Here is a 57,016-nt window from a genome sequence, read left to right as displayed (position 1 = left end):
GTGCAGACTTTAAAATTGAAGAATTAGTAGAGTTTGTTCGTGCAGCAAGTTCTTCAGAGGAAGAATTCCAGCAGTCGCTTGCAAGTATGCACGAGGCGATTGATAAGGCTGCAGAGAAAGTGGTGAAAAAGACACCGGCCCAAAAAGATTTGATTGGGCAAGTTGATGCCTTGATTGATACTCTCTACTTTACCTATGGTAGCTTTGTCTTGATGGGAGTAGATCCGGAACGTATCTTTGATATTGTTCACGAGGCGAATATGGGGAAAATGTTCCCTGATGGAAAAGCTCATTTTGATCCAGTTACACATAAAATTTTAAAACCAGATGATTGGGATGAGCATTATGCCCCAGAAGCTGCGATTCGAAAAGAGATCCAACGCCAGATGAAGGCCTATGAGCGACATAAAGAAAAACAGAAATAAGTCATGAAGCCTTTCTTGGGATAAAAACCAGGAAAGGTTTTTCTTGAATCTATAGTAACAGAAAACGAACATTTGTAAATATATCACTAATTATTATAAGCGTTTTTATACTAGAAAATGAAATGAAAATGTTTGTATTGTTTTTAGAAAAATAATGAGAGGACACGAAAATTACACAAAATAGCTAAAATCAATATATTTTAGTATAATATATCGCTTTTTGTAGATTTTTATCAAAAATATGTAAGTCAAATTATTTGATATTTAAAACTTAGTGTGTTAGAATGAATTCAGAAAGCGAATAAATATAAAAATCCTCACGTTGCTATAATATGCTCTTTTTAAAAGACAGAAGTCAACTTGTTTATTTCAGGCCTGTTAACAAGTTGATGTGAAGAATTCACTCTAGTTTTGAGGTTTAGTTATAAAATTGTGCACAATTGCTTTCCAAATTTTTATTATTTTAATTTTCAAGTTTAGAAATTAAAAAATTAAGAGGTTGAAATGAAGAAAAAATATACCTATTTGACAGCTTCTGTTTTAACAGCTGTAACAATGCTTCCAACTTTTGCACCAAGTGAAGCTCACGCTGCTTACAATTGGAATGGGAATAATAGCTACTATACAAGAACTAGCCGTCGTTCAAGCAATCGTACTTCTAACCGTACTACTGCAAATCGTGGCCGCACATCAAACTATACTGTAAGAAGTTATGGCTACAACAGTTATTACCCAAGCTATAACTATGGCTACAATAGCTACTACCCAAGCTATAACTATGGATATGGTAGCTATTACCCAAGTTACAACTACGGTTACAATAATTGGAATAATTACTATGGCTATGACAACAGTAGCAACTACTATGGTTATAACTATTGGAATAATTACAACAACCTTGCTAGCGATGAAAACTATATTTACTGGAATGGCAATCACTACTACCGTATGAACGACGGTAGCTACCGTATTTATCGTGACGGTCAGTGGAAACCTTTGACAAACAATAGTAACAACAACTCATCTACTAACAACTTGGAAAACGATCCGCACTATCGTTACGAAAATGGGTACCATTACTATGTATTGGACAATGGTGATTATTACTACTACCAAAATGGTAAGTGGGTATTGGTGAAAGATTCTGCTGATACAACAACACCAGCACAACCAACAACTCCGGTTGAGTCAGCACAACCAAGTCAACCTGAAGTTCCTGCTCCAACACCAGCAGAACCAGAGACTCCAATACCAGCTCCTAGTGATAAACCTGAAGAGCCAACAACACCAGCTGAGCCAAAACCAGCACAACCAGCAACTCCAAGTGTTGACCTACCAGAAAATCCACCAATTAATGGTGCTGATAGTGAATTTGATCCATTCAAACCATCTACAGAAACGCCAGCTGAGCCAAAACCAGAACAACCAGTAACTCCAGCTATCCCAACAACACCAGGTTTGGTAACGACTGATGAACCAAGTGAAAACCAAATTCCTGATTATGTTGAAAAGCCAGCTGAAGGATTGGAACACTTGGCTTGGGCACCAAATGGACAAACTCCAAAATTGGTTTACCCACCAGGTAAACCAGGTGATGCAGTCCTCAAGAATGATAAAAACTACTACTTCGATGGTAGTGCACATTACTACTATGTATCATCTAACTCAGAGCGTACAGGTTACTCAGCATACTGGAAGTGGCTTGGAGGAAAATGGAAACTTCAAGGGATGACTGATCCAAACGATCCAGCTCGTGATCCAAGACTTCACGAAAACACTGCTGATGACGAGTACATGTACAGTGACAAGAACTCAAGCGTGAAACTTTACTCAACTAACTTGGTAACGACTGCTAAAGCAGGTCAAGCATTGCCATTCAAGAACGTTGAAGAGTTCAAGAACTACGTTATCGAAAAGATGAATCCTAAGTTCCTTGATAACGCAGGATGGGATGCTAAAGTTGAGTGGGAAATCGAAGATCCAGAAATCTTTGAGAAGACGAAAGAAAACCCATACGCTAAGGACTATGTCTTGATTGCAAATCTCAAGAGTGGTGTCGAAGACAAGAAATACAGTGATGTAGAATTTGGTTATGTGAAGTTTGTTTACCGTGTTGAAGCAACAAACGATACAAACTATGACTATGTTTCAAAAGCGAAAGAAGCTTTTGCTAAAATCAATGAAGAGCGTAAAGCTCAAGGATTGAAAGAATTGACTTGGTCTGAAGACATTTATCAAAATCAAGCACTTCCAAAAGTAAATGAAATTTCACGTCAATACGATAGCACAGGCTTTGTGGGACGTCGTGATGAAGATGCTGCTGTTGTCGTTAAAAAATGGGCAAACAGTGGTTTGAGAGACTTGCTTCTCGATCCGAATGTCACGGAAGGAGCTGTAGCAGCAGTAGTTGATGGAAACGGTGTATACTACTGGGCATACAGTTACAAATAATTCAATCTTTGAAATTGACTACTTTCTAAATAAGATTTAGGCTTTAAAAATTGTTTAAAGCCTTTTTGTGACCCAATCAGGACAAATGAAAAGGAGCACGGAGCTCCTTTTTTATGATTACAATGTTTTTTCACTTTCTCTCACGACCAGCAAGTCGACTTTCGCATGGCGGAGAATGTACTCAGATGAAGAGCCGACCAAGAGGCGTTCAAAGGCATTGAGCCCTGTTGCACCAACGAGAATCAGGTCGACATTTTCTGCGTCTGGAATAGTACGGGCAAGGAGGGTTTTTGGATTTCCCATTTCGATGACGACGTGAATATCAGTCACACCAGCATCTCTTGCACGTTTTTCGTACTCCTTCATCAGACTTTCAGCGTCGACTTGGAGTTCTTCGTAAACTTCAGCATCAAAGGTAGACACGCTTTGAAGAGCGCGTGTGTCAATAACATGGGCAATGGTGAGCTTGGATTCGTTACGTAGAGCAGTGTAAACACCTTTGACGAAAGCCAAGTCCGCTTCTTTAGAACCATCAATTGCGACCATAACATTTTGGTAACGTTGTGCCATAATGAAACCTCCTGAAATTTTCTTACTGTTATTGTAACCCTTTTCACCAAAGAAGTAAAGTGAAAATCATATTTAAATAAATATTATTGGAGATTCAATTTGGCGGAGATATGTTAAAATAAAAGAAAACGGGATAGTAGAAAACACAGCGAGGGGATGAGAAAGTATGAAAGATTTTGTTCAAGCTTCTAAAAAAATAAGTTTTCTTTATCATGGAGTTATCCTTGCGTCACTTGTAGGAGAAGTAGTGATGGTTTGGCAGCTGGAAAGAGTCGTACCCGTTCTCTATCCAGGTTTTGTTGCTTTTCTTCTCTTTCACTTAGTCTACCACATCATTTTATTTGTGATTGCAAAGAGAAGTGGTCGCTTGGATTATTTGGTCACGTGGGGGCTCTTTCTCATGTTTAATCTTTTGTATGATTCCTTTTTAGCATTAGTCTTTCTTGGTCTGTCTTTTGGCATGTGATATGACTTAGCTAAAGGATTAATCTTCTATGTCCGAAGGGTTTCGCATTTAGTGAGACTTTTCTTTTGCTGGCTTGTTTCTGAAAACTTGTCGCATGGCTTGTCTAGTGGTATAATGTTACTATCCTGATGAATTGAGGAAAAAAGATGAAAGAATTTAACAAGTCTAGTAAGTTAGAGCATGTGGCTTATGATATTCGTGGTCCGGTTTTGGAAGAAGCCATGCGGATGCGCGCAAATGGTGAAAAGATTTTGCGTCTAAATACAGGGAATCCTGCTGAGTTTGGTTTTACAGCACCTGATGAAGTCATTCATGATTTGATTATGAATGCGCGTGATAGTGAAGGTTACTCTGATTCCAAGGGTATTTTTTCGGCGCGTAAGGCTATTATGCAGTATTGCCAACTGAAAAAATTTCCAAACGTAGGCATCGACGACATCTACCTAGGTAACGGTGTCAGTGAGCTGATTGTTATGTCTATGCAAGGGCTTTTGGATAACGGTGATGAAGTCTTGGTACCTATGCCAGACTATCCTCTCTGGACGGCTGCTGTCAGCTTGGCTGGAGGAAATGCTGTTCACTATATCTGTGATGAATCTGCAGAATGGTATCCAGATATAGATGACATCAAGTCAAAAATTACTTCCAATACTAAGGCAATCGTCCTTATCAATCCAAATAACCCAACTGGAGCCCTTTATCCTAAGGAACTCTTGTTGGAAATTATTGAGATTGCTCGTCAAAACGATTTGATCATCTTTGCGGATGAAATCTATGACCGCATGGTGATGGATGGACATGTGCATACGCCTGTAGCAAGTTTGGCTCCAGATGTCTTCTGCGTCAGCATGAATGGTCTGTCAAAATCTCACCGTATCGCAGGTTTTCGTGTAGGCTGGATGGTTTTATCTGGACCTAAGACTCATGTTAAGGGCTATATCGAAGGGCTCAATATGCTGTCAAATATGCGCCTTTGCTCCAACGTTTTGGCCCAGCAAGTTGTACAAACCTCGCTAGGAGGTCACCAGTCAGTGGACGAATTGCTCCTTCCTGGTGGACGGATTTACGAGCAAAGAAACTTCATTTACAATGCTATCCAAGATATCCCAGGTTTGTCTGCGGTCAAGCCTAAGGCGGGTCTTTATATCTTCCCTAAAATTGACCGTAATATGTACCGCATCGATGATGATGAGCAGTTTGTCCTCAATTTCTTGAAACAAGAAAAGGTTCTTTTGGTTCATGGTCGTGGTTTTAACTGGAAGGAACCAGACCATTTCCGTATCGTTTACCTTCCTCGTGTGGATGAATTAGCACAAATCCAAGAAAAGATGACACGTTTCTTGAAACAGTATCGTAGATAAGGGCTTTCATAGGAAAAGCTAGAAAACATTTGCTTGGAGCTATTGACAAAAGTGGCAGAATCAGATAGAATAGTAAAGTATGTTTAGTAACTGATCACTTTATAGCCGGCTAAACGAATACAAAATCTATGAGGAGGTATTCATCGTGAAACGTACTTATCAACCAAGTAAACTTCGTCGTGCGCGCAAACACGGATTCCGTAACCGTATGTCAACTAAAAACGGTCGTCGCGTATTAGCAGCTCGTCGTCGTAAAGGACGCAAAGTTTTGGCTGCTTAATCCAAACGAATTCAACAAAGAAGTCAGTAGGAACTCGAGTCTACTGGCTTTTCTTTTTCCTATAATATTAGCCTGTAAATGCTTTATATTTTTGCTGAAGCCCTTCTACTAGGGGCTGGAATTTTGAGTGCAAGCTTTTTGATGGCAGCTTGTGGCTCAACGCAGTCAAATGCTGCAGATAAAACCTATTCATATGTATTTGCAAGTAACCCAGATACATTAGACTATATCACTTCAACACGTGGCTCGACCTCTAGTATTACGACAAACTTGATCGATGGTTTGTTGGAAAATGATAAGTACGGAAACCTCGTCCCTTCTATGGCAGAGTCATGGACAGTATCAAAAGATGGTTTGACTTATACCTACAAAATCCGCCAAGGAGCTAAGTGGTATACCTCTGAGGGAGAAGAATATGCTGAAGTGACAGCTCATGACTTTGTGACTGGTCTGAAGTATGCAGCTGATAAAAAGGCTGAAAACTTGTACTTGGTTCAAGACTCAATCAAAGGTTTGGCAGACTATGTTGAGGGGAAAACATCTGACTTTGAGACTGTTGGAGTCAAGGCTGTGGATGATTATACTCTTCAATACACTTTGAATAAGCCGGAGTCTTATTGGAATTCGAAGACAACTGGGGGGATTTTGAGCCCTGTGAATGAAGCCTTTTTGAAATCCAAGGGAGATGACTTTGGAAGTGTAACGCCTTCTAGCATCCTGTCCAATGGGCCATACTTGTTCAAGTCTTTCACATCAAAATCTTTAATTGAGTTTGAAAAGAACCCTAATTACTGGGATAAGGACAATGTGAAGATTGAGAAGGTAAAACTTTCCTTCTATGATGGTTCAGACCAAGATAGTTTGGCTCGAGGATTCTTAGAAGGTAACTACACAGACGGACGTATCTTCCCGACAAGTTCTGTCTTTGACCAGCTGAAAAAAGGGAATGAGGATAAGATTACTTATACCCCTCAAAATGCTGTGACCTTCTATTATCTTTTCAATGTCAACCGTCAAAGTTACAATCAAACTATGAAACAGACGGATAAAGAAAAGACGGATTCACGTCTAGCTATGCAAAATAAAGATTTCCGTCAGGCGATTAACTTTGCCTTTGACCGTCATGCCTACGCTGCGCAGACAAATGGAGAAGATGGAGCTGACCGTATTCTTCGAAACACAGTCACACCGAGCAACTTTGTTCAAATCGGAGGCAAAAACTTCGGGGATGCTGTCAATGAAAAGATAGTCAACTATGGTACAGAGTGGTCAAATATCAATCTGAACGACGCGCAACCTGCCTTCTTGAATGCTGATAAAGCCAAGGCAGAATTCGCTAAAGCCAAAGAAAGTTTGCAGGCAGAAGGTGTTACCTTCCCAATCCATTTAGATATGTTGGTTGACCAGACTGCTAAGTTAGACGTACAGCAAGCAAGTTCTTTCAAGCAGACAGTTGAAGAAACACTTGGATCAGACAATATTGTTATCGATGTGATTCAATTGTCTCCAGACGAGAAAGACAATGCAACCTTCTTTGCTGACACAGCTGAACAAAAGGACTATGACATCGACATCTCAGGTTGGAGCGGAGATTACTCTGATCCTAAGACCTATCTTGACCTCTTGGATCCAGAATCTGGTTCTCAGTTAAAAAATCTTGGTTTGACCCCAGGAAAAGACAATGATGTCAAGGAAAAAATTGATCTATCTACCTATAAGAAGTTGTTGGATGCGGCAGAGAATGAGGTTGAAAATACTCAGGCTCGCTATGAAAAATTTGCTGAAGTTCAAGCTTGGCTAACAGATAGTGCTCTTTTCCTACCCGTTCAAAGCGGTGGAGCCAATCCAATCTTCCGTAAGACTGTGCCATTCACAGGAGCCTTCTCATTTGTCGGACACAAAGGGGATGCGGACAACTACAAATATGTTGAGTTGCAAAAGGAGCCCGTAACTGCGAAACAGTATCAAGAGCTTTATGAAAAATGGCAAAAAGAAAAAGCTGAGTCCAACAAAAAAGCTCAAGAAGATTTAGCGAAGCATATTCAATGATATTCCTAGTCATGCTTTTCAGTTAATACTCTTCGAAAATCTCTTCAAACCACGTCAGCTTCACCTTGCCGTAGGTATGTTACTGACTTCGTCAGTTTCATCTACGACCTCAAAGCAGTGCTTTGAGTAGCCTGCGGCTAGTTTCCTAGTTTGCTCTTTGATTTTCATTGAGTATAAGCATAGTGACTGGATTCAGAAAAAGGCCTTACCAGATACTTATTGGTTCTGGTAGGGCCTTTTCTTTATTCTTTTAAGTGATAAGAGTAGCTAGCGACAACGACGTCTTGGTGCCAACGAAGGGCGTATTTGAGTTTGAGACTCATCTGATTGTGTAGAATATTTTGCCAAGGTTTATTAGGGATAAACTGGGGTACCAGAACAGTGACTGTATAGTTCTTTTTCTGGGCTTCCTCGGAAATCCGTTTGACATACTTGACAGTAGGGGTGATGATGTCGCGGTAGCTGGTCTTGATGTTTTTTAGAGTAATGGTTGGGAAGTAATCGGCAAATTCTTGGAGAATTACTTGGTCTTTTTCTGCTGTTTCCTTGGTAGAAATATGCATGGCTAGGACTTCGTCACCGATACTTTGAGCGTAGTTAATGGCTCCGACGCTGACGCGGGTGACATTTCCTACTAGGACGAGAACCAGATTGCCATCGTAGGTGCGTTTTTCGATTCCTTCATAGAGTCGCAGTTGTTGGGCTACTTTTTGGTAATGACTGTGAATTGCCAAGAAGAGTAGGGTGAGTACGAGAATAATCGGGAAGAAAGGCCAGATATCACTGAGACGGAAAAAGAGCAGGATTAGTACAATCGCGTAGCAAATGATAGCTCCAAGGATATTGGCAAGGGCAGGTTTTAAGAAATTTGCCCCTTTTTCCTTTTTCCAATGGCGAATCATCCCTGTCTGAGAAAGGGCAAAGGGAACGAAGACCCCGATAGTATAAAGTGGAATCAAGCGTTCCGTATTCCCGTTAAAAATGAGAAGAAGGATCATAGCTCCAAAGGCCAGAGTTAAGATACCATTGGAGTAGCCAAGACGATCTCCTTTTTCCATAAAGAGATGGGGCATGTACTTGTTTTTTGCCATATTGTAGGCCAGCATAGGGAAGGCTGAAAATCCAGTATTTGCAGCTACAGCTAGAATCAAGGCTGTTGAGAACTGGAAAAGATAGTAGCTAGCATGACCAATAAATGAATCTCCCAGAATGCCCTTGGCCATTTGCGAGAGAATGGTTTCTCCGTTTTGAGGTGTGATGCCCATCCAGTAGTTTAAGAAGGTAATACCTGCAAAAAGAAAACCTAGAATGAGTGACATGATGGTCAAGGTCTGAGCAGCATTCTTTTCTTTTGGAGTTTTGAAAAATGGAACGGCATTTGAAATAGCTTCAACCCCAGTTAGAGAGGCAGAACCGCTAGTAAAGGCTCTCAATAGGAGAACGATGGAAAGGCTTGGAACAGTTTGCCCAATGGTTGAAGTCGCCTGATAGTTTAGGGAACCTGTGAACAGTTGAGAGAACCCATAAAGCAAGAGAAAGACGGTACTGAAGATAAAAAGGTAGACGGGAATCATCAGAGAGCTGGCAGATTCTTTTAAGCCCCGTAAGTTTAAGAGCATAAGCAAGCAAACCAGAAAAATAGAGATGTGGAGGTTGTATGGGTGGAGAGCAGGAAGAGCTGCTGTGATAGCGTCCGCTCCAGATGAAACAGATACCGCTACGGTCAGCATATAGTCAACCAGAAGACTACCTCCAGCAATCAAGCCAAGTTCTGGAGATAGATTTTCTCGAGTAACCATATAGGCCCCTCCCCCTTGAGGGTAGGCATGGATGATTTGACGGTAGGAGACGGTCAGGCTAGCTAGGAGCAGGAGGACAAAGAGGCCGATAGGAAGGCTCCACCATATCGCAAGAGGAGAGAGACTAGCCAAGACGAGGACTACTTGCTCAGGTCCATAGGCAATGGAAGATAGAGCGTCGCTTGACAACATGGCCAAGGCCTGCATTTTTCCCAGCAGACCTCCCTCGCCTTCTGTTAAGGACTTAAGAGGACGACCGATAAAAGTCTGTTTTAATTTTGTAAACATGGTATTTTCCTTTTCTGAAAATTTCAATAAGTGCTATTATACTGCTTTGGGAAAATAGCGTCAAGAGAGGACGATGGATTTTAGAATATTTTGTACAGATGAGGAGAGAGGTCAGTTTTTTTGCTATAATAGTAGATAGAAAACGAGGTTAGAAGAGATGATATTTGATACGCATACACATTTAAATATAGAAGAATTTGCAGGAAGGGAAGATGAAGAATTAGCCCTAGCTGCTGAGATGGGTGTGACTCGGATGAATATTGTTGGCTTTGACAAGCCGACCATTGAACGTGCCCTAGAGTTGGCAGATGAGTATGAGCAACTCTACGCAACTATTGGCTGGCATCCGACTGAAGCAGGGACATACACAGACGAGGTCGAAGCTTACTTGCTGGAAAAGTTAAAACATCCCAAAGTTGTTGCCTTGGGTGAGATTGGTTTGGACTATCACTGGATGACAGCATCTAAGGAGGTGCAGGAGCAGGTTTTTCGCCGTCAGATTCAGTTATCCAAGGATTTGGATTTACCTTTTGTGGTCCACACTCGTGATGCGCTAGAAGATACTTATGAGATTATCAAGAGCGAGGGCGTTGGTCCTCGTGGTGGCATCATGCACTCATTCTCAGGTTCTTTGGAGTGGGCTGAGAAGTTTGTCGAGCTTGGAATGACTATTTCTTTCTCAGGTGTGGTGACCTTTAAAAAAGCGACGGATATCCAAGAGGTTGCTAGGGAACTTCCTTTGGACAAGATTTTGGTAGAAACGGATGCCCCTTACCTAGCTCCTGTTCCTAAACGTGGCCGTGAAAACAAAACAGCCTACACACGCTATGTGGTAGATTTTATCGCGGATTTGCGTGGCATGACGACTGAGGAGTTAGCCGCAGTAACAACTGCAAATGCAGAGCGGATTTTTGGATTGGACGGCAAGTGATGAAAGAAAAAATTTCCCAAGTCATCGTGGTCGAAGGTCGCGATGATACGGCCAATCTCAAACGTTATTTTGACGTAGAAACCTATGAGACACGAGGATCCGCAATCAATAATCAAGATATAGAGCGAATTCAACGTCTGCATGAACTGCATGGAGTCATTGTCTTTACAGATCCTGACTTTAACGGTGAGCGCATTCGTCGCATGATTATGACAGCCATTCCGACAGTGCAACATGCCTTTCTCAAACGGTATGAAGCGGTTCCCAAGTCCAAGACCAAGGGGCGTTCACTGGGAATCGAACACGCCAGCTATGAGGACCTAAAAATAGCTCTGGCTCAGGTGACAGAACAATTTGAAAATGAGAACGAGTTTGACATTAGTCGGAGTGATTTGATTCGCCTTGGTTTTCTAGCGGGAGCAGACAGCCGTAAGCGCAGAGAATATCTAGGAGAGGCTCTCCGAATCGGCTATTCCAACGGCAAGCAACTTCTCAAGCGCTTAGAACTATTTGGAGTAACCTTGGCAGAAGTGGAAGAAGCTATGAAATCTTATAAGAATAGTTGAGCAGACCTCAAAATGCATGGAGAATGTGTTACAATAGAGGTACTTAGATTTATTTTGATAGCGTCCAAATAGAAACTTATAAGGAGAGAGCAAAATGAAAATCCGAGTTGATAGAGATTCTGTCTGTATGGGTGATGATGTATTACCTCATGAGGTAGAATTTGAAGTTCCTGAGGATATGACAGTGAAAGATTTTTTTGATTTTCTAGAAATGGAACGTTACCTACCCTCTGTCCAAGGGAATAATGTTGCCTGGGAACTTCGTAATAGAAACGGGGAACATGGAGTTTATTTCACCAAAACACGAGAAATCATTCATCCAGATGCACTTCTAAAAGAGATGGTGGAAGGATTTGATGGAACACCCTTATTTGTTTTGCTCTATCATTATACTCCAGAAGCTTACTATAATAGAAAAGAGAATAGATGAGAATTGCAGATTATAGCGTGACCAAGGCAGTGCTGGAGCGTCACGGTTTTACCTTTAAAAAGTCCTTCGGGCAAAATTTCTTGACGGATACCAATATCCTTCAAAAAATCGTGGATACAGCTGAAATTGATGATCAGGTTAATGTTATCGAAATCGGGCCAGGAATTGGTGCCTTAACTGAGTTTCTGGCTGAGCGTGCGGCAGAAGTTATGGCCTTTGAGATTGACCACCGTTTGGTACCGATTTTGGCAGATACCTTGCGTGATTTTGACAATGTGACCGTAGTCAACGAGGACATTCTCAAAGTCGATTTGGCGCAACATATCCAGAATTTTAAAAATCCTGACCTGCCAATCAAGGTAGTAGCCAACTTGCCTTACTACATTACGACGCCTATTCTCATGCATTTGATCGAGAGTGGCATTCCTTTTAGTGAGTTTGTGGTCATGATGCAGAAAGAAGTGGCGGATCGCATCTCCGCTCAACCCAATACCAAGGCTTACGGTAGTTTGTCGATTGCTGTCCAGTATTACATGACAGCCAAGGTTGCCTTTATCGTGCCTCGTACGGTCTTTGTGCCAGCGCCAAACGTGGACTCAGCTATCTTGAAAATGGTGCGTCGTCCAGAACCAGCCGTAGCAGTGAAAGATGAGAATTTCTTTTTTAAGGTTTCCAAGGCTAGTTTCACTCATCGTCGCAAGACCTTATGGAACAATTTAACAGGCTACTTTGGCAAGACCGAAGAAGTCAAAGATAAGCTGATCAAGGCTTTGGACCAAGCGGGCTTGTCACCAAGTGTACGTGGAGAAGCTCTCAGCTTGGCAGAATTTGCTAGCCTAGCAGATGCGCTCAAAGGACAAGGACTCTAAGATGCAGGGACAAATCATTAAAGCCTTGGCGGGCTTCTACTATGTGGAGAGCGATGGTCAGGTCTATCAGACACGGGCGCGTGGGAATTTCCGTAAAAAAGGCCACACACCCTACGTTGGGGATTGGGTAGACTTTTCTGCCGAGGAAAACTCAGAAGGCTATATTCTTAAGATTCATGAACGGAAAAACAGTCTGGTCCGTCCGCCTATTGTCAATATTGACCAAGCTGTGGTGATCATGTCCGTCAAGGAACCGGACTTCAACAGCAACTTGTTGGATCGTTTCTTGGTTCTTTTGGAACACAAGGGCATTCATCCCATCGTCTATATTTCCAAAATGGATTTGCTGGAAGATAGCGAAGAATTAAGTTTTTACCAACAAACCTATCGTGCCATTGGTTACGACTTTGTGACTAGTAAAGAAGAACTTTTGCCTTTGTTGACAGGAAAAGTGACGGTCTTTATGGGGCAGACTGGTGTTGGAAAATCAACCCTCCTCAATAAAATCGCACCGGACCTCAATCTTGAAACAGGAGAAATCTCAGACAGTCTGGGTCGTGGTCGTCACACCACTCGAGCGGTTAGTTTTTACAACCTCAATGGTGGTAAAATCGCGGACACACCAGGCTTTTCATCACTGGATTATGAAGTATCAACGGCTGAAGACCTCAATCAGGCTTTCCCAGAGATTGCCACTGTCAGTCGAGACTGCAAATTCCGCACTTGTACCCATACCCATGAGCCAGCTTGCGCGGTTAAGCCTGCTGTAGAAGAAGGTACTATTGTCAGCTTCCGTTTTGATAATTATTTGCAATTCCTCAGTGAGATTGAAAATCGCAGAGAAACCTATAAAAAAGTCAGCAAAAAAATTCCAAAATAAGGAGAAACCTATGTCTCAATACAAGATTGCTCCGTCAATTCTGGCAGCAGATTATGCCAACTTTGAACGTGAAATTAAACGCCTAGAAGCAACTGGGGCAGAGTATGCCCATATCGATATCATGGATGGTCATTTTGTGCCACAAATCAGTTTTGGTGCAGGTGTGGTCGAAGCTCTTCGTCCCCATAGCAAGATGGTCTTTGACTGCCACTTGATGGTGGCTAATCCTGAGCACCATTTAGAAGACTTTGCGCGTGCAGGAGCGGATATCATCAGTATTCATGTGGAAGCAACGCCTCATATCCATGGAGCTCTCCAAAAAATTCGTTCGCTCGGTGTCAAACCTTCTGTTGTCATTAACCCTGGTACGCCGGTTGAAGCTATCAAACACGTACTTCACCTAGTTGACCAAGTTTTGGTGATGACGGTTAACCCTGGCTTCGGCGGGCAAGCCTTTCTACCTGAAACCATGGATAAGATTCGTGAGTTGGTTGCCCTTAGTCAGGAAAAAGGTTTGAGCTTTGAGATTGAAGTGGATGGCGGTATTGATGACCAGACCATTGCTCAAGCCAAAGAAGCTGGGGCTACCGTTTTTGTAGCAGGATCCTATGTCTTTAAGGGAGATGTCAATGAACGAGTGCAAACGCTCAGAAAACAATTGGACTAGGGTTGCCGTTTTTGCAGGCGGAGACCGAGGTCATTATCGGACGGATTTTGATTGCTTTGTCGGTGTGGATCGCGGTTCGCTCTGGGTCTTGGAAGAAGACTTGCCTCTTACTCTAGCAGTTGGAGATTTTGATTCTGTCACTGTAGAAGAGCGTCAGTTGATTCAAGAACGTGCCCAGCACTTTGTCCAAGCTCAGCCAGAGAAGGATGATACAGATCTGGAACTAGCACTTTTAACGATTTTTGAAAAAAATCCTCAGGCTCAGGTGACCATTTTTGGTGCCCTAGGTGGTCGCATCGATCATATGCTGGCCAATGTCTTTCTACCCAGCAATCCCAAATTGGCACCCTATATGCGCCAAATAGAGATTGAGGATGGGCAAAACTTGATTAGCTATTGCCCAGAAGGGATCAGTCAGCTTCAACCACGTTCGGACTATAATTATCTAGCTTTTATGCCTGTGAGGGATAGTCAGTTGACTATTATCGGAGCCAAGTATGAATTGACTGAGGCGAATTTTTTCTTTAAGAAAGTTTACGCTTCTAACGAATATATAGATAGGGAAGTTTCGGTGACTTGCCCAGATGGCTATGTCGTCGTGCTGCATAGCAAGGACAGGAGATAGGATGGAGATTTTACTTGTTATTTTATTAGTTGCTAATCTTCTTGGGCTCTTTCTCATTTGGCAGAGGCAGGATAAGCAAGACAAATATCTAGTCAAGAGTTTGGAAGACCAGGCAGACAATCTTTCAGATCAGTTGGATTACCGCTTTGAACAAGCCAGGCAAGCCAGCCAACTAGACCAAAAAGATTTGGAAGTGGCTGTCAGCGACCGCTTGCAGGAAGTACGAATGGAATTGCATCAAGGCTTGACTCAAGTCCGTCAAGAAATGACAGATAATCTCCTTCAAACCAGAGATAAGACCGACCAACGTCTCCAAGCACTGCAAGAATCAAATGAGCAACGCTTGGAACAAATGCGCCAAACAGTCGAGGAAAAACTAGAAAAGACCTTGCAGACGCGCTTGCAAGCATCCTTCGAAACAGTCTCCAAACAACTGGAATCTGTCAATCGTGGCCTTGGAGAAATGCAAACTGTTGCCCGCGATGTTGGTGCCCTCAACAAGGTTCTCTCTGGTACCAAGACGCGAGGGATTCTGGGAGAATTGCAACTGGGGCAAATCATTGAGGACATCATGACTCCTGCCCAGTACGAACGAGAATACGCAACGGTTGAAAACTCCAGTGAACGAGTGGAGTATGCCATCAAGTTACCTGGGCAGGGTGACCAGGAATATGTCTACTTACCAATTGACTCCAAGTTTCCACTGGCCGATTATTACCGCCTAGAAGAAGCCTATGAGGCGGGTGACAAGGACGAAATTGAACGCTGTCGCAAATCTCTCTTGGCAAGCGTTAAGCGTTTCGCCAAGGATATCAAGAGCAAGTATCTATCTCCTCCTAGGACGACCAATTTTGGAGTCTTGTTTGTTCCGACAGAAGGACTCTACTCAGAAATCGTTCGAAATCCGATTTTCTTTGATGATTTGAGACGGGAAGAGCAGATTATCGTCGCAGGTCCAAGTACTCTGTCGGCTCTGCTCAACTCCCTATCGGTTGGCTTCAAAACTCTCAATATCCAAAAGAGTGCCGACCATATCAGTAAGACCCTTGCTAGCGTCAAGACAGAGTTTGGCAAGTTCGGGGGAATTTTGGTCAAGGCGCAAAAACATCTTCAACATGCCTCTGGCAATATTGATGAATTATTAAACCGTCGCACCACAGCTATTGAGCGGACGCTCCGTCACATTGAGTTATCAGAAGGTGAGCCTGCGCTTGATCTACTCCATTTCCAAGAAGATGAGGAAGAATATGAAGATTAGTCACATGAAAAAAGATGAGCTGTTTGAAGGTTTTTACCTGATCAAGTCAGCTGACCTGAGACAGACACGAGCTGGGAAAAACTACCTAGCCTTTACCTTCCAAGACGATAGTGGCGAGATTGAAGGAAAACTCTGGGATGCTCAGCCTCATAACGTTGAGGCCTTTACCGCAGGGAAAGTGGTCCACATGAAAGGGCGCAGAGAAGTTTATAATAATACTCCTCAAGTCAATCAAATTACTCTCCGCCTGCCTCAGCCTGGCGAACCCAATGATCCAGCTGACTTCAAGGTCAAGTCACCAGTTGATATCAAGGAAATTCGTGACTACATGTCGCAAATGATTTTCAAAATTGAAAATCCTGTCTGGCAACGTATCGTTCGCAGTCTCTACACCAAGTATGATAAGGAATTCTACTCCTATCCAGCTGCCAAGACCAACCACCACGCCTTTGAAACAGGTTTAGCCTATCATACAGCAACCATGGTGCGCTTGGCAGATGCCGTTAGCGATATCTACCCTCAGCTCAACAAGAGCCTCCTCTATGCTGGGATTATGTTACACGACTTGGCCAAGGTTTTAGAACTCAGTGGTCCCGATCAGACGGAGTACACAGTGCGAGGCAATCTCATCGGGCATATCGCCCTCATCGATAGCGAAATTACCAAGACTGTCATGGAACTAGGTATCGATGATACTAGAGAAGAAGTGGTGCTACTGCGCCATGTCATCCTTAGTCACCATGGCTTACTGGAGTATGGAAGTCCAGTCCGTCCACGCATTATGGAGGCAGAAATTATCCATATGATTGATAATCTAGATGCTAGCATGATGATGATGTCAACAGCTCTAGCTTTGGTGGATAAAGGAGAAATGACCAACAAAATCTTCGCCATGGACAATCGTTCCTTCTATAAACCAGATTTAGATTAATAATTTAAGAAAAACGAGCATTTTTTACGCAATAATGTTCGTTTTTTTATGTGAATGTGGTATAATGGATAAAATATCAAAATTAAATGGAATGGTAAATAAAAATGAAATTAAGAAGAAGTGATCGAATGGTTGTCATTTCCAACTATTTGATTAATAATCCATACAAACTAACCAGTCTCAATACCTTTGCGGAAAAGTACGAATCAGCTAAATCATCTATCTCAGAGGACATCGTGATTATCAAGCGTGCTTTTGAAGAAATCGAAATCGGCCATATCCAGACAGTGACTGGAGCAGGTGGTGGCGTTATCTTTACACCATCAATTTCGAGCCATGAAGCCAAAGAAATGATCGCAGACTTGCGTGATAAGCTTTCAGAAAGTGACCGTATCTTGCCAGGTGGCTATATCTACCTGTCTGATTTGCTCAGTACACCTGCCATTTTGAAAAATATTGGTCGTATCATTGCCAAGAGTTTTATGGACCAAAAAATCGATGCGGTTATGACAGTAGCGACTAAGGGTGTTCCGCTTGCAAATGCAGTTGCCAATGTCCTCAATGTTCCATTTGTCATTGTGCGTCGTGATTTGAAAATTACTGAAGGTTCAACTGTCAGCGTAAACTATGTATCAGGATCAAGTGGTGACCGCATTGAAAAAATGTTCCTTTCAAAACGCAGTCTCAAGGCAGGCAGTCGTGTCTTGATTGTGGATGACTTCTTGAAAGGCGGAGGAACTGTCAACGGGATGATTAGTCTCTTGCGTGAGTTTGATTCAGAGTTGGCTGGTGTTGCAGTCTTTGCAGACAATGCCCAAGAAGAACGTGAAAAGCAGTTTGATTACAAGTCACTCTTGAAAGTAACCAATATTGATGTCAAGAACCAATCCATCGATGTCGAGATTGGAAATATCTTTGACGAAGACAAATAAGAGATAGCACTAAAGGTTGGAACGATTGTCCCAGCCTTTCTTTGCAAACAGAATAGAAGGAAGCTTATGAAAACACCATTTATCAGCCGAGAAGATTTGGAAACGATTGTTGCAGAGTTCCCGACTCCCTTTCACTTATATGACGAGAAGGGAATTCGCGAAAAAGCAAGAGCGGTCAACCAAGCTTTTTCCTGGAACGAGGGCTTTAAGGAATATTTTGCAGTCAAGGCTACCCCAACACCAGCCATCTTGAAAATCCTCAAAGAGGAAGGTTGTGGTGTGGACTGTTCCAGTTATGTGGAGCTCCTGATGAGCCATAAACTTGGATTTGTAGGTCCTGAGATTATGTTCTCATCAAACAATACACCAGACCAAGAGTACGCTTATGCGCGTGAATTAGGTGCAACCATTAACTTGGATGCCTTTGAAGATATTGAACATCTAGAGCGAGCGGCAGGCATTCCAGAAATTATCTCTTGTCGTTACAATCCTGGAGGCGTTTTTGAGCTAGGAACAGACATCATGGACAATCCAGGAGAAGCCAAGTTTGGGATGACCAGGGATCAACTCTTTGAAGCCTTTGCGATTTTGAAGGAAAAAGGAGCCAAGACTTTTGGGATTCACTCTTTCCTAGCATCCAATACCGTGACCCATCTCTACTACCCAGAGTTATCCCGCCAGCTCTTTGAATTGGCCGTTGAAATCAAGGAAAAGTTGGGCATTTCACTAGACTTTATTAATCTATCTGGCGGAATCGGTGTCAACTATCGCCCAGACCAGGAACCAAATGATATTGCGATGATTGGTGAAGGGGTGCGTAAGGTGTATGAAGAAGTCCTTACGCCAGTAGGTCTTGGTCAGGTCAAGATTTTTACCGAATTGGGACGTTTTATGCTGGCACCCCACGGAGTTCTCGTCACAAAAGTCACTCATAAGAAAAAAACCTACCGTACCTATCTAGGTGTGGATGCATCAGCAGTCAACCTCATTCGCCCAGCCATGTATGGAGCTTACCACCATGTCACCAATCTGACCCATCCAGACGGACCAGTTGAGGTGGTAGATGTGGTCGGTTCACTCTGCGAAAACAATGATAAATTTGCAGTGAATCGCGAATTACCTCATACAGAAATCGGTGATTTGCTGGTGATTCATGATACAGGTGCACATGGATTCTCCATGGGTTATCAGTACAATGCCAAACTACGCTCGGCAGAAATCCTCTATACTGAAGAAGGCAAAGCCCGCCAAATCCGCCGTGCAGAGCGCCCTGAGGACTATTTCGCAACCTTATATGGTTTTGATTTTGAACCAGATTACTAAAAGGGAATGAAAATGAAAGTGAAAAACAGATTGCTTTCTAAAAAATAGACAAAAAACCTTGTTTTTCATCTCACTCGTGATATAATAAAACTATAAAACGGTTTCAAGGAAGGTGACGATATGTCTGAAGAAACAATTGACTATGGACAAGTGACAGGAATGGTGCATTCGACAGAGAGTTTTGGGGCGGTAGATGGCCCTGGGATTCGTTTTATTGTCTTTTTGCAGGGCTGTCACATGCGTTGCCAGTACTGTCATAACCCCGATACATGGGCTATGGAGACCAATAAATCACGCGAGCGGACAGTAGACGATGTCTTGACAGAAGCTCTTCGCTACCGTGGTTTCTGGGGAGACAAGGGAGGAATCACTGTTAGTGGTGGAGAAGCCCTCTTACAGATTGATTTCCTAATTGCCCTCTTTACCAAGGCCAAGGAAAAAGGAATCCACTGTACCTTGGATACCTGTGCCCTTCCATTCCGTAACAAACCACGTTATCTCGAAAAGTTTAATAAACTCATGGCAGTGACAGACTTGGTTCTCCTGGATATCAAGGAAATCAACGAAGAACAGCATAAGATTGTCACAAGCCAAACCAATAAAAATATCTTGGCTTGTGCTCAGTACCTATCAGATATCGGGAAGCCTGTTTGGATTCGCCACGTGCTGGTTCCAGGATTGACAGATAGAGATGAGGATTTGATCGAACTTGGTAAGTTTGTCAAGACCCTCAAAAACGTTGACAAGTTTGAAATCCTACCTTATCATACGATGGGAGAATTCAAGTGGCGTGAACTTGGGATTCCTTATTCGCTTGAAGGGGTCAAACCTCCAACAGCAGACCGTGTCAAGAATGCCAAGGAATTGATGGATACAGAAAGTTACCAAGACTACATGAAACGTGTTCATGGATAAAAAAGAAGCCTGATGGAGACATCGGGCTTTTGTGATGCATAAAAAGCCTAGCCTTTCAGCTAAGCTTTTTTCTTACTTTCTAGAATGTTGTTTTCCAGCATTGCGTTTTTTATGTTTCTTATTGGTCATGATCGCAGTTGCTTGGTTTGGAGTGACATCTTTGCGTCCGCCTCCAGTTGAAAATGAACTTGCTTTTGGTGGATTTTTGGCAAATTCTTCACGAACTTTTTTGCGAAGTTTTGGACGAACAACATAGTTAACGATGAACTGTTGGAGAATCATCATGAAACCACCGACAACCCAGTAAAGCGTCACACTGGCTGGTGAGAAGAAGGAGAAGACGACAATCATGAGAGGGCTCATGTAGATCATTTTCTTAAGTTGCTCTCTTTGCATCTCGTCTTCTACTCCATGAAGCGAGAGGATTGATTGGAGATAGTAGAGGATACCAGCAAAGGCTACGAGGATCATACTTGGTGAACCAAGATCGATACCCAAGAAGGTAGAGCTAGCTACCCCTTCAGTGAGCTGGGCTGCAAAGTAGATAGCAGAGAAGAATGGCATTTGAATGAGGATAGGGAAGCAACCTACACCACCTAACATGCTAATACCGTGTTCTTTCTGAGCAGCAAAGAGAGCTTGTTGAGCCTCAAGTTTTTCTTCCTGAGTTGTTGCCTCTTTGAGACGTGTTTGGTGTGGTTCGAGTACGTGTTTGAGGGCGTTCATCTTTTCAGAGTGAAGTGTCGCCTTCCATGATTGGTAGATACCAAGTGGCAGGATAATCAAGCGCACGATAATGGTTACGATAATGATAGCGACCCCGAAGCCTAGTCCTTTATCAGTAGCGAAGTACTTGATAGCTTCTCCCATCGGAGCACCCAAGAAATCCCAAACGGGACCAACTGGCTTACCTGTTGCTTTGTCTACTTGGACACAGCCTGTCAAGACGAGTAGCATAGCCACTCCCATAGCAGAGAGGGCAAAACGTTTAATAGATTTCAATGTTTTCATTCCTTCTTTAAAAATTGTACCTTTCTATTCTACTGTTTTTTTGTAAAATATACAATAGTTCTGGAGACCTAATTTGCAACTTTGAAGTCTGAATAGGATGAAAAGTTGCTCATCTGCACATCCAGATAGGTGACTTTTGAAAAGGGCGTTGGGCCTTTACGGATTTCTTGGATAAATTTTGCCATAGTGGCAGAAGACTCTGCTTGAGCAAGAATTTCCACTGTGCCATCGTCGTTATTCCAGACACGACCAGTGATGCCACCGATTTCAAGAGCTAAAGTATAAACACCCCAGCGAAAACCAACACCCTGTACCCTGCCTTGAGCAATCATTCTAACCTTTTGCATACCAAACCCCTTTGATTGTGTTATAATATTTCTATGACTATTATAACCTCAAAAGCCAATTCTGTGGTAAAAAATGCCAAGAAATTACATCAAAAAAAATATCGAAAGTCTGCTTATTTGATTGAGGGATGGCACTTATTTGAAGAAGCTGTTCAAGCTGGAGTGAGGATTGAGAAGATTTTTGCTCTGGAAAGTTACCGAGATCAGTTAGCTGCTTTTCCTCAAACGGTCTGGGTTTCAGAGGATATTTTGCAGGATTTAGCAGATACGCAAACTCCTCAAGGGATTGTTGCAGTGATTCAAAAAGAAGAAGTGGGACTGCCTGATTTTAGTCAGGGTAAGTTTCTATTTTTAGAAGATGTTCAAGATCCTGGCAATGTGGGCACCATGATTCGGACTGCGGACGCTACAGGTTTTACAGGGGTCATTGTTTCAGACAAGTCAGCAGATATCCACAGTCTCAAGACCCTGCGTTCCATGCAAGGAAGTCATTTTCATTTGCCCATCTATCGGATGTCTCTTGCCACCTTTATAGAAGAGGCAAAGAAGAGCAATTTGCCCATTCTGGCAACGACCTTATCCAAAGAATCCAAGGACTATCGTGAGCTTTCTCCCTTAGAAAACTTTGCTTTAGTCATGGGAAATGAAGGACAGGGGATTAGTTCTGTCATGGCTGAGAGTGCTGATCAGCTGGTTCATATTGGCATGAAAGGTCGAGCAGAGAGTCTCAACGTGGCAGTTGCAGCAGGCATATTGATGTTTTATTTCAGCTAATTTATAAAATCTTTGTTATAATCAAGACATAATTATAGAAAAAGGAGAATCAGAATGAATCAATCGATTATTCAAGAACGTTCAGGTCTCAATCAATTTTACGCTAAGGTTTACGCCTTTGTGGGACTGGGGATTGGTCTATCAGCTCTCGTGTCAGCTTTGATGTTGACAGTCTTTCAGTCCCAATTGGTCTACTTTTTAATGCATGGCCGTCTCTGGTTGATGATTGCAACTTTTGCAGAACTTGGTTTAGTCTTTGTTGCAAGTAGCATGGCTGCAAAAAATAGCCCAGCAGCTCTCCCAGTATTTTTAGTTTATTCTGTTTTAAATGGATTTACGCTCAGCTTTGTCGTAGCCTTCTATACACCTGGGACCGTCTTATCAGCCTTTGTATCCAGTGCCCTTCTCTTCTTTGTCATGGCGGCAATCGGAATTTTCACTAAGAAAGATTTGAGTGGAATGGGACGAGCTTTGATGGCAGCGCTTGTTGGTCTCATCATTGCTATGATTGTGAATCTATTTTTAGCCAATAGTTTCTTTGACTACATGATTAGTATTGCCATGGTCTTGGTTTTCTCTGGTTTGATTGCTTGGGATAACCAAAAGATTCGCTATGTTTATGAGCAGTCACGAGGGCAAGTAGCGACAGGATGGGTCATTTCAATGGCTCTCAGCATCTACCTAGACTTTATCAACCTCTTCCTTAGCATCTTACGAATCTTTGGTCGAAACGATTAATGAATGACAGAGTCAGTGTTCAAAAGAGCACTGACTTTTTTTATTTACCCTTTTCTTTTCTGAAAAATAGGAGTATAATGCTAGTAATTATGTTTTTAGGAGTATTTATGAAGAAAAGTTTTATTCATCAGCAAGAAGAAATTTCTTTTGTTAAAAATACCTTTACCCAGTATTTGAAAGATAAACTAGAAGTCGTTGAAGTTCAAGGTCCTATCTTGAGCAAGGTCGGCGATGGGATGCAGGATAACCTTTCAGGTGTTGAAAATCCAGTATCTGTGAAGGTCTTGCAAATTCCGAATGAAACCTATGAGGTCGTTCATTCACTTGCTAAATGGAAACGCCACACCTTGGCTCGTTTTGGTTTCGGTGATGGGGAAGGTTTGTTTGTCCACATGAAGGCCCTTCGCCCAGATGAAGATTCGCTAGATGCGACCCACTCTGTTTATGTAGACCAGTGGGACTGGGAAAAAGTGATTCCAAATGGTCAACGCAATATCGCTTATCTTAAAGAAACAGTTGAAAAGATTTACAAGGCTATTCGTCTGACAGAGCTAGCCGTAGAAGCCCGCTATGATATCGAATCCATCTTGCCAAAACAAATTACCTTTATCCATACAGAAGAGTTGGTAGAACGTTACCCAGACTTGACACCAAAAGAGCGTGAAAATGCAATCTGTAAAGAATTCGGGGCAGTCTTCTTGATTGGTATTGGTGGGGAATTGCCTGACGGGAAACCGCATGACGGACGTGCGCCTGACTACGATGACTGGACTACAGAGTCTGAGAATGGCTACAAGGGGCTAAATGGAGATATCCTAGTATGGAACGAATCTCTTGGCTGTGCCTTTGAGCTTTCCTCAATGGGGATTCGGGTAGATGAAGATACCCTTCGTCGCCAAGTTGCCCTTACAGGGGATGAAGACCGTCTGGAACTAGAGTGGCACAAGGCCTTGCTTAACGGTCTTTTCCCACTGACAATCGGTGGGGGGATTGGACAGTCTCGGATGGCCATGTTCCTTCTTCGTAAGAAACACATCGGAGAGGTTCAGACTAGTGTTTGGCCGCAAGAAGTCCGCGACACTTACGAAAATATCTTATAGAGAATCGAACCGCAAGGTTCGGTTTTCTTTCTCTTTTTGCCCATAATTTGGTATAATAAACGGTATGAAAATCGTATCAGGAATCTATGGAGGGCGTCCTCTCAAGACGCTAGAAGGAAAGACGACGAGGCCGACATCTGATAAGGTGAGAGGAGCTATCTTTAACATGATAGGTCCCTATTTTGAGGGTGGTCGTGTCTTGGATCTCTATGCTGGCAGTGGCGGTCTGTCTATTGAAGCTGTGTCAAGAGGGATGTCCAGTGCTGTCTTAGTGGAACGGGATCGAAAGGCACAAGCTATCATCGCTGAAAATATCCAAATGACCAAGGAAGTTTCTAAATTTCAGCTCTTAAAGATGGAAGCTGACCGTGCTCTAGAACAAGTCGGAGGGACATTTGATCTGGTCTTTTTAGACCCTCCCTATGCAAAAGAACAAATCGTTGCAGATATCGAAAAAATGGCAGAAAGAAACCTTTTCTCCCAAGAGGTCATGGTTGTCTGCGAAACCGATAAGTCTGTAGAACTACCAGAAGAAATTGCCTGTTTAGGCATCTGGAAGGAAAAAATATATGGGATTAGTAAGGTGACAGTTTATGTCAGATAAAATTGGATTATTTACAGGATCATTTGATCCGATGACAAATGGACATCTGGATATGATTGAACGTGCCAGCAAACTCTTTGATAAGCTTTATGTCGGGGTGTTCTACAATCCCCACAAACAAGGTTTTCTCCCTGTTGAAAACCGCAAACGAGCAGTTGAAAAAGCGGTGGCGCATTTAGATAATGTAGAGGTTCTTGCATCTCATGATGAATTGGTAGTCGAAGTTGCAAGGAGACTGGGAGCCAAAACTCTTGTCCGTGGCTTGCGAAATGCTACAGACTTGCAATATGAGGCTAGTTTTGACTACTACAATCATCAACTGGCTCCAGAAATCGAAACCATTTACCTATATAGTCGCCCAGAGCATCTTTATATTAGCTCTTCAGCCATGAGAGAACTTCTGAAGTTTGGTCAGGAGATTCAGCAATATGTCCCAAACAGTGTTGTGGAGGAATTAGAACATGAAGAAAAAAACTAGATGGCCCTTATATGCCATCCTAGCACTAGTATTGACTTTTTTAGCCTTTGTAGTACCTTTACCTTACTACATAGAAGTTCCAGGTGGAGCGGAGGATATTCGTCGAGTTTTGAAAGTCAATGAAACAGAGGATACGGAAGCAGGAGCTTACCAGTTTGTAACAGTCGGCATTCGACACGCAACCCTGTCGCATCTTGTCTATGCTTGGTTAACACCATTTACAGATATTAGAAGCGCCAAGGAGACAACGGGTGGCTCTACGGATGCAGAGTTTATGCGGATCAATCAGTTCTACATGCAAACTTCTCAAAACATGGCCAAGTATCAAGGATTGAAGACGGCTGGAAAGGATATCGAACTCAAGTATCTGGGAGTTTATGTCTTGACCGTGACGGACAATTCAACTTTTAAGGGCATTCTGAACATCGCAGATACCGTGACGGCTGTTAATGACAAAACATTTGATAGTTCAAAAGACTTGGTCGACTATGTCAACTCTCAAAAACTAGGAGATCCAGTCAAGGTGACCTATGAAGAAGACGGAAGAGTTAAGACTGCTGAAGGTAAAATTATCACTCTTGAAAACGGGAAAAATGGGATTGGGATTGGTTTGATTGACCGTACGGAAGTAACCAGTGACGTTCCCATTCGCTTTTCAACAGCTGGTATCGGTGGGCCAAGTGCTGGTCTTATGTTTAGTCTAGCTATCTACACCCAGATAGCAGATCCAGGTCTTCGTAATGGCCGCATCGTTGCGGGGACGGGAACCATTGATCGCGATGGAAATGTTGGCGACATCGGTGGAATTGACAAAAAAGTAGTTGCGGCCTCTCGTCAGGGAGCCAACGTCTTTTTTGCTCCTGACAATCCAGTCACCGAGGAAGCAAAAAAAGCAGATCCCAATGCGAAAAGCAACTATGAAACAGCCCTAGAAGCTGCCAAAACGATCAAGACAGAGATGAAAATCGTTCCCGTTAAGACCTTGCAGGATGCGATTGATTACCTTAAAAACAACCCCTAATTGGTAGAAAAATCGAAAACTAGCGCGCAAGCGGATAAGATGGTATAATAGTCAAATGGTTCAATTATTATTCACTCTAAGTAGTCATATACTCTTTATATATTTGAGTTTTTACCTTTTAAAGGATCTTGTGAGATGGGAAAAGGTTTTAAAAGTAACTGCTATTAACACAAAAAAAGTTCGTTTGTTGGTAGGCTTCTTTAGTATTGTAATGGGCTACATCTTGAGTTCATTCTTTATCAGTTTGTACCAACTGTGGCAAGAAGCACTTAGAGGACTATTATAAAATCAAAAGTAAAGGAAGCAACTATGGAAAAAATTGTGGTTCAAGGCGGTGATAATCGTCTGGTCGGGAGTGTGACCATCGAGGGGGCAAAGAATGCCGTCTTGCCCTTGTTGGCAGCGACTATTCTAGCAAGCAAGGGTAAGACAGTCTTGCAGAACGTCCCGATCTTGTCAGATGTTTTCACCATGAATCAAGTAGTTCGTGGTCTGAATGCCAAGGTTGACTTTGATGAGGAAGCTCATCTTGTCGAAGTCGATGCTACTGGTGACATCACGGAGGAAGCTCCTTACAAGTATGTCAGCAAAATGCGTGCATCGATCGTTGTCTTGGGCCCAATCCTTGCTCGTGTAGGTCATGCCAAGGTATCCATGCCAGGTGGTTGCACCATTGGGAGTCGTCCGATCGATCTCCACCTCAAGGGCTTGGAAGCTATGGGAGCTAAGATTAGCCAGACAGCTGGTTACATCGAAGCCAAGGCAGAACGCTTGCATGGTGCTCATATCTATATGGACTTCCCTAGTGTTGGCGCGACACAAAACCTGATGATGGCAGCGACGTTAGCTGACGGTGTGACTGTCATTGAAAATGCTGCGCGTGAGCCGGAAATTGTTGACCTTGCTATCCTTCTTAATGAAATGGGAGCCAAGGTCAAGGGAGCTGGTACTGAAACAATCACAGTGACTGGTGTCGAGGAACTCCATGGAACAACTCATAATGTGGTACAGGACCGTATCGAAGCTGGAACCTTTATGGTGGCGGCAGCCATGACTGGCGGTGATATCCTGATTCGAGATGCAGTCTGGGAGCATAATCGCCCCTTGATTGCCAAACTCCTTGAAATGGGAGTTGAGGTAACGGAGGAGTCAGAAGGCATTCGTGTCCGTTCTCAACTGGAAAATCTTAAAGCTGTTCATGTAAAAACCTTGCCACATCCAGGATTTCCAACAGATATGCAGGCTCAATTTACAGCCTTAATGACTGTCGCAAAAGGGGAATCCACCATGGTGGAAACGGTGTTTGAGAATCGCTTCCAACACTTAGAGGAAATGCGTCGGATGGGCTTGCGTTCGGAGATTATCCGTGATACAGCCCGTATCGTAGGAGGACAAGTCTTGCAGGGAGCAGAAGTTCTATCAACAGACCTTCGTGCCAGTGCGGCCTTGATTCTGACAGGTTTGGTAGCGCAAGGGGAGACAGTTGTTGGTAAATTAGTCCACCTTGACAGAGGTTACTACCGTTTCCATGAGAAGTTAGCTCAGCTAGGAGCGAAGATTCAGCGGATTGAGGCAAATGATGAAGAAGAATAAAAATATACGTTATGTACTCCGTCGCTTACTGTTGATTTTTATCGTACTCTTGCTGGGATTCCTTGCCTTAGGAATCGGCTTGATGATTGGCTACGGGATTCTAGGAAAGGGACAGGATCCATGGGCGATTTTATCTCCAGCGAAATGGCAAGAATTGATTAGTAAATTTACAGGAAATTAGGCTGGGAGACCAGTCTTTTTCTAGAGATATAAGGAGAGATATGGACAAGAAAACAAGACAGGCTCTGATAGGGCTACTCATATTCTTACTATTATCTGCTGGTAGTTATTACATCAAGCAGATGCAGTCAGCGCCAAATACCCCTAAAACTAAGGTTAGCCAGAAAAGACAAGCTTCAGAAGCTCCTAGTCAGGAGTTGGCAGAAAGTGTCTTAACCGAGTCGATCAAGAACCAAATAAAAGGTGGTCTAGAATGGAATGGGGCAGGTGCCTTTGCCGTAAATGGCAATAAAACCAATCTAGATGCCAAAGTTTCTAGCAAACCCTACGCGGATAATAAAACAAAACCAGTCGGGAAAGAGACAGTCCCAACGGTTGCCAATGCTCTCTTATCCAAAGCGACTCGGCAATATAAGAATCGTGAAGAGACTGGAAATGGGTCCACCTCCTGGACGCCACCAGGATGGCATCAGATCAAGAATCTAAAGGGGGCCTATACACATGCAGTTGATAGAGGACACCTGCTGGGTTATGCCTTGATAGGTGGATTAGATGGCTTTGATGCTTCTACCAGCAATCCCAAGAACATTGCAGTTCAGACGGCTTGGGCCAACCAGGCTCAGGCTGAAGATTCGACAGGGCAGAACTACTATGAGAGTCTGGTTAGGAAAGCCTTAGACCAGAATAAGAGAGTCCGTTATCGGGTAACTCTCCACTATGCTACGAATGAGGATTTGGTTCCATCTGCTTCACAAATTGAAGCCAAGTCTTCGGATGGCGAATTGGAGTTCAACGTCCTGATTCCAAATGTTCAAAAGGGTATCCAGCTTGATTACCGAACAGGTCAGGTCACGGTGACAAACTAGAGCCAATCTATTAAAGGAATAAAAATTGCTCCCTTGTCCGTCATTGATAAGGGAGCAATTGTATAAATTAGAAAATAATGTGATTCCTAGGCCGATTTATGGTATAATGGAACACAAGATACTATTTTAGGAGAAAGACCATGGAAGACCCGAGCAGTCAGGATTTGTTACTGCAATTTGTACTTTTAGTTGTATTGACCTTTTTAAATGCCTTTTTCTCAGCTACAGAAATGGCTATGGTGTCACTAAATCGTGCCCGAGTAGAGCAAAAAGCAGAAGAAGGCGATAAACGCTATATCCGTTTGCTAAAGGTGCTTGAAAACCCTAATCACTTTTTATCAACCATTCAAGTCGGTATTACCTTGATCACAATCTTGTCAGGGGCAAAATTGGCAGATACACTTGGACAAGTAATTGCCTCTTGGATGGGGAATGGAGAAACGGCTTATGCCATTGCAAGTTTCCTCTCTTTGGCATTCTTGACCTACATCTCTATTGTTTTTGGTGAACTCTATCCTAAACGGATTGCCCTCAATCTCAAAGATGCCTTAGCCATCCGCTCTGTTCCGATTATTATTGGACTTGGGAAGATTGTCAGTCCCTTTGTCTGGTTGTTATCTGCTTCAACCAATCTCTTGAGTCGTTTAACACCAATGACCTTTGATGACGCGGATGAAAAAATGACTCGAGATGAAATTGAGTACATGTTGACCAAGAGTGAAGAAACCTTGGATGCAGACGAAATCGAGATGTTACAAGGGATTTTCTCTCTAGATGAACTGATGGCAAGAGAAGTCATGGTTCCTCGGACAGATGCCTTTATGGTGGATATTCAGGATGATAGTCAAACCATTATCCAAAGTATTTTAAAACAGAACTTTTCCCGTATCCCAGTTTATGATGGGGATAAGGACAATGTGATTGGGATTATTCACACCAAGAGTCTTCTTAATGCGGCCTTTGTGGATGGTTTTGACAATATTGTCTGGAAGAGGATCTTACAAGATCCACTCTTTGTCCCTGAAACTATTTTTGTGGATGACTTGCTAAAAGAATTGCGAAATACTCAGAGACAGATGGCCATTTTGCTCGATGAATATGGTGGTATGGCTGGTCTGGTCACACTGGAGGACCTGCTGGAGGAGATTGTCGGAGAAATCGACGACGAGACAGACCGAGCAGAAATTGAAGTCCATCAAATCGGTGAGGACACCTATATTGCACAGGGAACCATGAATCTTAACGACTTCAATAACTACTTTGGTGTCGAACTAGAAAGCGATGATGTGGATACCATCGCCGGTTATTATTTGACGGGTGTTGGAACGATTCCAACCACTGAGAAAATCAGTTACCAACTGGTCAGTCAAAACAAGCAAGTCGTCCTGACCAACGACAAGGTGAAAAACGGACGTGTTACCAAGGTAAAAGTTCAAATCACTGAAATAGAAAATGAAGAAGAAACAGAATAAAGGAGCTTGAGCCACCATCAGGTGCTCAAGCTCCCATTTATAAGAAAAAAGACTCACGAGGAGTCTTTTGGTTTACTATAAGGCGGTAGACGGATTTGAACCGACGATCAAGCTTTTGCAGAGCCGTGCCTTACCACTTGGCTATACCGCCTCAACGTTTATTATTATACCTTGAAAATGATTCTACGTCAATAGTTTCTTAAACGAAAATCCAAATTAGGAAACTTTCCCTTTATTTTGGCAGGCTTAAAAACCGAGAGAGGAAGTCTGGAAATCAGTCTTCACAGGCTGTAAACTTGCCATCTAATCACCTAGATAGCAAACAAAGAATAGAAAAATTTGACAAATGAAAGTTTTTTGAGGGTATACGCCTAAATATTCTGAAAATTCGTTTACTTTTTAGATAATATGTGATATAATCGAAAACAAGACTAAAATTTTTTTTAAAGAGGGGATACATACATGAAAAAAAGTAGAGTATTTGTCGCAGCAGGGATTGCCCTATTAGCAACTGGTGTTTTAGCTGCTTGTGGTTCTTCAAAATCATCTGATTCTACAGCGCCAAAAAATTATGGTTATGTTTATACAGCTGATCCAGAAACGTTGGATTACCTCATTTCAGGGAAACAAAGTACTAAGGTCGCCACTTCAAATGGTATCGATGGTCTCTTTACAAATGATAAATATGGAAACCTAGTTCCTGCAGTTGCAGAAGACTGGTCAGTTTCAAAAGACGGTTTGACTTACACCTACAAGATTCGTAAAGGTGTCAAATGGATGACATCTGATGGCGAAGAGTATGCTGAAGTAACAGCCAAAGACTTTGTAAATGGTTTGAAACACGCAGCTGACAATAAATCAGCAGCTAAGTATCTAGCAGAAGATTCAGTTAAAGGTCTAGCTGACTATATAGCTGGAAACAATAAAGATTTTGCTTCAGTCGGTGTAAAAGCAGTTGATGATTATACCCTTGAATACACTTTGAACAAACCAGAACCATACTGGAACTCTAAGCTAGCCTACTCAATCTTCTGGCCATTAAACGAAGAATTTGAAAAATCAAAAGGATCTGATTTTGGTAAAGCAACTGACCCTACATCATTGCTTTACAATGGACCATTCTTGCTGAGAGGTTTGACTGCTAAGTCATCTATCGAATTTGTGAAGAATGAAAACTATTGGGACAAAGACAATGTTCATCTTGATAAAGTAACACTTGCTTACTATGATGGTTCTGATCAAGAATCAATTGAACGTAACTTTACAAGTGGGGCTTATAGCTATGCCCGTCTCTTCCCAACAAGTTCAAACTACTCTAAGGTAGAAGAAACATACAAAGACAATATCTACTACACTCCATCAGGTCCAGGTATTGGTGGTTTGGGTGTAAATATTGACCGTCAAGGTTACAAATACACTTCTAAGACAACTGATGAAGAGAAGACTTCTACTAAGAAAGCCCTTCTTAACAAGGACTTCCGTCAGGCTTTGAACTTTGCCTTTGACCGTACTTCTTACTCAGCACAAATTAACGGTAAGGAAGGTGCTCCTCTTGCAGTTCGTAACCTCTTTGTGAAACCAGACTTTGTCTCTGCAGGCGAAAAAACTTTCGGTGACTTTGTAACTGAAAAGATGGCTGCTTATGGTGATGAGTGGAAGAACGTAAACTTTGCGGATGGTCAAGATGGACTTTTCAACGCAAATAAAGCCAAAGCTGAATTTGCCAAAGCTAAAACAGCATTGGAAGCAGAAGGTGTGAAATTCCCTATCCACTTGGATATCCCAGTAGACCAAACATCTAAAAACTATATTGCACGTATTCAATCCTTCAAACAATCCGTTGAGACAGTACTTGGAGAAGAAAACGTAGTCATCGATATCCAACAAATCACTACAGATGAACTACATAATATTACATACTATGCAGCTAGCGCAGCAGCAGAAGATTGGGACCTTTCAGGAGCAGTTGGATGGAACCCAGACTATGAAGATCCATCAACTTACCTTGATATCTTGAAAACAACGAATGCTGAACAAACAAAAACATACATGGGTTATGAAGGTGCAGATAATGCTGCAGCGGCTCAAGTTGGTTTGAAAGAATACGATAAGTTAGTTGATGAAGCTGCAAAAGAAACCAACGACTTGAATGTTCGTTATGAAAAATATGCGGCTGCTCAAGCTTGGTTGACAGACAGCTCCCTCATCTTGCCAGCTATGTCATCAAGTGGTGCTGCACCAATCATTTCTCGTGTTGTACCATTCACAGCATCATACAGCCAATCTGGAGATAAGGGCTCAGACGTATACTTCAAGTATATTCAGTTACAAGACAAGGTTGTAACAAAAGCTGACTATGAACAAGCTCGTGAAAAATGGCTCAAAGAGAAAAAAGAATCAAACGAAAAAGTTCAAAAAGAATTGGCTAATCACGTTAAATAAATAACTCTCAAGAGAACTTTCTCTCCATGAGGAGAAGGTTCTTTTGGGATTTTAAAAGGAAACGATATGAAGAAATATATTTTTATGCGTGTATTGCGTTCATTGTTGTCTATTTTCTTGGTGACAACTTTGACCTACACAATTATCTATACGATGGTTCCTCGAAAATTGATTTTCAAGCAGGATACCAACTATAACAAGATTGCAACGACGCCGGACAAGCGGGATAATTATGAAAATACCGTTTATGAACGGATGGGCTATATCGAGTACTACGATACCAAGGAGTTGCAAGAAAGAGCGAGCACAATGGACTCATCTGTAACAGTGGATGCCAATGATACCAATAAGGCAATCTACGAAAAATACATCAACCAACTAGGAAATGGTTGGACGCTCGGTGTGTTCTCAGAAAGTGGTCAATTCTATGCAACGCGTGAAATTCCGATTTTTGAACGTGTTTTCAAATTCTATGCGAACTTGATTGATATTGATCATCCAAACAAGATTCAAGACCCTGAAAATCCAAACTTGCAACGTTATCTTCGTTTTGAAAATGACCCTGCTATCGGTTGGTCATTGGTTGGTTCAGGTACAAAACATAAATACCTTTTGTATTTCAACAATCAATTCCCATTTGTACACCAAAACTTTGTGAACATTAACTTGGGAGATTCTTACCCAACTTATGCAAATACACCAGTGCTTCAGGTTATCACACAAGGTCAGGGACAAACTAAGACATCAGAAGTTCAATTCCCTACAGGTAAAAAGACTTCATCTGTAGATATTTACTCTCGTACTTACAAATCTCCAAGTCAAGCAGATGCGCGTGAAGTAGCCAACTATGGTAAAGACGATCCATATACAGCTACAGAAAGCAATTATCAATATCCATCAATGATTGCAAGCTCGGCTGTTGCTGGTTTGATCGGTTTGATTATTTCGTATGCGATTGCTATTCCACTTGGATCTGCTATGGCTCGCCACAAGAATACTTGGATTGATAGCTTCTCGACAGGTGCTCTAACCTTCTTGCTTGCCCTTCCAACGATTGCCTTGGTTTACATCGTGCGTTTGATTGGATCATCAATTGGTCTGCCTGACTCATTCCCTATCTTGGGGGCTGGAGATTGGCGTTCTTATGTCTTGCCAGCAGTTATTCTAGGTTTGTTGGGTGCGCCAAGTACAGCTATCTGGATTCGTCGTTACATGATCGACTTGCAATCTCAGGACTTCGTTCGTTTTGCTCGTGCTAAAGGTTTGTCTGAAAAAGAAATTTCAAACAAACATATCTTTAAAAATGCCATGGTTCCACTGGTTTCAGGTATTCCTGGTGCCGTTATCGGGGTTATCGGTGGTGCAACATTGACAGAAACGGTCTTCGCTTTCCCAGGTATGGGTAAAATGTTGATTGACTCTGTTAAGGCATCAAACAACTCAATGGTAGTTGGTCTCGTCTTTATCTTTACATGTATTTCTATCTTCTCACTCTTTGTAGGAGATATCTGGATGACCATGCTTGACCCACGTATTAAATTGACAGAGAAAGGAGGCAAATAATGTCAACAATCGATAAAGAAAAATTTCAGTTCGTAAAACGTGACGATTTTGCCTCTGAAACAATTGATGCTCCTGCCTATTCATACTGGGGTTCTGTATTTAGACAATTTCTAAAGAAAAAATCAACTGTCTTTATGCTAGGAATTTTGGTTGCCATTATCTTGATGAGCTTTATTTACCCAATGTTCTCAGATTTTGACTTCAACGATGTAAGTAAGGTCAATGATTTCTCTGCTCGTTTTATCAAGCCCAATGCTGAACATTGGTTTGGTACAGATAGCAATGGTAAATCCTTGTTTGACGGGGTTTGGTTTGGTGCGCGTAACTCTATCCTCATCTCTGTAATTGCCACTTTTATCAACCTTGTAATTGGGGTTATTGTTGGTGGAATCTGGGGAATTTCAAAATCTGTTGACCGCGTCATGATGGAAGTTTATAACATTATTTCAAACATTCCATCTCTCTTGATTGTTATCGTCTTGACTTACTCAATTGGTGCTGGTTTCTGGAATCTGATTTTTGCCATGAGTGTGACAACTTGGATTGGGATTGCTTATATGATTCGTATCCAAATCATGCGTTACCGTGACTTGGAATACAACCTTGCTTCTCAAACACTTGGAACACCAACCTTTAAAATCATTGTTAAAAACATCATGCCGCAATTGGTATCTGTTATTGTTTCTACAATGACCTTGATGTTGCCAAGCTTTATCTCTTATGAAGCCTTCCTTTCCTTCTTTGGATTGGGATTGCCTGTAACAGTGCCAAGTTTGGGACGTTTGATCTCAGATTACTCACAAAACGTTACGACCAACGCTTACTTGTTCTGGATTCCATTGACTACCTTGATTTTGGTATCTCTATCTCTTTTCGTTGTTGGTCAAAACCTAGCGGATGCTAGTGATCCACGTACACATAGATAGGAGTAGACATGACAAAAGAAAGTAATGTAATTTTGACTGCTCGCGATATTGTCGTGGAATTTGACGTTCGTGACAAAGTTCTGACGGCTATCCGAGGAGTTTCTCTGGACCTGATTGAAGGAGAAGTTCTTGCCTTGGTAGGTGAGTCCGGTTCTGGTAAATCTGTTTTAACAAAAACCTTTACAGGGATGTTAGAGGACAATGGACGTATTGCCCAAGGAAGTATTGACTATCGTGGACAAGACTTGACAGCTCTTACTTCTAACAAGGAATGGGAGAAGATTCGTGGTGCTAAAATTGCGACCATCTTCCAAGACCCTATGACAAGTTTGGACCCAATCAACACAATCGGTAGCCAAATCACTGAGGTTATCGTTAAACACCAAGGAAAAACAGCCAAGGAAGCCAAAGAGATGGCAATCGACTATATGAACAAGGTCGGAATTCCAGACGCTGAAAAACGTTTTGACGAGTATCCTTTCCAATATTCTGGAGGGATGCGTCAACGTATCGTTATCGCGATTGCTCTTGCCTGTCGTCCAGATATCTTAATCTGTGACGAACCGACAACGGCCCTTGATGTAACCATTCAAGCCCAAATCATTGATTTGCTTAAAACTTTACAAAATGAGTACCACTTTACCATTATCTTTATCACCCATGACCTTGGTGTGGTAGCAAGTATTGCGGATAAGGTAGCAGTTATGTATGCTGGGGAAATTGTAGAATACGGAACTGTTGAGGAAGTTTTCTACGACCCACGTCATCCATATACTTGGAGTCTCTTGTCTAGCTTGCCTCAGCTTGCTGATGATAAAGGGGAATTGTACTCTATCCCTGGAACACCACCGTCTCTTTATACTGAGTTGAAAGGTGATGCCTTTGCCCTTCGTTCAGATTATGCGATGCAAATTGACTTTGAACAAAAAGCACCTCAGTTTTCAGTTAGTGATACCCACTGGGCTAAGACTTGGTTGCTTCATGTGAATGCTCCTAAAGTTGAAAAACCTGGGGTCATCGCAGATTTGCATGACAAGATTCGTGATAAAATGGGCTTTGCTCATCTAGAAAACTAGGAGGAAGGAAATGTCTGAAAAATTAGTAGAAATTAAAGATTTAGAAATTTCCTTCGGTGAAGGAAGTAAGAAGTTTGTCGCGGTTAAAAACGCCAACTTCTTTATCAACAAGGGAGAAACTTTCTCTCTTGTAGGTGAATCTGGTAGTGGGAAAACAACGATTGGTCGTGCTATTATTGGTCTAAATAATACCAGTAAAGGTGAGATCATCTTTGATGGTCATAAAATCAATGGGAAAAAATCTCATAAGGAATCCTCAGACTTGATCCGTCGTATCCAGATGATTTTCCAGGACCCTGCAGCCAGCTTGAATGAGCGTGCGACGGTTGACTATATCATCTCTGAAGGTCTTTACAACTATCACTTGTTTAAAGATGAAGAAGACCGAAAAGAAAAAGTTCAAAAGATGATTCATGAAGTTGGACTTTTGAAAGAACACTTGACCCGTTACCCACACGAGTTTTCTGGTGGGCAACGTCAGCGTATCGGGATTGCCCGTGCCCTTGTGATGGAACCTGATTTTGTTATTGCGGATGAGCCAATTTCAGCCTTGGACGTATCAGTGCGTGCGCAAGTCCTGAACTTGCTCAAGAAGTTCCAAAAAGAGTTGGGCTTGACCTATCTCTTTATCGCCCATGACTTGTCAGTTGTTCGCTTTATCTCAGATCGTATCGCGGTTATCTATAAGGGAGTTATCGTCGAAGTGGCGGAGACAGAGGAGTTGTTTAACAATCCTGTCCACCCATATACTCAGGCGCTTCTATCTGCTGTACCGATTCCAGATCCAATCTTGGAACGCAAGAAAGTCTTGAAAGTTTACGATCCTGACCAACATGACTATGAGACAGACAAGCCATCTATGGTGGAAATTCGTCCAGGTCACTATGTTTGGGCCAATCAAGCAGAACTTGCTCGTTACAAGGAAGCTCTTAAAAAATAATTAGATTCGGAGAGGACCAAAAGGTCTTCTCATTTTTAATAGAAAAAATCCCCTTTTACTTGCTTGTAAAAGGGGGTTTGTATTGTAATTAACGTTTAGACCAGGTACGTTTCATAAAGAGTAGCAAAATTGGGTAAATCTCTAAGCGACCTGCAATCATTGCAAAAGAGAGTAGGATTTTAGAGATGGGACTAAAGATGGCAAAGCTCGATGTTGTACCTAGAATTGGTCCGATATTGTTAAAACAGCTGAAGACCGCACTGGTCACGACTAGAAAATCATTGCTGTCTAGGCTGATGATAAAGATGAGTGACAATAAAATCATAGCATAGATCACAAAATATTTGAGAATCTTGTGTTGAGTATCCTTATCAATCACCGTTTTATTGACATGGAGAGTCAAGACACGGTGAGGGGATAAGATGGACAGAATCTGATTTTTAGCAATTTTTGTGAGGATCAGTCCACGGATAATTTTGAGACCACCTGCTGTTGACCCAGCTGAGCCACCGATTGCCATGAGGAAGAGGAGGATAAACTGGGAGAAAAGGGGCCAGTTGGTAATATCTCCGTAACCAAATCCAGTTGTCGTGATGATATTGGAAACTTGGAAGAGAGCCATCTCAAAACTCTTAGAGACACCTTGGTAAAGGTGGAGGGTGTTGAGGGTGATCAAACCGGTAGACACCAGAACAATAATGACATAAGCCCGCAGTTCCTCATCTCCAAAGAAGGCCTTGACCCGACGGAGCATGAGAAAGTAATAGAGGTTAAAATTGACACCGAAAACCAGAACGCCAAAACTGACAAGATAGGTAATTAGGGAACTACCGTAGTGGGCGATTCCATCATTGTAGACGGTGAATCCCCCCGTTCCTGCTGTTCCCATAGCGATGACAAAGCTATCAAACAAGGGCATACCTGCTAGATAGTAGATGACAACAAAGAGGGAGAAGAGTCCTAGGTAAAGGAGATAGAGGATCTGGGCAGTATTTTTCAGTTTGGATACAACCTTACCAAAGACAGGACCAGGGACCTCTGCTTTCATCACCTCTAAGTGACTATTCTTAGCATTGTCCATAATAGCAAGTGCGAAAACAAGCACTCCCATCCCTCCGATCAAGTGGGTGAAACTTCGCCAGAAGAGGAGGGAACGACTGAGAACGGAAACATCTGTTAGGATAGTAGCACCAGTCGTTGTAAAACCAGAGCTGATCTCGAAAAATGCATCGATGATGCTGGGAATTTGTCCTGAAAAGACAAAGGGTAAGCCACCAAAGAAAGACCAGAGTATCCAACAGAGAGCAACGATTAAGACACCCTCCTTGGCATAAATCCGTTGATTTTTTGGTTTTCGTAGGACTCCCACCCCACCGAGAAGAACTAAAATTCCAATCGTAGTAAAAAGAGCTGTAAATACTTGGCTGGACTCTCGGTAATAGGTCGCTACGCTGACAGGAACTAGTAGGAGAACAGCCTCGATCAAGAGAAGCTTGGAGAGGAGGTAACGAATCATACTTTTATTCATTTCTTACCTCTCAATCAAATCATAAATTTTGGTGATATTTGGTAGCAGGGTGGTTACCAGTAATTGGTCTCCGACCTCCAGAGTATCCTCTCCGGTCGGGAAGATTGTTTTTCCTTTTCGAATAATGGCTGCGATGAGAATACCCTTCTTCAATTTCAGATGAGAAAGAGGCTTGGCAGTCATTTTATTAGCTTCCTTGATATGGAATTGTAGGGTTTCAATCTGGCCGTTTGCAAGATGGTGCATGGCTTGAAGGTCTGAGTATTGAGCGTTAACCCGTCCTCGGATAAAGTGCATAATGGTATCCACTGCGATGATTTTTGGCGTGATGATACTTGAAAAATCAGGTGCATGGATAATTTCTAGGAGACTGGTCCGGTTGACCTTGGTGATGTTTTTCTGGACGCCAACACGGTCAAGGAACATGGAGGTGATGATGTTTTCTTCGTCCACCCCAGTTAAGGTTGCGACCGCATCGTAGTGAGGAGCACTTTCTTCTAGTAAGATATCTTTGGCTGTCCCATCTCCCTGAACGATATAGAGATTTGGGAATTTTTCACTAAAGAAACGGGCTCTTTCAGGATTGATTTCGATAACCTTGGTGTCAATTCGGCTGTCTTTCAAGATGCCGACGAGATAGTAGGCAATTTTTCCTGCTCCGATAATCAGAAAGCTCTTAACAGTCCGAGCTTTAAAATGATTGTGCAGGCGCATCATATCGACCCGATTTCCTGTAACAAAGATGCGATCCTTATCTTGAAGGGTCATCTCACCACCTGGAATGATCAACTCATGGTTGCGCTCCAAAGCACACACAATCACATCAAATTTTTTCCGAAATTCTGAAATGGGCATCTGGCAAAGACCGCTAGCATCTTTGACAACAAACTCCATCAAGCTAACTCGACCTCCAGCGAAACGTTCGACCGAAAGGGCACTTGGGAAGTCAACAATATTCCCAATAGCACGAGCAGCCAGAAGCTCAGGATTGACAATGAGAGAAAATCCAAGAATATTTTTTTCCTTAAAATAGGAGTTGGAGTACTCTGGATTTCGAACCCGAACGATGGTTTCTTTAGCTCCCATTTTTTTGGCAAGAACTGCTGAAATCATGTTCACTTCATCGTGTTCGGTTAGTGCGATAAAGATATCACACTCTTGAACACCGGCTTGCTCTAAGATAGTAAAGTCGGCACCATTTCCAAGGAGGCCCATGATGTCAAAGCGACTGACAATATGGTTCAGTACAGCTTCATTTTGCTCGATGAGGACAACATCATGGTTTTCCGCAACTAGTGAACGACAGAGGGCAAAACCAACTTTCCCTCCACCAACAAGGACAATTTTCATATAAAAACCTACTTTTTCATGATGTAACTATCATACCCTTTTTTAGTAAAAAATGCACTTGTCAAGCCGATTTTTAAGGGAAGAAAGGCCTTTTTCAAGTTTCTGAAGATAAATCTGCTTATCTTCTATAAAAATGTCTCTTGGATGAAGCGATTTTATTCTCGTCATAAGGCTATTCTGAAAGTGAATGTCCGAGTATGAAAGTATCATTAAAAAAAGTAAAAAATTCAAGTCGTTTCTATTGACATTGGTTCTGAAAGTGTTATACTAAGAAAGTAGTTTCGCTGATTTACTTCAAACCTGTTGTGAGGTAAGTTAACGATGCCTTAACCACGCTGTTTGCTGAGCTTGACTCCGGGCAGTGTGGCTATTTTTTTGCAATGATAAAAGGAAACCCGTCATGACAAATCACATTGTATTATTTGAACCTCAGATTCCACAAAATACAGGTAACATTGCGCGTACTTGCGCTGCGACCAATTCTCCCCTCCACATCATCAAACCAATGGGTTTTCCCATTGATGATCGCAAGATGAAGCGAGCAGGTTTGGATTATTGGGATAAGTTAGAGATTCATTTTTATGATAACTTGGCAGACTTTCTGTCTCAGATGAAAGGACAAGTCTATCTGATTTCGAAATTTGCAGAAAAGGTCTATTCTGAGGCGAATTTAGCAAGTGGTGAAGATCAGTATTTTCTCTTTGGACGTGAAGATAAGGGGTTGCCAGAGGACTTTATGCGTGAACATCCAGAGAAAGCTCTCCGTATTCCTATGAACGATGAACATGTCCGCAGCCTCAATGTTTCCAATACGGTCTGCATGATTGTCTATGAGGCTCTTCGTCAGCAACATTTTGCTGGTTTAGAGCTCGTTCACACCTATGAAGCGGATAAATTGAAATAAACAAAATGCTTGCACTTGCAAGCGTTTTTTGTTATGATTAAAGGGTCTTCAGGGCAGGGTGAGATTCCCGACCGGCGGTGACTTTAACTAGCTATTTTGGCTTACTCTTCGTTGTCTTGTCTCGATATACTTAAGTATTATCTTCGACTGCGACGCCTAGGTAAATCTAAAATATCTTAGCCAAATAAGTCCGCGAGCGCAAGCTGATGTGGTGCGATTCCACAACCGACAGTATAGTCTGGATGGGAGAAGACGAAAGAATAGCTTTGTCTGTTCTGATGAGTTTATAGATAAATTGCAACCGCTTGCTCAAATGAGTGAGAGGGAACTTTGGGGATATAAAAAGTGAGAATAGATAGAGGGATCCTTTCCAACTTCTTCTGATTTTATAGAAAATTGGAGGAACCTGTTATGACAAACACACGTCGACTTTCGACCATTGCGATTTTATCAGCCATTTCATTTGTGCTGATGTACTTTGACTTTCCGCTCTTGCCAGCGGCGACCTTCCTCAAGATCGAGTTTAGTATCTTGCCAGTCCTTGTGGGCTTGGTGGTCATGGATTTGCCTGCTGCTCTCGGGATTCTCTTGCTGCGATCACTCTTGAAGTTGCTTCTCAATAGCCAGGGAGTGAATACCTACATTGGCTTGCCAATGAATATCGTGGCCTTGGGAGTTTTTGTTATCGCTTTTGGTTTGATTTGGAAAAAGGAACGCAGCACCCTTCGTTTTCTACTAGCATCTCTAGCGGGAACTATCGGCTTGACTGCGGCTATGTTGGTTCTCAACTATGTCTATGCTGTTCCTTTGTACGCGAAGTTTGCCAACTTTGATATTGGAAAAATTATGGGACTTTCCAACTACCTAATGACTATGGTATTACCTTTTAACTTGATTGAGGGTGTAATTTTTGCCGTTTCATTCTGGTTGTTATACGTCCTCTTGAAACCAACCTTAAAACATTATGAGAGATAAACAAACATTTTTAATGAAGGGCAGTTTTGCCCTTTTACTTTTCGTCCTTCTTGGCTATATGGTTAAGTTTTACCCCGAAATGCTGGTCGGTTTTGACCAACCGATTCAGACTGCCATTCGTGGGGACTTGCCAGATTATTTGACAGTTCTGTTCCGAGCCCTTACGCATTTGATTGATATCCCAGTGATTATCACCTGGGTTGCCATCGCAGCCTTTATCTTTTATCGTAAGCAGTGGAAGATAGAAAGCTACTTTATGGCGGGCAATCTGGCCTTAGCCGGTCTTTTAATCGTGACCTTTAAAAATATTTACCAGCGCCCACGACCAGCTATCTTACACCTAGTCGAGGAGAAGGGATTTTCTTTTCCAAGTGGCCATTCTTTGGCTGTAACTTTGATGGTAGGCACTTTGATTGTCATTCTCAGTCAACGGATTAAAGATCCGGTTTGGAGAAAAATTGTGCAAATCGTGCTAGGTCTCTACCTCGTCAGTGTGCTGGTATCGAGAGTCTATCTAGGAGTTCATTATCCATCAGACGTCCTTGCCAGTCTCTGTGTGGGTTTGGGAGTCCTGTTTATTGAATTTCCCTTCTATGACAAGCTCCGCTTCCAATGGCGATTTAAAGGCAAACAGAAGTGAGATAGGTCTTGCAAGAATGGTGAAAATCTGATAAACTAAGTAGTAATTGAATAGAAATCCGCAAGACTAGTACCTCAAGGGAAGTATATCAGGGAGGAGAGCCGTGACTGCAAGCTCTCTATATGAAAGCTGGGTGAATTCACTTGCGCATGGATTTAGAAATGAAGGTCTGACTTGTCAGATGAAAACGGATGGTACCGCGTGTCAACGCTCCGAGTGGAGTTTTTGACATGTGGTTTTCTTTTTATCTGATAAGCGACTGATGGAGGAATTATGTCAACTATTGAAGAACAATTAAAAGCGCTTCGCGAAGAAACGCTGGCTAGCTTGAAGCAGATTACTGCTGAAAATGAAAAAGAGATGCAAGACTTGCGTGTCTCTGTCCTAGGTAAAAAAGGTTCGCTTACCGAAATTCTTAAAGGGATGAAGGATGTCTCTGCTGAGATGCGTCCAATCATCGGGAAACACGTCAACGAGGCTCGTGATATTTTGACAGCTGCCTTTGAAGAAACGGCAAAGCTCTTGGAAGAAAAGAAAGTTGAAGCACAACTTGCTAGCGAGAGCATCGATGTGACCCTTCCGGGTCGACCTGTTGCGACTGGTCACCGTCACATTCTCACACAAACCAGTGAGGAAATCGAAGATATTTTCATCGGTATGGGTTACCAAGTCGTGGATGGCTTTGAAGTTGAAAAAGACTACTACAACTTTGAGCGCATGAACCTTCCAAAAGACCATCCAGCTCGCGATATGCAGGACACTTTCTATATCACTGAAGAAATCTTGCTCCGTACTCATACGTCTCCAGTTCAGGCGCGTGCCATGGATGCCCATGATTTTTCAAAAGGTCCTTTGAAGATGATCTCACCAGGACGTGTATTCCGTCGTGATACGGATGATGCAACCCACAGTCACCAGTTCCACCAAATCGAAGGCTTGGTTGTTGGGAAAAATATCTCTATGGCGGACCTTCAAGGAACACTTCAGTTGATTGTGCAAAAAATGTTTGGTGAAGAGCGTCAGATCCGTCTGCGTCCATCTTACTTCCCATTCACAGAGCCATCTGTTGAGGTGGATGTTTCCTGCTTCAAGTGTGGCGGAGAAGGCTGTAACGTATGTAAGAAAACAGGTTGGATTGAAATCATGGGTGCCGGTATGGTTCACCCACGTGTCCTTGAGATGAGTGGTATTGATGCAACGGTTTACTCTGGTTTTGCCTTTGGTCTTGGTCAAGAGCGTGTAGCCATGCTCCGTTACGGAATCAACGATATTCGTGGATTCTACCAAGGCGATGTCCGCTTCTCAGAACAGTTTAAATAAGATTGAAACCTGAAATACAATCCTAAACAGTCGTTCTCGTTTTAGCTTAGTCTAAAAATAGAAACGACTGACTCGAAGAAAAAGAAAGGAATTGAAAAGGTCTTGCATGCTGGGACCTTACAATCAGAATTATGTTAGTATCTTATAAATGGTTAAAAGAATTGGTGGACATTGCTGTGCCATCACAAGAGTTGGCTGAAAAAATGTCAACCACAGGGATCGAGGTAGAAGGTGTGGAATCACCGGCTGCTGGTCTCTCAAAAATTGTCGTCGGTGAGGTCTTGTCTTGCGAAGATGTGCCAGAAACTCACCTTCATGTTTGTCAGGTTAACGTTGGCGAAGAAGAAGCCCGTCAAATCGTTTGTGGTGCTCCGAATGTGCGTGCTGGTATCAAGGTCATGGTGGCTCTTCCAGGAGCTCGCATCGCTGATAACTACAAGATCAAAAAAGGGAAAATTCGTGGACTTGAGTCACTTGGAATGATCTGTTCACTTGGTGAATTGGGGATTTCTGACTCCGTTGTGCCAAAGGAATTCGCAGATGGCATCCAAATCTTGCCAGAAGATGCCGTTCCAGGTGAGGAAGTCTTCTCTTACCTAGACTTGGATGATGAAATCATCGAACTTTCCATCACTCCAAACCGTGCGGACGCCCTTTCTATGCGTGGCGTGGCGCACGAAGTGGCAGCCATCTATGACAAGGCAGTTAACTTTAAAGAATTTACTCTAACAGAAACAAACGAAGTAGCAGCAGATGCTCTTTCTGTCAGCATTGACACAGACAAGGCGCCTTATTATGCAGCTCGTATCTTGGACAATGTGACCATCGCACCAAGTCCACAATGGTTGCAAAACCTTCTTATGAATGAAGGTATCCGTCCCATCAATAACGTTGTAGACGTGACCAACTATATCCTACTCTACTTTGGTCAACCGATGCATGCCTTTGATTTGGATACCTTTGAAGGGACTGACATCCGTGTACGTGAAGCGCGTGCCGGTGAAAAATTGGTGACCTTGGATGGTGAAGAACGTGATTTGGAAACAAATGACCTAGTTATCACTGTCGCAGACAAGCCAGTTGCTCTTGCAGGTGTTATGGGCGGACAAGCTACAGAAATCTCTGAAAAATCTAGTCGTGTTGTGCTTGAAGCTGCTGTTTTCAATGGCAAATCTATCCGTAAGACCAGTGGTCGCCTCAACCTACGCTCTGAATCATCTTCGCGCTTTGAAAAGGGAATCAACGTGGCAACAGTCAATGAAGCCCTTGATGCGGCAGCTAGCATGATTTCTGAATTAGCTGGTGCGACAGTGCGTAAGGGCATCGTATCGGCTGGTGAACTTGATACCTCTGATGTAGAAGTTTCTTCAACCCTTGCAGACGTTAACCGTGTCCTTGGTACAGAGCTTTCATACGCAGATGTAGAAGACGTTTTCCGTCGTCTTGGCTTTGGGCTTTCTGGAAATGCGGAAGCCTTCACTGTCAGCGTCCCACGTCGTCGTTGGGATATCACCATCGAGGCAGACCTCTTTGAAGAAATCGCTCGTATCTATGGATATGATCGCTTGCCAACCAGCCTTCCAAAAGATGACGGTACAGCAGGGGAATTGACAGCGACACAGAAACTTCGTCGCCAAGTTCGTACCATTGCTGAAGGAGCAGGACTGACTGAAATCATCACCTACGCTCTGACTACTCCTGAAAAAGCAGTTGAGTTTACAGCTCAACCAAGTAACCTTACAGAACTCATGTGGCCAATGACTGTGGATCGTTCAGTCCTCCGTCAAAATATGGTCTCAGGTATCCTTGATACAGTGGCCTACAACGTGGCTCGTAAGAACAAAAACTTGGCTCTTTATGAGATTGGAAAAGTTTTTGAACAAACAGGCAATCCCAAAGAAGACCTACCAAACGAGATCAACAGCTTTGCCTTTGCCTTGACAGGCTTGGTTGCTGAAAAAGACTTCCAAACAGCAGCGGTTCCAGTTGATTTCTTCTATGCTAAGGGAATCCTTGAAGCCCTCTTTGCTCGTTTGGGACTCCAAGTGACCTACACATCAACAGCTGAAATCGCTAGCCTTCACCCAGGACGCACAGCCGTGATATCACTCGGTGACCAAGTTCTTGGTTTCCTTGGGCAAGTACATCCAGTCACTGCCAAGGCTTATGATATTCCAGAAACGTATGTAGCGGAACTCAACCTTTCAGCCATCGAAGCTGCCCTCCAACCGGCTACTCCATTTGTGGAAATCACGAAATTCCCAGCAGTTAGCCGTGATATTGCCCTTCTTCTCAAGGCAGAAATTAGCCATCAAGAAGTTGTAGACGCAATTCAAGCTGCAGGCGTGAAACGTTTGACAGATATCAAACTCTTCGACGTCTTCTCAGGCGAAAAACTGGGACTTGGTATGAAGTCAATGGCTTATAGCCTAACCTTCCAAAATCCAGAAGATAGCTTGACGGACGAAGAAGTAGCACGTTACATGGAAAAAATCCAAACTTCTCTCGAAGAAAAAGTCCATGCAGAAGTGCGTTAAATTTTCAATCCATCCTTCGGGGTGGATTTTTAAATTCTTAAAATGCTCGTTCAGGAATAAAAAGCGACAGTTGAGGAAAAATTCTCCCGGATAGTCTTTAATGGGTTATACTAAAACTATCACTGAAGCACTTAAAATCCTTAGAGACGAAATTTTTTACTATAAATTATCATGTTAGAAATGGACATAAATCGTTGTAAAGGCTGTCAAAAAGGAGTATAATAAGTGCAACATATTTCGGAGGTGGAAGATGCTAGAAGTAAGAAATCTAGAGAAAAGTTTCGGTTCCAAGCAAGTCTTGTTTGGTGTCGATTTTCAGGCAAGTCCAGGAAGGATTCTAGGGCTGGTCGGGAAAAATGGTGCTGGGAAAACAACGATTTTCCACAGTATTTTGAAATTTTTGGAGTACCAAGGAGAGATCAGTCTGGATGGGCAGGATATTCGTCAGGAAACTTACGCTCGGATAGGTTATTTGCCTGAAGAACGCAGTCTTATGCCCAAGTTGACCGTCCTTGAACAAGTTCGCTACCTAGCTACTCTAAAGGGCATGGATGCCAAGGAGGTCAAGGAAAAACTCCCTCAATGGATGGAAAAATTGGAAGTGAAGGGCAAATTGACCGACAAAATCAAGAGTCTCTCAAAAGGGAATCAGCAGAAAATCCAACTGATTATTACTCTAATCCATGAACCAGACTTGATTATCCTGGATGAGCCTTTTAGTGGACTGGATCCAGTCAATACTGAACTGCTCAAGCAGGTCATCTTAAAAGAAAAAGAGCGTGGTGCGACCATTATCTTTTCAGACCATGTCATGACCAATGTCGAGGAGCTTTGCGATGATATTCTCATGATTCGAGATGGGCGTGCAGTCTTGCATGGACCAGTTCAGGATGTTCGCAATCAATACGGGAAAACACGTCTCTTTGTTTCAAGTGAACGAAGCAAGGAAGAACTGGAAAAACTTCCTCATGTCAAACAGGTGAGCTTAACCAAGCAAGGTAGTTGGAAATTGATCCTAGATGATGAGAGCGCTGGAAGAGAACTCTTCCCAATCCTCACTCAAGGTCAATACATCGCGACCTTTGACCAGCAAGCTCCAACAATCGATGAAATCTTTAAACTAGAATCAGGGGTGGAAGTATGAGAAATATGTGGGTTGTAATGAAGGAAACCTATCTTCGACATGTTAAGTCATGGAGTTTCTTCTTTATGGTGATTTCGCCGTTCCTCTTTTTAGCCTTATCTGTAGGAATCGGCTTTCTCCAAGGGTCTTCTATGGCCAAGAATAGTAAGATAGCAGTAGTAACAACTGTACCATCTGTGGAAGAAGGGCTCAAGGGTACCAATGGTATCAACTTTGATTATAAGGATGAAGCCAGCGCCCAAGCTGCTATCAAGGATGAAAAAATCAAGGGTTACCTAACCATTGATCAAGAGGATAGTGTCATCAAAGCCGTTTACCATGGTGAAACTTCACTTGAAACAGGTATCAAGCTAGCAGTAACCAATAAACTCAATGAGCTTCAATACCAACTCAATCGCTCAGCGGCTAATTTGTCCCAAGAGCAGGAAAAGCGCCTGAGTCAAACCGTTGATTTTACTGAGAAGATTGATGAATCTAAGGAAAACAAAAAAATTGTTCAAACCATTGCGGCCGCAGGGCTTGGTTTCTTCCTTTATATGATTTTGATTACCTATGCTAGTGTCACTGCTCAGGAAGTAGCTAGCGAGAAAGGAACCAAAATCATGGAGGTGGTCTTCTCTAGTATCCGAGCAAGTCATTATTTCTACGCTCGCATGCTGGCTTTACTTCTTGTGATTTTGACTCATATTGGCATTTACGTCGTAGGTGGGCTGGCTGCCATTCTGCTCTTTAAAGACCTACCAATATTGGCACAATCTGGTATTTTAAACCATATAGGAGAGGCCTTCTCGCTCAATACCTTATTGTTTGTCTTGGTTAGCCTCTTTATGTACGTTGTTTTAGCAGCCTTTCTAGGCTCTATGGTTTCTCGCCCTGAGGATTCAGGAAAGGCCTTGTCACCATTGATGATCTTGATTATAGCAGGATTTGTCGGTGTGACTTCTCTAGGTGCTGCTGGGGACAATTTAGTTCTGAAAATTGGTTCCTATATTCCTTTCATCTCGACCTTCTTTATGCCATTTAGAGCCATCAATGGTTATGCAAGTGATTTAGAAGCTTGGATTTCCCTTGCCATAACGGTTATTTTTGCAGCCACTGCAACAGCCTTTATCGGACGCATGTATGCCAGCCTAGTCCTTCAGACAGATGACTTAGGTTTATGGAAAAGCTTTAAACGTGCCCTAGCTTACAAATAGGTTTGCGGGTTAAAAGAAAATATAAAATAACAAAAGGATAAGATTCAAGTGAAATCTTATCCTTTTTGAGTGTTTTTATCCTAATACTTTCTTTAGAAACAATAACTAAAAATACATAGTACTAGGGAAAAAGGTATAGATCCTTTTTCACCTATACATGCAAAAAATGATTTATTCGCTGAGCTTAATGCTACCGCTTTGGGCGCTGGCAGTAAGTGTAGTTGTCGGATTTTCGACTTTACGGATGGCAGAGTCGCCAACATCATCGCCTTTGGTGTGCTCTACATTCATACCACTAGGGATGTCAATTTCACCTAGATTCGTTTTCAGATCAAAGGATAGCTGCGACAAACTGCCAGAAACCAGATGCAGATTAATATCGCCCAATTGGTCAGTGATAGAGATTGTACCAGCTAATTCCAATCGTTCGGAGTTCAGTGAGCCGCTTGAGGTTTTCAGAGTGCTGTCGGAGATTTTGCTCGAGTTTAGGTTGACATCTCCCAGAGAGTTTGCTATTTCGCCCGATGCGAACTGGCTGTTGCTCAGAGTGATGGTACCTGAAGAATCAATGATTTTTCCAGAGCTAATCTGACTGTTATTAAGGGTAATGTCTCCCGAAGAGTTCTTAAATTTACCAGATGCGAATTGGCTATCATTTACAGTCAACGAGCCATTGGATAGAGAGAAGTCAGCATTTTTGGCTGATAGATTGGACAGCGTAACATCTCCTAATGACGAACTGCCGCTGAATGTCTCAAGCTTGGTCCCCTTAGGCAGGGAAAGCTGCACAGTACTCTTCCCCTGAGATTCTTGGTCAAATAAGCTGAGTAAGGAGCGGATGCCAGCGCTTATGTAGAAGGAGCCTGCACCATCTTCCTTGATGTTTAAGTTTCCGTTTTCAGAACTTGTTGTTATTTTTCCAAGCGAGCTTCCATCAATCTGATAGTTACCATCGCTTTGGTAATAGGTCAAGTGAGCCTTGTCATCAGGAGATTCGCTGATGACGAGGTTTCTAGCTGCTAAGTTAATATTTAGGGAAGAAAGATCAGAGAAGCTTTCTTCTTTTTTCGTTAGTTTTACCTTGCTTTTGGCAGAATTGACCAAGTCATTGACACCGCCTGTCATGGAGCCGATAGTTGTCAAGGCTCCACCAAAGAGGCAGGCTAAAATAGCTGCGGATAAAAGAGGTTTTTTCAATTTGATGTTAGCCATGACGTGCTCCTTTCTTTGCGAAAAGTTGAGCTAGTTTGACAAAGCCAGCCTTGCCAAACTGAGTAACAGGAGAAATGCCTGCGTAGAAGATGCCGGACAGTCCCAGAGCTAGAACACTGAGCCCCAGAGTGAACAGGAAGGCCGGGATCGATGTCGTCAGTCCCACTGTCAAAGTGTCCCAGATCAGGCTGATGCCAAAGATAAAGAAGGCAAAGGCACCTATAGCCATGACGAGAGCAAAGATAAAGACTAAGAGGAAGAAAACAAAAGTCAAAAGTGCTGCTACTATAAAGAGCGGAATAGCCAAGGGTGCTGCCAAAATGGATAGGATAGCAATCTGTACGATGTTCTTAGTGTTTTTTGATGAACTGCTGTCTTGATTATCTTCCTCGACTTTTTTGTCCAAAAGATTCAACATAATCTCGTGGGCCGCTTCCTTAGGGCTTCCTAAATCAGCAATAGCGGCTGCTTCACCTTCAGGTCCTACTTCGTCAAAATACTCAGTGAAATGTTCTATAGTTTCTTCGTAGTCCTTACGTGGTAGTTTTTTTAGATACTTTTCCAGCTCAGCTATATATTCAGTTTTTGTCATGTCGAATGCTCCCTTCTACGATGCCGTTGATTGTTGTAGTATAAAGTTTCCACTCTTCTTTCAGAGTAAGTAGGTATTCATATCCGTAAGAAGTAAGTGTATAGTATTTTCGTTTACGCCCCTGTTTTTCCTTCGAATAAGTTGCGAGATAATCATTTTGTTCCAGCTTTTTTAGTATGGGATAAAGAATAGACTCTTTGATGTTAGCAATTAGCTTAATGGTCTGACTAATCTCATAACCGTAGGAATCATCTTTTTCAAGAATGGCAAGGATGAGAAATTTTATTAAAGCTGAGGATGTAGGGAAATACATGAACCACCTCCTTATGTAAAAAAAATATATATAATTAATTTATATATAGCTTATCTTCTTTTAGAATAATTGTCAAGTATGATATAAAAAAAAAATATATAATTCAACAAAATAGTTTGTAATGATATTACGCAAAAACATATCTACTATAAAATAAGAAGTAGTATATTGATTAAAAATGGGAAAGAAAGCTTATTGGGAACGATTAATATGAAAGCTTCTTTGATGATAAAAGGGAAAAATATTTTCATATCTATTGACTTTTAGTAGTGAAATTTGGTATGATAGTAGACGGTATTGTTTACCCCATTTGTAAGGCCCCGGAACCTTTCAAATACCCCGCGGACCGGAACATCCGCCCAGTAAACAAAAACGATATTCATATAGGAGAAATCATGAACAAAACTACATTCATGGCTAAACCAGGCCAAGTAGAACGCAAATGGTACGTTGTTGACGCAACTGATGTACCTCTTGGACGCCTTTCAGCAGTTGTTGCTAGCGTACTTCGCGGAAAAAACAAACCAACATTCACACCACACACTGATACAGGTGACTTCGTAATCGTTATCAATGCTGAAAAAGTTAAATTGACTGGTAAAAAAGCAACTGATAAGATCTACTACACTCACTCAAACCACCCAGGTGGATTGAAACAAATCTCTGCTGGTGAACTTCGTTCTAAAAACGCAGTACGTTTGATCGAAAAATCAGTTAAAGGTATGCTTCCACACAATACTCTTGGCCGCGCTCAAGGTATGAAATTGAAAGTATTCGTTGGAGCTGAGCACACTCACGCTGCACAACAACCAGAAGTTCTTGATATTTCAGGACTTATCTAAGGAAAGGAACAATAAAGTATGTCACAAGCACAATATGCAGGTACTGGACGTCGTAAAAACGCTGTTGCACGCGTTCGCCTTGTTCCAGGAACTGGTAAAATCACTGTTAACAAAAAAGATGTTGAAGAGTACATCCCACACGCTGACCTTCGTCTTGTAATCAACCAACCATTCGCAGTTACTTCAACTGTAGGTTCATACGATGTTTTCGTTAACGTTGTAGGTGGTGGATACGCTGGTCAATCAGGAGCTATCCGTCATGGTATCGCTCGTGCCCTTCTTCAAGTAGACCCAGACTTCCGCGATTCATTGAAACGCGCAGGACTTCTTACACGTGACTCACGTAAAGTTGAGCGTAAGAAACCAGGTCTTAAGAAAGCTCGTAAAGCATCACAATTCTCAAAACGTTAATCAATACGATTATATCAACGTTTCAAAGCACTCAAGAGTTTACCTCATGGGTGCTTTTTTCGTGTTTTTTTGAAAAGTTTACCTCAAAGTTCACCTTATTTTCACCTTATTGATTTAGAGATTCTAAAGCTAATGCACCAACTGCAATAGGAACTACATTCGAAGTATTGACATAAATCTGAGTTGTACCTATGTCACTGTGTGTTAGAGCCTCAGAGATAGCTTCTAAGCTCATTCCTGCTTGTTTAGTAAACGTTAATTCGAAAGAATTACTATACTTACAAAGAGCACCTTTCGGGGTGTTCTTTTACTTTCTCCTTCTTCTCACGGTATCTCTCATATGGTATAATGAGGTAAGGACTGTTCCTCATTTCAGATGAGTTTATGGTGTTCAAGGTCCACCTACCTGAATTGTCATGGAGCAAGTGTCCATTGCTCGGATTGGGCGTTCTCTCGTAGTTCATTTGATTTTAATCGTTTAGAAAGCATCTGGTGTGGGAGATTATTGTGATTTCAATGCAATGTCTCATATGCTAGGTAGGAAAAATGGAATACAGGATAAGTTAGGAGATGAGAAGAGTATTTCTGTCAGCCTTCTTCCTATACACCTGTTAACAGCTATCCACGATAAAAGGAGATTGTAGATTGATTTTATTAGTATTAGGGATTTTGGTTTTACTCATTCTAATCTTAAAAAGGAAACAGAAAACTGCTAAAAAATCTGAGGGAAACGCCAAGAAAAGAAATTGGATATTAATAGGTTGCTTATCCATAGTGATCCCCATCGCAATCTTCACAGTGTTCAGTCCAATTTTTTCTCTAATGGATATGTGGGGGCTATTTGCCCATGCAAGTCGAACTGAGCTTGAGCAAGCTGTGCATCGTTCTTATCAAAATTACGGTCTTACAGGACAGTTTGAGTTAGAAAAATACGAGAAAAACTATACAAGCGTGGGAGGATTTATAATCCATGGTACCTATAGTGAAAATATAGCCGGAAAAACCTATCAGGTTAAAACTCGATTTAAATACTATACTCGTTTTTCGGAAAATAAAACATATAGAAAGACAGATGCAGAGGTTGATTACAAAAATGATAAAAAAATTTATAATGTTTTCCCAGAATTAGCCTATTTAGGGATTGAGGTTAGTCCAGGCACCAGCGAATTTTTAAAAACACTGGACAGTTCAATCAAAGATCCTCAACTGCCTGATTTGAAGTATCAAGGTATTCGTTTTGAATTCAATAACCAATCTGACAATATCCATCTTTATAATGAAATATTAGAGGAAAATCAAAGTAAGGGTCAAGCACTGCAAGGAATGTATCCAATGGATGCTCAATATCTTTTCCAAAAAGAGATTTTGATACCAACATTTGAATTTCAGTATTTCGTTCCAAAAGAAAAAAGAGATCTCTTGTATGATGACTATCTAAAAGAGCTTGAAAGGCTCATGAAGGAATTTTTTGCCAACCAACCCCTACCAAGAGGTCTTTATGCTGTAAAGATTGCGAAATATAAAGAGGATAAACTTGTCAATGATAGTGGTGTATACTATGTGAGGATTGAAAATCGTCAAGTTGTAAAGCTGTTGCAAAAATTAGAATAGGAGTTGCTAGGGCTAGGTCAGTCTCACAATATTTTTACTAAGAAGAGAAGGGGAGATTTGTAATGATTAGTTTAGAGTTGCTGTCTGAAGGAAATAGTCTAGACGTTTATTCTTTTGAAAAAGAAAATCGGGAGTATTTTGAGCGAAATTTACCTCCTAGACCAGCTAACTATTTTGATCCAGAAGGTTTTAAAGAAATCACGAGGGAATTGTTAACGGAACAAAGGAATCGTGCTGTTTACATGCATCTTATTAGAGATTCGCAAGGCGTTATGGTCGGAAGAATCAATTTAAGTGTCTTAGAGGGTAATCGAAAAACAGCAGAGCTTGGGTATAGGATTGGGGAAAATGTTAGTAACTTAGGCTATGCTAGCGAAGCGGTTAAGCTTGTTTTAGAAAAAGCCTTTATTATTTATGGTTTCAATAGAATCATTGCAGGAACGGCAAGGGATAATCTGGCTTCTCAGAGAGTACTTTTAAAAAATGGTTTCACCTTTAGTAGAATGATAGAAAATGACTTATACATTCATAATGAGTGGGTTCATACAGCAGTATTTGAGATAAGGAGACCATAATATCATCAATTCCAGTCCATTGAAAAGGTTAATGGAGTTCTAATCTTTCCAGACATTCAAGATTTTTCTCTTGGATGTCTTTTTTGTTCAGAATAGATAAGTGGTGCTGTTTAAACTTGTTTTTCCCAGTGGACAATTGTTCACTTTTTTTATATAATAAAACTAAACCAAAATGGTTGAATTTTGAAATGTAAGCTCAACCATCGATGTGTCTTTCTAAGGGAGATAATGTCCATTAAAGCATCACACTAGGAGGTGAATCATGTACCAACCAGAAAAACTCAAGGCTCGGAGAAAAGAGTTAAAATTGACACAGAAGGAAATTGCAGAGGAATTAGGGATTAGTTTTCAGGCTTACTCGGCTTGGGAACGTGGGATTAAGGAACCATCCCAGGAGAAGGTTGCCCAGCTAGAAAATATTTTAAAGGTAGCAAAGGGATATTTCACTCAGATTGAGATTGTCCGTCTCTACAATAGCCTCTCCAAGCAAGGGAAGGACAAGGTTGTGCTCTATGCTCGCAACCTGGCTAAAGAAGAACAAACTCAGAAGGTGATGACCATGCCAGAGCGCCTCTACGAGTACCGTGTCTATGAACGTATGTCAGCAGGGATCGGGGCTTCGGTCTATGATGATCGGAATTTTGACACCGTCTACTTTAATGAGGAACTAGCCCATGATTTTGCGTCCTGGGTGGCTGGGGACTCTATGGAACCTAAATACCAAAATGGTTCAGTAGCTCTGATTCGAGAGACCGGATTTGATTATGATGGGGCGGTTTATGCAGTGGTTTGCAACAACCAGACCTATATCAAACGGGTTTATCGTGAGGAAGATGGCTTGCGTCTGGTCTCTATCAATCCTAAATACAAGGATATTTTCATCTCCTATGAGGAAGATCCTCGGATTGTGGGGATTATCGTTGGGAACTTTGTGCCGATGGAGGGTTAGCCTATGGGCTACTTTGATTATTCCAGAGAGCCCAAAAGTGACATTGCCTTTGTCGATATGAAATCCTTTTATGCCAGTGTCGAGTGTGTGAGAAGGGGCTTGCATCCTCTGAAGACCTCGCTTTGCGTCATGAGTCGCGCGGATAATTCGACTGGTCTTATCCTAGCCTCCTCCCCCATGTTTAAGAAGATTTTTGGTAAGTCAAATGTTGGCCGGGCCTATGATCTGCCCTTTGATATCAAGAGCCGCAAATTTTCCTACTATAATGCCAGAAAGCAGGGGTTGCCTACAGATTCAGACTATGTTCGCTACATCGAAGATTGGGCCCAAGTCACCTTGATTGTCCCTCCTCGGATGGACGAGTACATTGCAGTCAATATGGAAATCCAGCGAATCTTTCAAAACTATGGGAGTCCAGAGGATATTTATCCTTACTCTATCGATGAGGGCTTTATTGACCTGACTAGTTCGCTCAACTATTTCATCCCAGACAAGACTCTCTCTCGCAAAGACAAGCTGGATATGCTTTCTGCTCGTATTCAGAGGGATATTTGGAGGCAGACAGGGATCTACTCTACGGTCGGTATGTCCAATGCCAATCCCTTACTGGCCAAGTTGGCTCTGGATAATGAGGCCAAGCACACCCCGACCATGAGGGCCAACTGGTCTTACCAGGATGTGGAAGAGAAGGTCTGGGCTATTTCCAAGATGACGGATTTTTGGGGGATTGGCAGGCGGATGGAGAAACGCTTGCATACTCTGGGGATTTTTTCCATCAAGGAATTGGCCACCAGTAATCCAGACCAGCTAAAGAAAGCTCTCGGTCAGGCTGGCCTGCGTTTGTGGTTTCATGCTAACGGGATTGATGAGAGTAATGTTCATAAACCCTATAAAGCCAAGTCCCAAGGCTTGGGAAATTCTCAAATCTTGCCGAGAGACTACGTGAAGTTACGGGATATCGAAATCATTCTCCGAGAAATGGCAGAGCAGGTGGCTATTAGACTGAGAAGGGCTGGCAAGAAAACAACCCTTGTCTCTATTTATGTTGGTTTCTCTAAAGAGGAGGTTAGGCCGTCTATTCACACACAAATGAAGGTCGAACCGACTAATAATACAGCTATCTTAACGGATTATGTTTTGAAGCTATTTCATAATAAATACACTTCTGGAGCGGTCAGAAGTGTTGGAGTCAACTATTCAGGATTTGTAGACGAGTCCTTTGGTTTGATTTCCCTCTTTGATGATGTTGACAAGTTAGAAAAAGAAGAAAGGCTCCAGACAGCTATTGACTCCATTCGGCAACAATTTGGTTTCACTTCTCTCTTAAAGGCCAATGCACTGGAAGAAGCCTCTAGGAGTCTTGCTAGAAGCAAGCTGATTGGTGGGCATTCTGCTGGAGGATTAGACGGATTACAATGATTGATCGTTCTTATTTACCTTTTCAATCTGCGCGAGACTATCAAGATCCAGGGATGCAGAAGTGGATGGGCTTTTTCCTCTCAGAGCATACCAGCTCGCTTGGTGAAGAAAAAAATCGTGTTGATTTTTCGACGAATTTGAATTTAGTTGAGAAGCTACGCTTGCTTTCTCAGCTTTATGTTGGTCAATTAAAGGGATGTTTTGTTGTCAAGGAAAGAAAGCAAAAGATGACAATCATCGGTGAGGTGAGTGAATTATCAGCTCAAACTCTATCTATTAGGACAAATGAGGGATATAGGCTGGTAGGGATTGTAGATATCCTCGAAATTCGACTGTGGGAGGAGGAAGTTT

57 protein-coding genes, 1 tRNA gene, 1 pseudogene and 1 riboswitch (2 of these 60 only partly in view) are annotated in these 57,016 nt (G+C 42.2%); of the genes and pseudogenes, 48 read left to right on the top strand and 11 right to left on the bottom strand.

The genetic code is table 11. The annotated features are described in order from the left end of the window. Both HMPREF8571_RS10545 and HMPREF8571_RS10540 read left to right on the top strand, forming a co-directional pair. Positions 1-425: the final stretch of a Cof-type HAD-IIB family hydrolase gene (locus HMPREF8571_RS10545; protein ID WP_000453132.1), read on the top strand. Its footprint begins 961 nt before the window's first position; the window shows 425 of its 1,386 coding nt (coding positions 962-1,386); the start codon falls outside the window, past its left edge; it ends in the stop codon at positions 423-425. Positions 426-929: 504 nt separating this feature from the next. Then, on the top strand, positions 930-2,876 hold the full coding sequence (locus HMPREF8571_RS10540) for a hypothetical protein (protein ID WP_000731507.1): 1,947 nt from the start codon (positions 930-932) through the stop codon (positions 2,874-2,876). 117 nt (positions 2,877-2,993) lie between these two features. Here HMPREF8571_RS10540 and HMPREF8571_RS10535 read toward each other — a convergent pair whose 3' ends face one another. Continuing rightward, positions 2,994-3,446 (bottom strand): universal stress protein, encoded by a 453-nt coding sequence (locus HMPREF8571_RS10535; RefSeq protein WP_000079163.1) that lies wholly within the window; start codon positions 3,444-3,446, stop codon positions 2,994-2,996. A gap of 166 nt (positions 3,447-3,612) precedes the next feature. Here HMPREF8571_RS10535 and HMPREF8571_RS10530 point away from each other — a divergent pair, with 166 nt between their 5' ends. From HMPREF8571_RS10530 to HMPREF8571_RS10515, 4 genes are all read left to right on the top strand, one after another. Then, positions 3,613-3,912, top strand: a complete 300-nt coding sequence (locus HMPREF8571_RS10530) for a hypothetical protein (RefSeq protein ID WP_000651414.1) — start codon at positions 3,613-3,615, stop codon at positions 3,910-3,912. 146 nt (positions 3,913-4,058) lie between these two features. After that, positions 4,059-5,273, top strand: coding sequence for a pyridoxal phosphate-dependent aminotransferase (locus HMPREF8571_RS10525; RefSeq protein ID WP_000657748.1), 1,215 nt, complete (start codon positions 4,059-4,061; stop codon positions 5,271-5,273). 145 nt (positions 5,274-5,418) lie between these two features. Continuing rightward, the gene (gene rpmH / locus HMPREF8571_RS10520) at positions 5,419-5,553 is read left to right on the top strand and encodes a 50S ribosomal protein L34 (protein ID WP_000831905.1); all 135 of its coding nucleotides are present in this window, start codon (positions 5,419-5,421) and stop codon (positions 5,551-5,553) included. Positions 5,554-5,631: 78 nt separating this feature from the next. Next, positions 5,632-7,602 (top strand): peptide ABC transporter substrate-binding protein, encoded by a 1,971-nt coding sequence (locus HMPREF8571_RS10515; RefSeq protein ID WP_000965687.1) that lies wholly within the window; start codon positions 5,632-5,634, stop codon positions 7,600-7,602. 242 nt (positions 7,603-7,844) lie between these two features. Here HMPREF8571_RS10515 and HMPREF8571_RS10505 read toward each other — a convergent pair whose 3' ends face one another. Further along, a complete protein-coding gene (locus HMPREF8571_RS10505; protein WP_000494448.1) occupies positions 7,845-9,689 on the bottom strand; it encodes an APC family permease in 1,845 nt (614 codons plus the stop codon). A gap of 157 nt (positions 9,690-9,846) precedes the next feature. Here HMPREF8571_RS10505 and HMPREF8571_RS10500 point away from each other — a divergent pair, with 157 nt between their 5' ends. From HMPREF8571_RS10500 to pflA, 12 genes are all read left to right on the top strand, one after another. Further along, positions 9,847-10,620, top strand: a complete 774-nt coding sequence (locus HMPREF8571_RS10500; protein WP_000575590.1) for a TatD family hydrolase — start codon at positions 9,847-9,849, stop codon at positions 10,618-10,620. Then, entirely contained in the window at positions 10,620-11,186 is a 567-nt protein-coding gene (gene rnmV, locus HMPREF8571_RS10495) for a ribonuclease M5 (protein ID WP_000659999.1), read from the top strand. The genes HMPREF8571_RS10500 and rnmV overlap by 1 nt, the downstream gene beginning before the upstream one ends. Before the next feature lie 94 nt (positions 11,187-11,280). Next, positions 11,281-11,616, top strand: a complete 336-nt coding sequence (locus tag HMPREF8571_RS10490; protein ID WP_000702743.1) for a hypothetical protein — start codon at positions 11,281-11,283, stop codon at positions 11,614-11,616. Continuing rightward, on the top strand, positions 11,613-12,485 hold the full coding sequence (rsmA, locus tag HMPREF8571_RS10485; RefSeq protein ID WP_001216842.1) for a 16S rRNA (adenine(1518)-N(6)/adenine(1519)-N(6))-dimethyltransferase RsmA: 873 nt from the start codon (positions 11,613-11,615) through the stop codon (positions 12,483-12,485). Before HMPREF8571_RS10490 ends, rsmA begins: the two co-directional genes overlap by 4 nt. Before the next feature lies 1 nt (position 12,486). After that, positions 12,487-13,365 carry a ribosome small subunit-dependent GTPase A gene (rsgA, locus tag HMPREF8571_RS10480; RefSeq protein ID WP_001161992.1) on the top strand — a complete coding sequence of 293 codons (879 nt, stop codon included), beginning with the start codon at positions 12,487-12,489 and terminating at the stop codon, positions 13,363-13,365. A 10-nt stretch (positions 13,366-13,375) separates the two neighbouring features. Next, positions 13,376-14,032 (top strand): ribulose-phosphate 3-epimerase, encoded by a 657-nt coding sequence (gene rpe, locus HMPREF8571_RS10475; protein WP_000084988.1) that lies wholly within the window; start codon positions 13,376-13,378, stop codon positions 14,030-14,032. Continuing rightward, positions 13,995-14,657, top strand: a complete 663-nt coding sequence (locus HMPREF8571_RS10470) for a thiamine diphosphokinase (RefSeq protein WP_001001256.1) — start codon at positions 13,995-13,997, stop codon at positions 14,655-14,657. The genes rpe and HMPREF8571_RS10470 overlap by 38 nt, the downstream gene beginning before the upstream one ends. Before the next feature lies 1 nt (position 14,658). After that, positions 14,659-15,915, top strand: a complete 1,257-nt coding sequence (rmuC, locus tag HMPREF8571_RS10465; RefSeq protein WP_000404383.1) for a DNA recombination protein RmuC — start codon at positions 14,659-14,661, stop codon at positions 15,913-15,915. Further along, a complete protein-coding gene (locus HMPREF8571_RS10460) occupies positions 15,905-16,846 on the top strand; it encodes a 3'-5' exoribonuclease YhaM family protein (protein ID WP_000703196.1) in 942 nt (313 codons plus the stop codon). The genes rmuC and HMPREF8571_RS10460 overlap by 11 nt, the downstream gene beginning before the upstream one ends. A gap of 104 nt (positions 16,847-16,950) precedes the next feature. Continuing rightward, positions 16,951-17,778 (top strand): pur operon repressor, encoded by an 828-nt coding sequence (gene purR, locus HMPREF8571_RS10455; RefSeq protein WP_002874197.1) that lies wholly within the window; start codon positions 16,951-16,953, stop codon positions 17,776-17,778. Between the two features lie 66 nt (positions 17,779-17,844). Then, a complete protein-coding gene (locus tag HMPREF8571_RS10450) occupies positions 17,845-19,101 on the top strand; it encodes a diaminopimelate decarboxylase (protein ID WP_000856542.1) in 1,257 nt (418 codons plus the stop codon). A 120-nt stretch (positions 19,102-19,221) separates the two neighbouring features. Continuing rightward, positions 19,222-20,016, top strand: a complete 795-nt coding sequence (pflA, locus tag HMPREF8571_RS10445) for a pyruvate formate-lyase-activating protein (protein WP_001288281.1) — start codon at positions 19,222-19,224, stop codon at positions 20,014-20,016. Between the two features lie 72 nt (positions 20,017-20,088). Here the strand turns inward: pflA and yidC are convergent, their stop codons facing one another. Next, entirely contained in the window at positions 20,089-21,018 is a 930-nt protein-coding gene (yidC, locus tag HMPREF8571_RS10440; protein ID WP_025168477.1) for a membrane protein insertase YidC, read from the bottom strand. Between the two features lie 77 nt (positions 21,019-21,095). After that, complete coding sequence (locus HMPREF8571_RS10435; RefSeq protein WP_001174621.1) at positions 21,096-21,374, bottom strand: acylphosphatase; 279 nt, start codon at positions 21,372-21,374, stop codon at positions 21,096-21,098. A gap of 33 nt (positions 21,375-21,407) precedes the next feature. Between HMPREF8571_RS10435 and HMPREF8571_RS10430 the strand changes: the two genes are divergently transcribed. The 11 genes from HMPREF8571_RS10430 (at position 21,408) to HMPREF8571_RS10385 (ending at position 30,200) form a co-directional block, all read left to right on the top strand. Then, complete coding sequence (locus tag HMPREF8571_RS10430) at positions 21,408-22,148, top strand: TrmH family RNA methyltransferase (protein WP_000152672.1); 741 nt, start codon at positions 21,408-21,410, stop codon at positions 22,146-22,148. Between the two features lie 54 nt (positions 22,149-22,202). Then, positions 22,203-22,886 (top strand): Bax inhibitor-1/YccA family protein, encoded by a 684-nt coding sequence (locus HMPREF8571_RS10425; RefSeq protein ID WP_001076433.1) that lies wholly within the window; start codon positions 22,203-22,205, stop codon positions 22,884-22,886. A gap of 107 nt (positions 22,887-22,993) precedes the next feature. Further along, complete coding sequence (gene asnA, locus HMPREF8571_RS10420; RefSeq protein ID WP_000748000.1) at positions 22,994-23,986, top strand: aspartate--ammonia ligase; 993 nt, start codon at positions 22,994-22,996, stop codon at positions 23,984-23,986. Positions 23,987-24,050: 64 nt separating this feature from the next. Then, positions 24,051-24,590: a 16S rRNA (guanine(966)-N(2))-methyltransferase RsmD gene (rsmD, locus tag HMPREF8571_RS10415; RefSeq protein WP_000706952.1), complete on the top strand. Its 540-nt coding sequence runs from the start codon at positions 24,051-24,053 to the stop codon at positions 24,588-24,590. Next, positions 24,580-25,068 carry a pantetheine-phosphate adenylyltransferase gene (coaD, locus tag HMPREF8571_RS10410; protein WP_001280760.1) on the top strand — a complete coding sequence of 163 codons (489 nt, stop codon included), beginning with the start codon at positions 24,580-24,582 and terminating at the stop codon, positions 25,066-25,068. The genes rsmD and coaD overlap by 11 nt, the downstream gene beginning before the upstream one ends. Continuing rightward, positions 25,052-26,089, top strand: a complete 1,038-nt coding sequence (locus HMPREF8571_RS10405; RefSeq protein ID WP_000730762.1) for a SepM family pheromone-processing serine protease — start codon at positions 25,052-25,054, stop codon at positions 26,087-26,089. The genes coaD and HMPREF8571_RS10405 overlap by 17 nt, the downstream gene beginning before the upstream one ends. A gap of 55 nt (positions 26,090-26,144) precedes the next feature. Then, positions 26,145-26,375 carry a DUF1146 family protein gene (locus HMPREF8571_RS11185; RefSeq protein ID WP_004240503.1) on the top strand — a complete coding sequence of 77 codons (231 nt, stop codon included), beginning with the start codon at positions 26,145-26,147 and terminating at the stop codon, positions 26,373-26,375. 23 nt (positions 26,376-26,398) lie between these two features. Beyond that, positions 26,399-27,682: a UDP-N-acetylglucosamine 1-carboxyvinyltransferase gene (gene murA, locus HMPREF8571_RS10400; RefSeq protein ID WP_000411913.1), complete on the top strand. Its 1,284-nt coding sequence runs from the start codon at positions 26,399-26,401 to the stop codon at positions 27,680-27,682. Continuing rightward, positions 27,669-27,863 (top strand): DNA-directed RNA polymerase subunit beta, encoded by a 195-nt coding sequence (locus HMPREF8571_RS10395; protein ID WP_000739700.1) that lies wholly within the window; start codon positions 27,669-27,671, stop codon positions 27,861-27,863. Before murA ends, HMPREF8571_RS10395 begins: the two co-directional genes overlap by 14 nt. A 40-nt stretch (positions 27,864-27,903) precedes the next feature. Further along, a complete protein-coding gene (locus tag HMPREF8571_RS10390) occupies positions 27,904-28,728 on the top strand; it encodes a DNA/RNA non-specific endonuclease (protein WP_000359001.1) in 825 nt (274 codons plus the stop codon). A gap of 140 nt (positions 28,729-28,868) precedes the next feature. Then, positions 28,869-30,200, top strand: coding sequence for a hemolysin family protein (locus HMPREF8571_RS10385; RefSeq protein ID WP_000390004.1), 1,332 nt, complete (start codon positions 28,869-28,871; stop codon positions 30,198-30,200). Positions 30,201-30,280: 80 nt separating this feature from the next. Here HMPREF8571_RS10385 and HMPREF8571_RS10380 read toward each other — a convergent pair. Further along, a tRNA-Cys gene (locus HMPREF8571_RS10380) sits at positions 30,281-30,351 on the bottom strand. A gap of 311 nt (positions 30,352-30,662) precedes the next feature. Between HMPREF8571_RS10380 and HMPREF8571_RS10375 the strand changes: the two genes are divergently transcribed. The 5 genes from HMPREF8571_RS10375 (at position 30,663) to HMPREF8571_RS10355 (ending at position 37,147) form a co-directional block, all read left to right on the top strand. Next, complete coding sequence (locus HMPREF8571_RS10375; RefSeq protein ID WP_000749705.1) at positions 30,663-32,642, top strand: peptide ABC transporter substrate-binding protein; 1,980 nt, start codon at positions 30,663-30,665, stop codon at positions 32,640-32,642. A gap of 66 nt (positions 32,643-32,708) precedes the next feature. Continuing rightward, complete coding sequence (locus HMPREF8571_RS10370; protein ID WP_000759891.1) at positions 32,709-34,205, top strand: ABC transporter permease; 1,497 nt, start codon at positions 32,709-32,711, stop codon at positions 34,203-34,205. Then, positions 34,205-35,131, top strand: coding sequence for an oligopeptide ABC transporter permease OppC (gene oppC / locus HMPREF8571_RS10365; RefSeq protein ID WP_000103692.1), 927 nt, complete (start codon positions 34,205-34,207; stop codon positions 35,129-35,131). The genes HMPREF8571_RS10370 and oppC overlap by 1 nt, the downstream gene beginning before the upstream one ends. A gap of 8 nt (positions 35,132-35,139) precedes the next feature. Next, positions 35,140-36,207: an ABC transporter ATP-binding protein gene (locus HMPREF8571_RS10360; protein WP_000159800.1), complete on the top strand. Its 1,068-nt coding sequence runs from the start codon at positions 35,140-35,142 to the stop codon at positions 36,205-36,207. A gap of 10 nt (positions 36,208-36,217) precedes the next feature. Next, positions 36,218-37,147: an ATP-binding cassette domain-containing protein gene (locus tag HMPREF8571_RS10355; protein ID WP_001291306.1), complete on the top strand. Its 930-nt coding sequence runs from the start codon at positions 36,218-36,220 to the stop codon at positions 37,145-37,147. Positions 37,148-37,235: 88 nt separating this feature from the next. On the opposite strand, the gene HMPREF8571_RS10350 is transcribed toward HMPREF8571_RS10355, so the two are convergent. After that, positions 37,236-38,675 (bottom strand): TrkH family potassium uptake protein, encoded by a 1,440-nt coding sequence (locus HMPREF8571_RS10350; protein WP_001043440.1) that lies wholly within the window; start codon positions 38,673-38,675, stop codon positions 37,236-37,238. Positions 38,676-38,678: 3 nt separating this feature from the next. Continuing rightward, the gene (gene trkA / locus HMPREF8571_RS10345) at positions 38,679-40,025 is read right to left on the bottom strand and encodes a Trk system potassium transporter TrkA (RefSeq protein ID WP_000706819.1); all 1,347 of its coding nucleotides are present in this window, start codon (positions 40,023-40,025) and stop codon (positions 38,679-38,681) included. Between the two features lie 400 nt (positions 40,026-40,425). Between trkA and HMPREF8571_RS10340 the strand changes: the two genes are divergently transcribed. The 7 genes from HMPREF8571_RS10340 to HMPREF8571_RS10310 all read left to right on the top strand — a co-directional run bounded on the left by HMPREF8571_RS10340 (position 40,426) and on the right by HMPREF8571_RS10310 (position 48,741). Beyond that, entirely contained in the window at positions 40,426-40,929 is a 504-nt protein-coding gene (locus tag HMPREF8571_RS10340) for a tRNA (cytidine(34)-2'-O)-methyltransferase (protein WP_000181357.1), read from the top strand. Positions 40,930-40,969: 40 nt separating this feature from the next. Next, positions 40,970-41,187: riboswitch (FMN riboswitch) on the top strand. 153 nt (positions 41,188-41,340) lie between these two features. Next, a complete protein-coding gene (locus HMPREF8571_RS10335) occupies positions 41,341-41,904 on the top strand; it encodes an ECF transporter S component (RefSeq protein ID WP_000185843.1) in 564 nt (187 codons plus the stop codon). Further along, positions 41,894-42,544, top strand: coding sequence for a phosphatase PAP2 family protein (locus HMPREF8571_RS10330; protein WP_004240497.1), 651 nt, complete (start codon positions 41,894-41,896; stop codon positions 42,542-42,544). The genes HMPREF8571_RS10335 and HMPREF8571_RS10330 overlap by 11 nt, the downstream gene beginning before the upstream one ends. A 273-nt stretch (positions 42,545-42,817) precedes the next feature. Continuing rightward, entirely contained in the window at positions 42,818-43,864 is a 1,047-nt protein-coding gene (gene pheS / locus HMPREF8571_RS10325; protein ID WP_000103740.1) for a phenylalanine--tRNA ligase subunit alpha, read from the top strand. 131 nt (positions 43,865-43,995) lie between these two features. Then, positions 43,996-46,401, top strand: a complete 2,406-nt coding sequence (pheT, locus tag HMPREF8571_RS10320) for a phenylalanine--tRNA ligase subunit beta (protein WP_000961502.1) — start codon at positions 43,996-43,998, stop codon at positions 46,399-46,401. A gap of 250 nt (positions 46,402-46,651) precedes the next feature. Further along, on the top strand, positions 46,652-47,545 hold the full coding sequence (locus tag HMPREF8571_RS10315; RefSeq protein WP_000895265.1) for an ABC transporter ATP-binding protein: 894 nt from the start codon (positions 46,652-46,654) through the stop codon (positions 47,543-47,545). After that, the gene (locus HMPREF8571_RS10310; RefSeq protein WP_001245391.1) at positions 47,542-48,741 is read left to right on the top strand and encodes an ABC transporter permease; all 1,200 of its coding nucleotides are present in this window, start codon (positions 47,542-47,544) and stop codon (positions 48,739-48,741) included. Before HMPREF8571_RS10315 ends, HMPREF8571_RS10310 begins: the two co-directional genes overlap by 4 nt. Before the next feature lie 171 nt (positions 48,742-48,912). Here the strand turns inward: HMPREF8571_RS10310 and HMPREF8571_RS10305 are convergent, their stop codons facing one another. Genes HMPREF8571_RS10305 through HMPREF8571_RS10295 form a run of 3 tightly spaced genes read right to left on the bottom strand, consistent with a single transcriptional unit; the run spans position 48,913 to position 50,858 of the window. Next, entirely contained in the window at positions 48,913-49,953 is a 1,041-nt protein-coding gene (locus HMPREF8571_RS10305; RefSeq protein ID WP_001273947.1) for a DUF4097 family beta strand repeat-containing protein, read from the bottom strand. Next, complete coding sequence (locus tag HMPREF8571_RS10300; RefSeq protein ID WP_000167721.1) at positions 49,946-50,545, bottom strand: DUF1700 domain-containing protein; 600 nt, start codon at positions 50,543-50,545, stop codon at positions 49,946-49,948. Before HMPREF8571_RS10300 ends, HMPREF8571_RS10305 begins: the two co-directional genes overlap by 8 nt. Next, entirely contained in the window at positions 50,532-50,858 is a 327-nt protein-coding gene (locus tag HMPREF8571_RS10295; protein ID WP_000273868.1) for a PadR family transcriptional regulator, read from the bottom strand. The genes HMPREF8571_RS10300 and HMPREF8571_RS10295 overlap by 14 nt, the downstream gene beginning before the upstream one ends. Positions 50,859-51,253: 395 nt before the next feature. Here HMPREF8571_RS10295 and rplM point away from each other — a divergent pair, with 395 nt between their 5' ends. Together rplM and rpsI are read left to right on the top strand one after the other, a co-directional pair. Next, positions 51,254-51,700, top strand: coding sequence for a 50S ribosomal protein L13 (gene rplM, locus HMPREF8571_RS10290; RefSeq protein ID WP_001044624.1), 447 nt, complete (start codon positions 51,254-51,256; stop codon positions 51,698-51,700). Between the two features lie 18 nt (positions 51,701-51,718). Beyond that, positions 51,719-52,111 (top strand): 30S ribosomal protein S9, encoded by a 393-nt coding sequence (rpsI, locus tag HMPREF8571_RS10285; RefSeq protein WP_000075973.1) that lies wholly within the window; start codon positions 51,719-51,721, stop codon positions 52,109-52,111. 106 nt (positions 52,112-52,217) lie between these two features. Here rpsI and HMPREF8571_RS10280 read toward each other — a convergent pair. Next, positions 52,218-52,367 (bottom strand): annotated as a pseudogene (locus tag HMPREF8571_RS10280) (integrase); the annotation flags it as partial. Positions 52,368-52,756: 389 nt separating this feature from the next. On the opposite strand from HMPREF8571_RS10280, the gene HMPREF8571_RS10275 reads away from it, so the two are divergent. From HMPREF8571_RS10275 to HMPREF8571_RS10255, 5 genes are all read left to right on the top strand, one after another. Further along, complete coding sequence (locus tag HMPREF8571_RS10275; RefSeq protein ID WP_000602260.1) at positions 52,757-53,722, top strand: hypothetical protein; 966 nt, start codon at positions 52,757-52,759, stop codon at positions 53,720-53,722. Between the two features lie 62 nt (positions 53,723-53,784). Then, complete coding sequence (locus HMPREF8571_RS10270; protein ID WP_000624249.1) at positions 53,785-54,297, top strand: GNAT family N-acetyltransferase; 513 nt, start codon at positions 53,785-53,787, stop codon at positions 54,295-54,297. A 262-nt stretch (positions 54,298-54,559) separates the two neighbouring features. Then, entirely contained in the window at positions 54,560-55,246 is a 687-nt protein-coding gene (locus HMPREF8571_RS10265) for a LexA family transcriptional regulator (RefSeq protein ID WP_000284667.1), read from the top strand. Positions 55,247-55,249: 3 nt separating this feature from the next. Further along, on the top strand, positions 55,250-56,665 hold the full coding sequence (locus HMPREF8571_RS10260; RefSeq protein WP_000540289.1) for a Y-family DNA polymerase: 1,416 nt from the start codon (positions 55,250-55,252) through the stop codon (positions 56,663-56,665). Beyond that, positions 56,662-57,016, top strand: the 5' portion of a protein-coding gene (locus HMPREF8571_RS10255; protein ID WP_000567209.1) for a hypothetical protein. 8 nt of this gene lie beyond the right edge of the window; the window shows 355 of its 363 coding nt (coding positions 1-355); its start codon is at positions 56,662-56,664; the stop codon falls past the right edge of the window. The genes HMPREF8571_RS10260 and HMPREF8571_RS10255 overlap by 4 nt, the downstream gene beginning before the upstream one ends.

This window comes from Streptococcus mitis ATCC 6249 (genome assembly GCF_000146585.1).
Classification (GTDB): domain Bacteria; phylum Bacillota; class Bacilli; order Lactobacillales; family Streptococcaceae; genus Streptococcus; species Streptococcus mitis_AZ.
Note: the sequence above shows the minus strand (reverse complement) of the source record. Positions and strands in the feature narration are given on the sequence as shown.

Excerpts from the sequence above, each read along its gene's own strand:
- asnA (WP_000748000.1), top strand. The coding sequence starts at position 22,994 with ATGAAGAAAAGTTTTATTCATCAGCAAGAAGAAATTTCTTTTGTTAAA.
- rsmA (WP_001216842.1), top strand. The coding sequence starts at position 11,613 with ATGAGAATTGCAGATTATAGCGTGACCAAGGCAGTGCTGGAGCGTCAC.
- pheT (WP_000961502.1), top strand. The coding sequence starts at position 43,996 with ATGTTAGTATCTTATAAATGGTTAAAAGAATTGGTGGACATTGCTGTG.
- HMPREF8571_RS10460 (WP_000703196.1), top strand. The coding sequence starts at position 15,905 with ATGAAGATTAGTCACATGAAAAAAGATGAGCTGTTTGAAGGTTTTTAC.
- HMPREF8571_RS10305 (WP_001273947.1), bottom strand. The coding sequence starts at position 49,953 with ATGGCTAACATCAAATTGAAAAAACCTCTTTTATCCGCAGCTATTTTA.
- rsmD (WP_000706952.1), top strand. The coding sequence starts at position 24,051 with ATGAAAATCGTATCAGGAATCTATGGAGGGCGTCCTCTCAAGACGCTA.
- purR (WP_002874197.1), top strand. The coding sequence starts at position 16,951 with ATGAAATTAAGAAGAAGTGATCGAATGGTTGTCATTTCCAACTATTTG.
- HMPREF8571_RS10385 (WP_000390004.1), top strand. The coding sequence starts at position 28,869 with ATGGAAGACCCGAGCAGTCAGGATTTGTTACTGCAATTTGTACTTTTA.
- HMPREF8571_RS10435 (WP_001174621.1), bottom strand. The coding sequence starts at position 21,374 with ATGCAAAAGGTTAGAATGATTGCTCAAGGCAGGGTACAGGGTGTTGGT.
- HMPREF8571_RS10470 (WP_001001256.1), top strand. The coding sequence starts at position 13,995 with ATGAACGAGTGCAAACGCTCAGAAAACAATTGGACTAGGGTTGCCGTT.
- HMPREF8571_RS10450 (WP_000856542.1), top strand. The coding sequence starts at position 17,845 with ATGAAAACACCATTTATCAGCCGAGAAGATTTGGAAACGATTGTTGCA.
- HMPREF8571_RS10540 (WP_000731507.1), top strand. The coding sequence starts at position 930 with ATGAAGAAAAAATATACCTATTTGACAGCTTCTGTTTTAACAGCTGTA.
- HMPREF8571_RS10500 (WP_000575590.1), top strand. The coding sequence starts at position 9,847 with ATGATATTTGATACGCATACACATTTAAATATAGAAGAATTTGCAGGA.
- HMPREF8571_RS10335 (WP_000185843.1), top strand. The coding sequence starts at position 41,341 with ATGACAAACACACGTCGACTTTCGACCATTGCGATTTTATCAGCCATT.
- oppC (WP_000103692.1), top strand. The coding sequence starts at position 34,205 with ATGTCAACAATCGATAAAGAAAAATTTCAGTTCGTAAAACGTGACGAT.
- HMPREF8571_RS10395 (WP_000739700.1), top strand. The coding sequence starts at position 27,669 with ATGAAGAAGAATAAAAATATACGTTATGTACTCCGTCGCTTACTGTTG.
- HMPREF8571_RS10525 (WP_000657748.1), top strand. The coding sequence starts at position 4,059 with ATGAAAGAATTTAACAAGTCTAGTAAGTTAGAGCATGTGGCTTATGAT.
- HMPREF8571_RS10370 (WP_000759891.1), top strand. The coding sequence starts at position 32,709 with ATGAAGAAATATATTTTTATGCGTGTATTGCGTTCATTGTTGTCTATT.
- HMPREF8571_RS10350 (WP_001043440.1), bottom strand. The coding sequence starts at position 38,675 with ATGAATAAAAGTATGATTCGTTACCTCCTCTCCAAGCTTCTCTTGATC.
- HMPREF8571_RS10300 (WP_000167721.1), bottom strand. The coding sequence starts at position 50,545 with ATGACAAAAACTGAATATATAGCTGAGCTGGAAAAGTATCTAAAAAAA.
- coaD (WP_001280760.1), top strand. The coding sequence starts at position 24,580 with ATGTCAGATAAAATTGGATTATTTACAGGATCATTTGATCCGATGACA.
- HMPREF8571_RS10515 (WP_000965687.1), top strand. The coding sequence starts at position 5,632 with ATGCTTTATATTTTTGCTGAAGCCCTTCTACTAGGGGCTGGAATTTTG.
- HMPREF8571_RS10340 (WP_000181357.1), top strand. The coding sequence starts at position 40,426 with ATGACAAATCACATTGTATTATTTGAACCTCAGATTCCACAAAATACA.
- HMPREF8571_RS10430 (WP_000152672.1), top strand. The coding sequence starts at position 21,408 with ATGACTATTATAACCTCAAAAGCCAATTCTGTGGTAAAAAATGCCAAG.
- pheS (WP_000103740.1), top strand. The coding sequence starts at position 42,818 with ATGTCAACTATTGAAGAACAATTAAAAGCGCTTCGCGAAGAAACGCTG.
- HMPREF8571_RS10390 (WP_000359001.1), top strand. The coding sequence starts at position 27,904 with ATGGACAAGAAAACAAGACAGGCTCTGATAGGGCTACTCATATTCTTA.
- trkA (WP_000706819.1), bottom strand. The coding sequence starts at position 40,025 with ATGAAAATTGTCCTTGTTGGTGGAGGGAAAGTTGGTTTTGCCCTCTGT.
- HMPREF8571_RS11185 (WP_004240503.1), top strand. The coding sequence starts at position 26,145 with ATGGTTCAATTATTATTCACTCTAAGTAGTCATATACTCTTTATATAT.
- HMPREF8571_RS10330 (WP_004240497.1), top strand. The coding sequence starts at position 41,894 with ATGAGAGATAAACAAACATTTTTAATGAAGGGCAGTTTTGCCCTTTTA.
- murA (WP_000411913.1), top strand. The coding sequence starts at position 26,399 with ATGGAAAAAATTGTGGTTCAAGGCGGTGATAATCGTCTGGTCGGGAGT.
- HMPREF8571_RS10505 (WP_000494448.1), bottom strand. The coding sequence starts at position 9,689 with ATGTTTACAAAATTAAAACAGACTTTTATCGGTCGTCCTCTTAAGTCC.
- HMPREF8571_RS10405 (WP_000730762.1), top strand. The coding sequence starts at position 25,052 with ATGAAGAAAAAAACTAGATGGCCCTTATATGCCATCCTAGCACTAGTA.
- HMPREF8571_RS10535 (WP_000079163.1), bottom strand. The coding sequence starts at position 3,446 with ATGGCACAACGTTACCAAAATGTTATGGTCGCAATTGATGGTTCTAAA.
- HMPREF8571_RS10375 (WP_000749705.1), top strand. The coding sequence starts at position 30,663 with ATGAAAAAAAGTAGAGTATTTGTCGCAGCAGGGATTGCCCTATTAGCA.
- rpe (WP_000084988.1), top strand. The coding sequence starts at position 13,376 with ATGTCTCAATACAAGATTGCTCCGTCAATTCTGGCAGCAGATTATGCC.
- HMPREF8571_RS10310 (WP_001245391.1), top strand. The coding sequence starts at position 47,542 with ATGAGAAATATGTGGGTTGTAATGAAGGAAACCTATCTTCGACATGTT.
- HMPREF8571_RS10425 (WP_001076433.1), top strand. The coding sequence starts at position 22,203 with ATGAATCAATCGATTATTCAAGAACGTTCAGGTCTCAATCAATTTTAC.
- HMPREF8571_RS10360 (WP_000159800.1), top strand. The coding sequence starts at position 35,140 with ATGACAAAAGAAAGTAATGTAATTTTGACTGCTCGCGATATTGTCGTG.
- HMPREF8571_RS10355 (WP_001291306.1), top strand. The coding sequence starts at position 36,218 with ATGTCTGAAAAATTAGTAGAAATTAAAGATTTAGAAATTTCCTTCGGT.
- rmuC (WP_000404383.1), top strand. The coding sequence starts at position 14,659 with ATGGAGATTTTACTTGTTATTTTATTAGTTGCTAATCTTCTTGGGCTC.
- rnmV (WP_000659999.1), top strand. The coding sequence starts at position 10,620 with ATGAAAGAAAAAATTTCCCAAGTCATCGTGGTCGAAGGTCGCGATGAT.
- HMPREF8571_RS10265 (WP_000284667.1), top strand. The coding sequence starts at position 54,560 with ATGTACCAACCAGAAAAACTCAAGGCTCGGAGAAAAGAGTTAAAATTG.
- rsgA (WP_001161992.1), top strand. The coding sequence starts at position 12,487 with ATGCAGGGACAAATCATTAAAGCCTTGGCGGGCTTCTACTATGTGGAG.
- HMPREF8571_RS10260 (WP_000540289.1), top strand. The coding sequence starts at position 55,250 with ATGGGCTACTTTGATTATTCCAGAGAGCCCAAAAGTGACATTGCCTTT.
- HMPREF8571_RS10295 (WP_000273868.1), bottom strand. The coding sequence starts at position 50,858 with ATGTATTTCCCTACATCCTCAGCTTTAATAAAATTTCTCATCCTTGCC.
- HMPREF8571_RS10530 (WP_000651414.1), top strand. The coding sequence starts at position 3,613 with ATGAAAGATTTTGTTCAAGCTTCTAAAAAAATAAGTTTTCTTTATCAT.
- HMPREF8571_RS10490 (WP_000702743.1), top strand. The coding sequence starts at position 11,281 with ATGAAAATCCGAGTTGATAGAGATTCTGTCTGTATGGGTGATGATGTA.
- rpsI (WP_000075973.1), top strand. The coding sequence starts at position 51,719 with ATGTCACAAGCACAATATGCAGGTACTGGACGTCGTAAAAACGCTGTT.
- HMPREF8571_RS10315 (WP_000895265.1), top strand. The coding sequence starts at position 46,652 with ATGCTAGAAGTAAGAAATCTAGAGAAAAGTTTCGGTTCCAAGCAAGTC.
- HMPREF8571_RS10270 (WP_000624249.1), top strand. The coding sequence starts at position 53,785 with ATGATTAGTTTAGAGTTGCTGTCTGAAGGAAATAGTCTAGACGTTTAT.
- rplM (WP_001044624.1), top strand. The coding sequence starts at position 51,254 with ATGAACAAAACTACATTCATGGCTAAACCAGGCCAAGTAGAACGCAAA.
- pflA (WP_001288281.1), top strand. The coding sequence starts at position 19,222 with ATGTCTGAAGAAACAATTGACTATGGACAAGTGACAGGAATGGTGCAT.